The organism is Mycobacterium sp. NGS56 (assembly GCF_059812425.1).
Map to the genome: position 1 here is coordinate 112,159 of NZ_JCALCQ010000010.1, position 56,016 is coordinate 168,174.

General features: G+C 66.1%; 59 protein-coding genes (2 of these 59 cut by a window edge). 37 read left to right on the forward strand and 22 right to left on the reverse strand.

The window, feature by feature from the left end:
* Window positions 1–1,116 carry the 5' portion of a 3-oxosteroid 1-dehydrogenase gene (gene kstD, locus AC5Y4F_RS20825; RefSeq protein ID WP_067934139.1) on the reverse strand. 570 nt of this gene lie to the left of the window's left edge, so the window shows 1,116 of its 1,686 coding nt (coding positions 1–1,116); it begins with the start codon at window positions 1,114–1,116; its stop codon lies beyond the left edge, outside the window.
* A 72-nt stretch (window positions 1,117–1,188) separates the two neighbouring features.
* On the opposite strand from kstD, the gene AC5Y4F_RS20830 reads away from it, so the two are divergent.
* From AC5Y4F_RS20830 to AC5Y4F_RS20860, 7 genes are all read left to right on the forward strand, one after another.
* Window positions 1,189–1,974, forward strand: a complete 786-nt coding sequence (locus AC5Y4F_RS20830) for a 2-keto-4-pentenoate hydratase (RefSeq protein ID WP_067934035.1) — start codon at window positions 1,189–1,191, stop codon at window positions 1,972–1,974.
* Window positions 1,975–2,021: 47 nt separating this feature from the next.
* Window positions 2,022–2,954: an acetaldehyde dehydrogenase (acetylating) gene (locus AC5Y4F_RS20835; protein ID WP_067934034.1), complete on the forward strand. Its 933-nt coding sequence runs from the start codon at window positions 2,022–2,024 to the stop codon at window positions 2,952–2,954.
* A gap of 51 nt (window positions 2,955–3,005) precedes the next feature.
* Window positions 3,006–4,064 carry a 4-hydroxy-2-oxovalerate aldolase gene (gene dmpG / locus AC5Y4F_RS20840; RefSeq protein WP_499998261.1) on the forward strand — a complete coding sequence of 353 codons (1,059 nt, stop codon included), beginning with the start codon at window positions 3,006–3,008 and terminating at the stop codon, window positions 4,062–4,064.
* Between the two features lie 51 nt (window positions 4,065–4,115).
* Window positions 4,116–4,421: a hypothetical protein gene (locus AC5Y4F_RS20845; RefSeq protein WP_067934030.1), complete on the forward strand. Its 306-nt coding sequence runs from the start codon at window positions 4,116–4,118 to the stop codon at window positions 4,419–4,421.
* 88 nt (window positions 4,422–4,509) lie between these two features.
* Window positions 4,510–5,637: a hypothetical protein gene (locus AC5Y4F_RS20850; RefSeq protein WP_067934028.1), complete on the forward strand. Its 1,128-nt coding sequence runs from the start codon at window positions 4,510–4,512 to the stop codon at window positions 5,635–5,637.
* 2 nt (window positions 5,638–5,639) lie between these two features.
* Entirely contained in the window at window positions 5,640–6,422 is a 783-nt protein-coding gene (locus tag AC5Y4F_RS20855) for an SDR family oxidoreductase (protein ID WP_067934026.1), read from the forward strand.
* Window positions 6,422–7,567: a sulfotransferase family protein gene (locus tag AC5Y4F_RS20860; RefSeq protein WP_067934024.1), complete on the forward strand. Its 1,146-nt coding sequence runs from the start codon at window positions 6,422–6,424 to the stop codon at window positions 7,565–7,567. Before AC5Y4F_RS20855 ends, AC5Y4F_RS20860 begins: the two co-directional genes overlap by 1 nt.
* Before the next feature lie 270 nt (window positions 7,568–7,837).
* Here AC5Y4F_RS20860 and AC5Y4F_RS20865 read toward each other — a convergent pair whose 3' ends face one another.
* On the reverse strand, window positions 7,838–8,290 hold the full coding sequence (locus AC5Y4F_RS20865; protein WP_067934022.1) for a hypothetical protein: 453 nt from the start codon (window positions 8,288–8,290) through the stop codon (window positions 7,838–7,840).
* Between the two features lie 4 nt (window positions 8,291–8,294).
* Window positions 8,295–9,473 carry a 3-ketosteroid-9-alpha-monooxygenase, oxygenase component gene (locus tag AC5Y4F_RS20870; protein WP_067934020.1) on the reverse strand — a complete coding sequence of 393 codons (1,179 nt, stop codon included), beginning with the start codon at window positions 9,471–9,473 and terminating at the stop codon, window positions 8,295–8,297.
* Between the two features lie 126 nt (window positions 9,474–9,599).
* On the opposite strand from AC5Y4F_RS20870, the gene AC5Y4F_RS20875 reads away from it, so the two are divergent.
* On the forward strand, window positions 9,600–10,124 hold the full coding sequence (locus AC5Y4F_RS20875; RefSeq protein WP_067934018.1) for a gamma carbonic anhydrase family protein: 525 nt from the start codon (window positions 9,600–9,602) through the stop codon (window positions 10,122–10,124).
* Here AC5Y4F_RS20875 and AC5Y4F_RS20880 read toward each other — a convergent pair.
* The 4 genes from AC5Y4F_RS20880 to AC5Y4F_RS20895 are packed head-to-tail and all read right to left on the reverse strand — an operon-like array spanning window position 10,121 to window position 13,854.
* Window positions 10,121–10,528 (reverse strand): nuclear transport factor 2 family protein, encoded by a 408-nt coding sequence (locus AC5Y4F_RS20880; RefSeq protein ID WP_067934016.1) that lies wholly within the window; start codon window positions 10,526–10,528, stop codon window positions 10,121–10,123. The two genes, AC5Y4F_RS20875 and AC5Y4F_RS20880, sit on opposite strands and share 4 nt — an antisense overlap.
* A gap of 45 nt (window positions 10,529–10,573) precedes the next feature.
* On the reverse strand, window positions 10,574–11,773 hold the full coding sequence (locus AC5Y4F_RS20885) for a thiolase family protein (protein ID WP_067934014.1): 1,200 nt from the start codon (window positions 11,771–11,773) through the stop codon (window positions 10,574–10,576).
* The gene (locus tag AC5Y4F_RS20890) at window positions 11,773–12,837 is read right to left on the reverse strand and encodes a thiolase family protein (protein ID WP_067934012.1); all 1,065 of its coding nucleotides are present in this window, start codon (window positions 12,835–12,837) and stop codon (window positions 11,773–11,775) included. The genes AC5Y4F_RS20885 and AC5Y4F_RS20890 overlap by 1 nt, the downstream gene beginning before the upstream one ends.
* Before the next feature lie 15 nt (window positions 12,838–12,852).
* Entirely contained in the window at window positions 12,853–13,854 is a 1,002-nt protein-coding gene (locus AC5Y4F_RS20895) for a Zn-ribbon domain-containing OB-fold protein (RefSeq protein WP_197520549.1), read from the reverse strand.
* Window positions 13,855–13,930: 76 nt separating this feature from the next.
* Between AC5Y4F_RS20895 and AC5Y4F_RS20900 the strand changes: the two genes are divergently transcribed.
* Window positions 13,931–14,962, forward strand: a complete 1,032-nt coding sequence (locus tag AC5Y4F_RS20900) for an LLM class F420-dependent oxidoreductase (RefSeq protein WP_067934009.1) — start codon at window positions 13,931–13,933, stop codon at window positions 14,960–14,962.
* Between the two features lie 146 nt (window positions 14,963–15,108).
* Here the strand turns inward: AC5Y4F_RS20900 and AC5Y4F_RS20905 are convergent, their stop codons facing one another.
* Window positions 15,109–15,831, reverse strand: coding sequence for an acetoacetate decarboxylase family protein (locus tag AC5Y4F_RS20905; RefSeq protein WP_067934007.1), 723 nt, complete (start codon window positions 15,829–15,831; stop codon window positions 15,109–15,111).
* Between the two features lie 42 nt (window positions 15,832–15,873).
* Between AC5Y4F_RS20905 and AC5Y4F_RS20910 the strand changes: the two genes are divergently transcribed.
* On the forward strand, window positions 15,874–17,097 hold the full coding sequence (locus tag AC5Y4F_RS20910) for a cytochrome P450 (RefSeq protein WP_067934005.1): 1,224 nt from the start codon (window positions 15,874–15,876) through the stop codon (window positions 17,095–17,097).
* Window positions 17,098–17,170: 73 nt separating this feature from the next.
* Here AC5Y4F_RS20910 and AC5Y4F_RS20915 read toward each other — a convergent pair whose 3' ends face one another.
* Both AC5Y4F_RS20915 and AC5Y4F_RS20920 read right to left on the reverse strand, forming a co-directional pair.
* A complete protein-coding gene (locus tag AC5Y4F_RS20915; RefSeq protein WP_499998272.1) occupies window positions 17,171–18,013 on the reverse strand; it encodes a hypothetical protein in 843 nt (280 codons plus the stop codon).
* A gap of 152 nt (window positions 18,014–18,165) precedes the next feature.
* Entirely contained in the window at window positions 18,166–19,002 is an 837-nt protein-coding gene (locus AC5Y4F_RS20920; protein ID WP_197520670.1) for a crotonase/enoyl-CoA hydratase family protein, read from the reverse strand.
* A 70-nt stretch (window positions 19,003–19,072) separates the two neighbouring features.
* On the opposite strand from AC5Y4F_RS20920, the gene AC5Y4F_RS20925 reads away from it, so the two are divergent.
* Genes AC5Y4F_RS20925 through AC5Y4F_RS20940 form a run of 4 tightly spaced genes read left to right on the forward strand, consistent with a single transcriptional unit; the run spans window position 19,073 to window position 23,921 of the window.
* Window positions 19,073–20,725 carry an acyl-CoA synthetase gene (locus AC5Y4F_RS20925; RefSeq protein ID WP_067938665.1) on the forward strand — a complete coding sequence of 551 codons (1,653 nt, stop codon included), beginning with the start codon at window positions 19,073–19,075 and terminating at the stop codon, window positions 20,723–20,725.
* 18 nt (window positions 20,726–20,743) lie between these two features.
* Complete coding sequence (locus tag AC5Y4F_RS20930; RefSeq protein ID WP_499998274.1) at window positions 20,744–21,511, forward strand: fructosamine kinase family protein; 768 nt, start codon at window positions 20,744–20,746, stop codon at window positions 21,509–21,511.
* Window positions 21,512–21,549: 38 nt separating this feature from the next.
* A complete protein-coding gene (locus AC5Y4F_RS20935; protein WP_067938660.1) occupies window positions 21,550–22,374 on the forward strand; it encodes an amidohydrolase family protein in 825 nt (274 codons plus the stop codon).
* On the forward strand, window positions 22,371–23,921 hold the full coding sequence (locus AC5Y4F_RS20940; protein WP_067938658.1) for an acetolactate synthase large subunit: 1,551 nt from the start codon (window positions 22,371–22,373) through the stop codon (window positions 23,919–23,921). Before AC5Y4F_RS20935 ends, AC5Y4F_RS20940 begins: the two co-directional genes overlap by 4 nt.
* Here the strand turns inward: AC5Y4F_RS20940 and AC5Y4F_RS20945 are convergent.
* The 5 genes from AC5Y4F_RS20945 to AC5Y4F_RS20965 all read right to left on the reverse strand — a co-directional run bounded on the left by AC5Y4F_RS20945 (window position 23,907) and on the right by AC5Y4F_RS20965 (window position 28,666).
* Complete coding sequence (locus AC5Y4F_RS20945) at window positions 23,907–24,620, reverse strand: serine hydrolase (RefSeq protein WP_067938656.1); 714 nt, start codon at window positions 24,618–24,620, stop codon at window positions 23,907–23,909. The two genes, AC5Y4F_RS20940 and AC5Y4F_RS20945, sit on opposite strands and share 15 nt — an antisense overlap.
* Window positions 24,617–24,742 carry a hypothetical protein gene (locus tag AC5Y4F_RS20950; protein ID WP_255405050.1) on the reverse strand — a complete coding sequence of 42 codons (126 nt, stop codon included), beginning with the start codon at window positions 24,740–24,742 and terminating at the stop codon, window positions 24,617–24,619. The genes AC5Y4F_RS20945 and AC5Y4F_RS20950 overlap by 4 nt, the downstream gene beginning before the upstream one ends.
* A 101-nt stretch (window positions 24,743–24,843) precedes the next feature.
* The gene (gene fadD17 / locus AC5Y4F_RS20955) at window positions 24,844–26,355 is read right to left on the reverse strand and encodes a long-chain-fatty-acid--CoA ligase FadD17 (protein ID WP_067938654.1); all 1,512 of its coding nucleotides are present in this window, start codon (window positions 26,353–26,355) and stop codon (window positions 24,844–24,846) included.
* Between the two features lie 5 nt (window positions 26,356–26,360).
* Complete coding sequence (locus tag AC5Y4F_RS20960; protein ID WP_067938653.1) at window positions 26,361–27,458, reverse strand: acyl-CoA dehydrogenase family protein; 1,098 nt, start codon at window positions 27,456–27,458, stop codon at window positions 26,361–26,363.
* Window positions 27,459–27,487: 29 nt separating this feature from the next.
* A complete protein-coding gene (locus AC5Y4F_RS20965) occupies window positions 27,488–28,666 on the reverse strand; it encodes an acyl-CoA dehydrogenase (RefSeq protein WP_067938651.1) in 1,179 nt (392 codons plus the stop codon).
* 213 nt (window positions 28,667–28,879) lie between these two features.
* On the opposite strand from AC5Y4F_RS20965, the gene AC5Y4F_RS20970 reads away from it, so the two are divergent.
* The 12 genes from AC5Y4F_RS20970 (at window position 28,880) to AC5Y4F_RS21025 (ending at window position 40,758) form a co-directional block, all read left to right on the forward strand.
* Entirely contained in the window at window positions 28,880–29,071 is a 192-nt protein-coding gene (locus AC5Y4F_RS20970; RefSeq protein ID WP_067938674.1) for a ferredoxin, read from the forward strand.
* A gap of 44 nt (window positions 29,072–29,115) precedes the next feature.
* Window positions 29,116–30,030: a 3-oxoacyl-ACP reductase gene (locus tag AC5Y4F_RS20975; protein ID WP_067938649.1), complete on the forward strand. Its 915-nt coding sequence runs from the start codon at window positions 29,116–29,118 to the stop codon at window positions 30,028–30,030.
* A 236-nt stretch (window positions 30,031–30,266) separates the two neighbouring features.
* Window positions 30,267–31,031: an MlaE family ABC transporter permease gene (locus AC5Y4F_RS20980; protein WP_067938647.1), complete on the forward strand. Its 765-nt coding sequence runs from the start codon at window positions 30,267–30,269 to the stop codon at window positions 31,029–31,031.
* A gap of 19 nt (window positions 31,032–31,050) precedes the next feature.
* The gene (locus tag AC5Y4F_RS20985) at window positions 31,051–31,893 is read left to right on the forward strand and encodes an MlaE family ABC transporter permease (RefSeq protein ID WP_067938646.1); all 843 of its coding nucleotides are present in this window, start codon (window positions 31,051–31,053) and stop codon (window positions 31,891–31,893) included.
* Between the two features lie 18 nt (window positions 31,894–31,911).
* A complete protein-coding gene (locus tag AC5Y4F_RS20990) occupies window positions 31,912–33,114 on the forward strand; it encodes an MCE family protein (protein WP_067938644.1) in 1,203 nt (400 codons plus the stop codon).
* Window positions 33,114–34,166 (forward strand): virulence factor Mce family protein, encoded by a 1,053-nt coding sequence (locus tag AC5Y4F_RS20995; RefSeq protein ID WP_067938642.1) that lies wholly within the window; start codon window positions 33,114–33,116, stop codon window positions 34,164–34,166. Before AC5Y4F_RS20990 ends, AC5Y4F_RS20995 begins: the two co-directional genes overlap by 1 nt.
* Complete coding sequence (locus AC5Y4F_RS21000; protein WP_499998291.1) at window positions 34,156–35,220, forward strand: virulence factor Mce family protein; 1,065 nt, start codon at window positions 34,156–34,158, stop codon at window positions 35,218–35,220. Before AC5Y4F_RS20995 ends, AC5Y4F_RS21000 begins: the two co-directional genes overlap by 11 nt.
* A complete protein-coding gene (locus AC5Y4F_RS21005; RefSeq protein ID WP_067938638.1) occupies window positions 35,217–36,659 on the forward strand; it encodes a virulence factor Mce family protein in 1,443 nt (480 codons plus the stop codon). The genes AC5Y4F_RS21000 and AC5Y4F_RS21005 overlap by 4 nt, the downstream gene beginning before the upstream one ends.
* A complete protein-coding gene (locus AC5Y4F_RS21010; RefSeq protein ID WP_067938636.1) occupies window positions 36,656–37,810 on the forward strand; it encodes a virulence factor Mce family protein in 1,155 nt (384 codons plus the stop codon). The genes AC5Y4F_RS21005 and AC5Y4F_RS21010 overlap by 4 nt, the downstream gene beginning before the upstream one ends.
* Before the next feature lie 13 nt (window positions 37,811–37,823).
* Complete coding sequence (locus AC5Y4F_RS21015) at window positions 37,824–39,548, forward strand: virulence factor Mce family protein (RefSeq protein WP_499998294.1); 1,725 nt, start codon at window positions 37,824–37,826, stop codon at window positions 39,546–39,548.
* A gap of 11 nt (window positions 39,549–39,559) precedes the next feature.
* A complete protein-coding gene (locus tag AC5Y4F_RS21020) occupies window positions 39,560–40,267 on the forward strand; it encodes an Rv1363c family protein (protein WP_067938632.1) in 708 nt (235 codons plus the stop codon).
* A complete protein-coding gene (locus AC5Y4F_RS21025; protein WP_067938630.1) occupies window positions 40,267–40,758 on the forward strand; it encodes a mammalian cell entry protein in 492 nt (163 codons plus the stop codon). Before AC5Y4F_RS21020 ends, AC5Y4F_RS21025 begins: the two co-directional genes overlap by 1 nt.
* Before the next feature lie 15 nt (window positions 40,759–40,773).
* Here AC5Y4F_RS21025 and AC5Y4F_RS21030 read toward each other — a convergent pair whose 3' ends face one another.
* The 3 genes from AC5Y4F_RS21030 to AC5Y4F_RS21040 form a co-directional block, all read right to left on the reverse strand.
* A complete protein-coding gene (locus AC5Y4F_RS21030; RefSeq protein WP_067938627.1) occupies window positions 40,774–41,352 on the reverse strand; it encodes a hypothetical protein in 579 nt (192 codons plus the stop codon).
* A gap of 84 nt (window positions 41,353–41,436) precedes the next feature.
* Window positions 41,437–42,918 carry an alpha,alpha-trehalose-phosphate synthase (UDP-forming) gene (locus AC5Y4F_RS21035; protein WP_067938625.1) on the reverse strand — a complete coding sequence of 494 codons (1,482 nt, stop codon included), beginning with the start codon at window positions 42,916–42,918 and terminating at the stop codon, window positions 41,437–41,439.
* The gene (locus AC5Y4F_RS21040; protein WP_007772513.1) at window positions 42,919–43,083 is read right to left on the reverse strand and encodes a hypothetical protein; all 165 of its coding nucleotides are present in this window, start codon (window positions 43,081–43,083) and stop codon (window positions 42,919–42,921) included.
* A 134-nt stretch (window positions 43,084–43,217) separates the two neighbouring features.
* On the opposite strand from AC5Y4F_RS21040, the gene AC5Y4F_RS21045 reads away from it, so the two are divergent.
* From AC5Y4F_RS21045 to AC5Y4F_RS21065, 5 genes are all read left to right on the forward strand, one after another.
* Window positions 43,218–43,931, forward strand: a complete 714-nt coding sequence (locus tag AC5Y4F_RS21045; protein WP_067938623.1) for an ABC transporter ATP-binding protein — start codon at window positions 43,218–43,220, stop codon at window positions 43,929–43,931.
* A complete protein-coding gene (locus tag AC5Y4F_RS21050) occupies window positions 43,928–44,722 on the forward strand; it encodes an ABC transporter permease (RefSeq protein WP_067938672.1) in 795 nt (264 codons plus the stop codon). The genes AC5Y4F_RS21045 and AC5Y4F_RS21050 overlap by 4 nt, the downstream gene beginning before the upstream one ends.
* Before the next feature lie 100 nt (window positions 44,723–44,822).
* A complete protein-coding gene (locus AC5Y4F_RS21055) occupies window positions 44,823–45,758 on the forward strand; it encodes an enoyl-CoA hydratase (protein ID WP_067938621.1) in 936 nt (311 codons plus the stop codon).
* A 91-nt stretch (window positions 45,759–45,849) separates the two neighbouring features.
* Window positions 45,850–46,689, forward strand: a complete 840-nt coding sequence (locus tag AC5Y4F_RS21060; RefSeq protein ID WP_067938618.1) for an SDR family oxidoreductase — start codon at window positions 45,850–45,852, stop codon at window positions 46,687–46,689.
* Window positions 46,690–46,721: 32 nt separating this feature from the next.
* A complete protein-coding gene (locus AC5Y4F_RS21065) occupies window positions 46,722–47,513 on the forward strand; it encodes an SDR family NAD(P)-dependent oxidoreductase (protein ID WP_067938616.1) in 792 nt (263 codons plus the stop codon).
* A gap of 110 nt (window positions 47,514–47,623) precedes the next feature.
* On the opposite strand, the gene AC5Y4F_RS21070 is transcribed toward AC5Y4F_RS21065, so the two are convergent.
* A complete protein-coding gene (locus tag AC5Y4F_RS21070; protein ID WP_156750192.1) occupies window positions 47,624–49,186 on the reverse strand; it encodes an LCP family protein in 1,563 nt (520 codons plus the stop codon).
* Between the two features lie 347 nt (window positions 49,187–49,533).
* A complete protein-coding gene (locus tag AC5Y4F_RS21075) occupies window positions 49,534–49,776 on the reverse strand; it encodes a hypothetical protein (protein WP_067938612.1) in 243 nt (80 codons plus the stop codon).
* A gap of 379 nt (window positions 49,777–50,155) precedes the next feature.
* On the opposite strand from AC5Y4F_RS21075, the gene AC5Y4F_RS21080 reads away from it, so the two are divergent.
* Window positions 50,156–50,353, forward strand: a complete 198-nt coding sequence (locus tag AC5Y4F_RS21080) for a hypothetical protein (protein ID WP_499998315.1) — start codon at window positions 50,156–50,158, stop codon at window positions 50,351–50,353.
* On the opposite strand, the gene AC5Y4F_RS21085 is transcribed toward AC5Y4F_RS21080, so the two are convergent.
* Window positions 50,350–51,843 (reverse strand): amidase, encoded by a 1,494-nt coding sequence (locus AC5Y4F_RS21085; RefSeq protein ID WP_067938608.1) that lies wholly within the window; start codon window positions 51,841–51,843, stop codon window positions 50,350–50,352. The two genes, AC5Y4F_RS21080 and AC5Y4F_RS21085, sit on opposite strands and share 4 nt — an antisense overlap.
* A gap of 132 nt (window positions 51,844–51,975) precedes the next feature.
* Between AC5Y4F_RS21085 and AC5Y4F_RS21090 the strand changes: the two genes are divergently transcribed.
* From AC5Y4F_RS21090 to AC5Y4F_RS21110, 5 genes are all read left to right on the forward strand, one after another.
* On the forward strand, window positions 51,976–52,851 hold the full coding sequence (locus tag AC5Y4F_RS21090) for an alpha/beta fold hydrolase (protein WP_197520668.1): 876 nt from the start codon (window positions 51,976–51,978) through the stop codon (window positions 52,849–52,851).
* An 88-nt stretch (window positions 52,852–52,939) separates the two neighbouring features.
* Window positions 52,940–53,608, forward strand: coding sequence for a S1 family peptidase (locus AC5Y4F_RS21095; RefSeq protein WP_499998320.1), 669 nt, complete (start codon window positions 52,940–52,942; stop codon window positions 53,606–53,608).
* A 187-nt stretch (window positions 53,609–53,795) separates the two neighbouring features.
* Window positions 53,796–54,272, forward strand: coding sequence for a lipoprotein LpqH (locus AC5Y4F_RS21100; protein ID WP_499998322.1), 477 nt, complete (start codon window positions 53,796–53,798; stop codon window positions 54,270–54,272).
* Between the two features lie 40 nt (window positions 54,273–54,312).
* On the forward strand, window positions 54,313–55,311 hold the full coding sequence (locus AC5Y4F_RS21105; protein ID WP_499998348.1) for an MAP_0585 family protein: 999 nt from the start codon (window positions 54,313–54,315) through the stop codon (window positions 55,309–55,311).
* 119 nt (window positions 55,312–55,430) lie between these two features.
* Window positions 55,431–55,667: a hypothetical protein gene (locus AC5Y4F_RS21110; protein WP_067938603.1), complete on the forward strand. Its 237-nt coding sequence runs from the start codon at window positions 55,431–55,433 to the stop codon at window positions 55,665–55,667.
* Between the two features lie 5 nt (window positions 55,668–55,672).
* On the opposite strand, the gene AC5Y4F_RS21115 is transcribed toward AC5Y4F_RS21110, so the two are convergent.
* On the reverse strand, window positions 55,673–56,016 hold the 3' end of the coding sequence (locus tag AC5Y4F_RS21115) for a lytic transglycosylase domain-containing protein (RefSeq protein ID WP_499998351.1). The gene runs 598 nt beyond the window's last position; only the last 344 of its 942 coding nucleotides appear in the window; its start codon lies beyond the right edge, outside the window; the stop codon is at window positions 55,673–55,675.

Consider the following 56,016-nt stretch of genomic DNA (forward strand, 5'->3'; position numbering starts at 1 on the left):
CCCATACTGGCCGCCATACATGTGATGGCAGGCTTCGACGTAGGGCATCGATTCGTTCATGAACCGCTTGCCCGACATGTTGACGATGATCGACCCCGGCGAGTTGCGCTCGGACAACGCGAACCAGGGCGCACCCACCAGCGGGACGGTAGGGCCCCACCATGCGTCTTCCATGAGGTCCAATGCGGCGCCGAGTTTTTCGCCCGCCAGAATTCCGTCGCCCGTGTTGGCCGCCGCGCCGACGGTCCACTCGGTGGTGATCGGTGCGCGCTGGTATTTCACCCGCATCTGTTCGTTGTGCTCGAAGCCACCCGACGCCAGGATCACGCCGCGCCGGGCCCGGATCAGTTGGGGCTCATTGGATTCAGCATCGCCAGCACCGCGCACGTAGACGCCCCGGACCGCGCCGTCTTCCACGTACAGGTCGGTGAGCGCGGTGTTGAGCACCACCGGCACCCCGGCCCGCTGCAACCCGATGCGCAACGGCCCGATCAACGCCCGGCCCATGCCGACGAGGTTCTTGCCGGTCGCCTTGGCCCACATGGTGCGTGCCCCGACCTTCAGGCTACGGAGCACACCGCGCGGGTGCCGCTTGAGTTGGTTCAGCCGCACGTAATCCTGTTGCATCACCACGACGTTCAGCGGCACCTTGCCGTACGCCGGCTCCAGGCCGGACTCGTCGGCGCCGAGCTTGCGGGCATTGAACGGTTTCGGTTCGATCGAGCGGCCCTCGGCGCGGCCGCCTGGAGCCTCGGGGTAGTAGTCGGAGTATCGCGGAACCCAGCACATCTTCAGCGGGGTGTGCTTGAGCACAAACGACAACATCTCGGGGCCGCGCTCGAGGTAAGTATCGATGCGTTCGGGCTCGACGACGTCACCGATGATCCCGTGCAGATAGGTGCGGGCGGCCTCGGCGGTATCGCGCACCCCGTCACGCTTGAGCACTTCGTTATTTGGGATCCAAACGCCGCCGCCTGAGCGTGCGGTGGAGCCGCCGAAGTGGGGGGCCTTCTCGATGACTATGGTGGAAAGACCCCGGTGAGCGGCGGTAAGGGCGGCCACCATGCCGGCCCCGCCGCTTCCGACCACCACGACGTCGTACTCCTGCGCTGACATGTAGAACACGTTATAGAATTGCCCCGGGCGGCCGCTACTGGCCCGGTCGACCGTACAAGGAGACTTGGAGAAATGCTCAGTGTTGCCACGCGCGACGAGCTGGCTGCCGACTTGGCGCAGGCCGAGCGGAGCGGTGAACCGATCGCCCCGCTGACCGCCGCCTATCCGGACATCGACGTCGTCGACGCCTATGAAATTCAGTTGATCAACATCCGCCAGAGAGTCGCGGAGGGGGCGCGGGTGCTGGGCCACAAGGTGGGGCTGTCGTCGTTGGCGATCCAGCAAATGATGGGCGTCGACGAGCCCGACTACGGACATCTGCTCGACGAGATGCAGCTCTTCGAAGACATCCCGGTCAAGACGAACCGCTACCTGTACCCGCGGGTCGAGGTCGAAGTCGGTTTCATCCTGAACGCGGACCTGCCGGGCGCCGGCTGCACCGAGGACGATGTGCTGGCGGCCACCGAAGCGTTGGTCCCGTCGATCGAGCTGATCGACACCCGGATCACCGACTGGAAGATCGCATTGTGCGACACCATCGCCGACAACGCCTCGGCGGCGGGCTTCGTGTTGGGTGAGGCGCGCCTTTCCCCGCGCGACATCGACGTCAAGGGGATCGACGCCGTGTTGCGCTGCAATGGTGAGGTTGTCGCCGAAGGGCGTACCGACGCGGTGCTGGGTAATCCGGTCACCGCGGTGGCCTGGCTGGCCCGCAAAGTGGAGGGCTTCGGCGTTAGGTTGCGCAAGGGTGACGTGGTGCTGCCCGGGTCGTGCACGCGGGCGATCGACGCGCACCCCGGCGACGACTTCGTCGCCGATTTCGCGGGCCTCGGATCGGTGCGCCTGTCGTTCGAATAGGCTCGAATTAAATCATCCAACTTAAATCTCAAAGCTCGAGGAGCATCATGCCGACTAAGGCGTCTGTGGCCATTGTCGGGTCGGGGAATATCAGCACTGACCTGCTCTACAAGCTGCTGCGATCGGACTGGCTGGAACCCCGCTGGATGGTGGGTATCGACCCGGAGAGCGAGGGCCTGGCCCGGGCCCGCAAGCTGGGTTTGGAGACGACCCACGAAGGCGTCGACTGGCTGTTGGCGCAGTCGGAGAAGCCCGACCTGGTGTTCGAGGCAACCAGCGCCTACGTGCACCGCGACGCCGCCCCCAAGTACGAGGCCGCTGGGATCCGTGCCATCGACCTGACACCGGCCGCGGTGGGCCCCGCCGTGATCCCGCCCGCCAACCTGCGCCAGCACCTGGACGCCCCGAACGTCAACATGATCACCTGCGGCGGGCAGGCGACCATCCCGATCGTGTACGCCGTGTCGCGTGCCGTCGCCGATGTCGGTGGGGTTCCCTACGCCGAGATCGTGGCCTCGGTGGCCTCAGTCTCGGCCGGTCCCGGCACCCGCGCCAACATCGACGAATTCACCAAGACGACCAGCAAGGGCGTAGAGACCATCGGCGGCGCCAAGCGCGGCAAGGCGATCATCATCCTGAACCCGGCCGACCCGCCGATGATCATGCGCGACACCATCTTCTGCGCCATCCCGGAGGACGCCGACCGAGACGCGATCGCCAAGTCGATTCACGACGTGGTGGCCGAGGTGCAGACCTATGTGCCGGGCTACCGGCTGCTCAACGAGCCCCAATTCGACGACCCGTCGATCAACTCCGGTGGCCAGGCGCTGGTTACCACGTTCGTCGAAGTGGAGGGTGCGGGCGACTATCTGCCGCCTTACGCTGGAAATCTGGACATCATGACCGCCGCGGCCACGAAGGTCGGCGAGGAGATCGCCAAGGAATCCTTGAGCGCGACGGCCGGAGGAGCGCAATCATGAGCATCCGCGCCGACGACGATGCAGAGCGTAGCGATGAGGAGGAGTGGCGCCATGACTTCTGACATTTTCTTCAATCCGGTCTGGGACGTCCGGATGACCGATACGTCGCTGCGCGACGGCTCCCACCACAAGCGTCACCAGTTCACCAAGGACGAGGTCGGCGCCATCGTGGCCGCGCTGGACGCCGCGGGAGTGCCCGTCATCGAGGTCACTCATGGCGACGGCCTGGGTGGCTCGAGCTTCAACTACGGGTTCTCCAAGACTCCCGAACAGGAGCTGATCAAGCTCGCCGCCGAGACCGCCAAAGAAGCGAAGATCGCCTTCTTGATGCTGCCCGGCGTCGGTACCAAGGAAGACATCAAAGAGGCCCAGAATAACGGCGGCTCGATCTGCCGGATCGCCACGCACTGCACCGAGGCCGACGTGTCGATCCAGCACTTCGGTCTGGCCCGTGAACTCGGCTTGGAGACCGTCGGGTTCTTGATGATGAGCCACACCATCTCGCCCGAGAAACTGGCCGCGCAGGCCCGCATCATGGCCGACGCGGGCTGCCAGTGCGTCTATGTGGTCGATTCGGCCGGAGCGTTGGTCCTCGAGGGCGTGCGTGACCGGGTCGCGGCGCTGGTCGACGAGCTTGGCGACGACGCCCAGGTCGGTTTTCACGGCCACGAGAACCTGGGGCTCGGGGTGGCCAACAGCGTCGAGGCCGTCCGGGCGGGCGCCAAGCAGATCGACGGCTCCTGCCGCCGGTTCGGCGCCGGGGCCGGCAACGCGCCCGTCGAGGCGCTGATCGGGGTGTTCGACAAGATCGGTGTGAAGACCGGGATCGACTTCTTCGACATCGCCGACGCCGCCGAAGAGGTGGTGGCCCCTGCCATGCCCGCCGAGTGCCTGCTCGACCGCAACGCCCTGATCATGGGGTATTCCGGGGTGTACTCGAGCTTCCTCAAGCACGCCATCCGCCAGTCCGAGCGCTACGGTGTGCCGGCGCACCAGCTGCTGCACCGTGCCGGGCAGCGCAAGCTCATCGGTGGTCAGGAAGACCAGCTCATCGACATCGCGCTCGAGATCAAGCGCGAGCAAGAGAGCGGCGCCGCGGCTGCGCACTGATCAGCGGCTTGTCCCGCGGCACGCACAGGAGCCGCGAGTAGCCTGGCTGGCATGAGCACATCCAACACAGTCGGCGCTCGGCGTCGTGGGCTGTACGGCCTGCTCGCCGGGGGATTGATGACCGCTACCGCCGCCATGGTGATCGCGGTGCCCTTGGCCGGCACGGCCAACGCGCAATGCAATCAGGACGTGGGTGCATCCATCGATGCGTACCTGCAGAAGCACCCGGACCTCCACCAGCAATTGCAGCAAAGGTCTCAAGCGGAGGGCGGTAACGGCAACGTCATCGACTACCTCAATCGGCATCCCGACGTACGCCAGCACCTGATCGACCTTTCCCACTCGTGCCCGCCGTAGTGAGTCCGCGTCGTCCTTGAACGCTGTGGCCGACACGCGGGAATGTTCGCCATTGACGAAAAAGTAGAACACGTTCTAGCGTCTAGGCGTGTTCTCTGATTCCCTCACCGAGGCCATCGCCGAGGCCGAAAAACTGGTGGCCGCGGCACCCCACATCGAGACCGAAGCCGACCTGCTCGAAGGGTTGCAGTACCTGGCCGGCTGCATCGCCGGCTGTATGCACCTGTCGTTCGACTATGACCGCGACCATCCCTTCCTGCAGTCGGGCACGGGTCCGTTCACCAAGATGGGCCTGGACAACCCGGACACGCTTTACTTCGGCACGCGCGTACACGCCGATCACGATTACGTCGTCACCGGCCGGCGCGGAACCACCACCGACCTGAGTTTCCAGCTGCTGGGCGGCGAGTACACCGACGACAACGTCCCGGTCAGCCAGGCCGCGTTCGACGATCGGGAACTGCAGATCGCGCCCGACGGCAGCTTCGAGTGGCGGGTGCGGCCGACGAGTCCCGGGCAACTGGTCATCCGCGAGGTGTACGGGGACTGGGCGGCTCAGCGCGGCACGCTGGCCATCTCCCGGCTGGACACCGCGGGCACCGCGCCGCCGCCACTCACCCGCGAAACCATCCAAAAGCGTTACGCCACAGCCGGAAAGCAACTCGTGAACCGGGTGAAGACCTGGCTGCAGTTCCCGCAGTGGTTCTACTTCAACATCCCGGTCAATACGATGGTCGCGCCCCGGCTGACGCCCGGTGGACTTGCGACCCAGTACTCGTCGGTGGGGCACTACGAGCTTTCGCCCGATCAGGCGCTGGTGATCACCATCCCTGTTACCGACGCGCCGTACCTGGGCTTCCAGTTGGGCAGCCTGTGGTACATCTCGCTGGACTACATCAACCACCAGACGTCGCTGAACAACACTCAGGCACAGGCGGATCCGGACGGCAAGGTGCGCATCGTCGTCGCCGACCAGAACCCGGGCGTGACCAACTGGGTAGAAACGCTTGGTCATAGCAAGGGCATCCTGCAGTTCCGCTGGCAGCGGGTGTCGCGTCAGCTCACCGAAGCCGACGGCCCCAACGTCGAGCTGGTCGACATCGACGCCATACCGGCCACGCTGCCGTACTTCGAGCACAATAAAATTTCCGAGGACGAATGGCGCGCGCGAATCACGCTGCGTCAACAACAAATTGCAGCAAGGATGCTGGGGTGACGATGTCAGGGATGGTTGATGGCAAGGTAGTTATCATCAGCGGCGTCGGTCCGGGTCTCGGTACCACGCTGGCACACCGATGTGCCGACAACGGTGCCGACTTGGTGCTGGCGGCCCGGACCGTGGAACGGCTGGATGAGGTTGCCAAGCGGGTCAACGACTCCGGCCGCAAGGCCTTGGCGGTGCGCACCGACATCACCGATGACGATGAGGTCGCCTACCTGGTCGAGACGACCATGGCCACCTACGGCAAGGTCGACGTGCTGATCAACAACGCATTCCGGGTGCCGTCGATGAAGCCGTTGGCCGCCACCAGTTTCCAGCACATCCGGGATGCGATCGAACTAAGCGCGCTGGGGGCCCTGCGGCTGATCCAGGCTTTCACGCCGGCGCTGGAGGCGACGCACGGGTCGATCGTCAACGTCAACTCGATGGTGCTGCGCCACTCGCAGCCGAAATACGGCGCATACAAAATGGCCAAGTCCGCGCTGCTCTCCATGTCCCAGTCGCTGGCCACCGAGCTCGGCGACAAGGGTATCCGTGTCAATTCCGTTGCACCGGGGTATATCTGGGGCGATACTTTGCAGGCCTACTTCGAGCATCAGGCCGGCAAGTACGGCACCACCGTCGACGAGATCTACGCGGCGACCGCGGCGAACTCCGACCTCAAGCGCCTGCCCACGGAGGAAGAAGTGGCGTCGGCCATTCTGTTTTTGGCCAGTGATCTGTCCAGCGGCATAACCGGGCAGACCCTGGACGTCAACTGCGGGGAGTATCACGTCTGATGTCCGATCGCACCGATATCGGGACGGTCGACGAGCTGCACGCATCGGCCACCAAGCTGACGGGCCTCGACGACTTTGGTGTAGACGACGACAATTATCGCGAAGCGCTGCAAGTGCTGCTGGATTCCTACCGGACCGAAGCCGGACTTACGGTGTTGGGCAGCAAAATGAATCGCTTCTTCCTGCGCGGTGCGCTGGTGGCGCGGCTGCTGTCAGAGTCCGCCTGGAAGCAGTACCCGCAGTATGCCGACGTCGCCATCGAACGCCCGATCTTCGTCACCGGGTTGGTGCGCACCGGAACGACCGCGCTGCATCGGCTGCTGGGCGCCGACCCTGCGCATCAGGGTCTGCACATGTGGCTGGCCGAGTTCCCGCAACCGCGCCCGCCGCGCGAGACCTGGGAATCGCACCCGCTGTATCGCCAACTCGACGCGCAGTTCACCCAGCACCACCGGGAGAACCCCGGCTATACCGGCCTGCACTTCATGGCCGCCTACGAGCTGGAGGAGTGCTGGCAGCTCCTGCGGCAGTCGCTGCACTCGGTGTCCTATGAAACGCTGGCGCACCTGCCGAGTTACGCGCGCTGGCTCTCGGACCAGGACTGGACGCCGTCATATCAGCGGCACCGCCGCAACCTTCAGCTGATCGGGCTCAACGACGCCGACAAGCGCTGGGTGCTGAAGAATCCCAGCCACCTGTTCGCCTTGGACGCACTGATGGCGACCTATCCCGACGCGTTGGTGATCCAGACTCATCGACCCGTCGAGACGATCATGGCCTCGATGTGCTCACTGGCGCAGCACACCGCGGAAGGGTGGTCGACCACGTTCACCGGTGCCCAAATCGGTTCTGACGCAATGGAAACCTGGTCGCGGGGCCTCGAGCGGTTCAACGCCGCACGAGCCAAATACAGTCCGTCGCAGTTCTATGATGTCGATTACAAGGAATTGATTGCCGACCCGATGGGCACCGTGGCGAACATCTACCGGCACTTCGGCCTGACGCTGACCGATGTGGCCAAGGCCGCAATGGAAAGGGCTCACGTTGACAGCCAGTCCGGCGAGCGTGCCCCGAAGCACAGCTACTCATTGGCCGACTATGGACTTAGCACCGAGACCGTTAAGGAGCGCTTCGCGGGCCTCTGATCACAGGCGCCACAATAGTTTCTGGATTGGCTGGCACACGTTTTGCCCGCCTCTGAGCGACAAAATTCACGAATCACTCGGGCGCGCAAACGTTGTCGCTCAGAGGCGGGCAACACGCCGACGGGCGCGGGATGCGGGATGCGGGACGCCGACGGGCGCGGGATGCGGGATGCGGGACGCCGACGGGCGCGGGACGCCGGCGGCGCGGCCGCGGGACGCCGAGCGCCGACGGGCGCGGGATGCCGGCACCGAGTCGTGCGAAGGCGCCGCTCAGTCTTCACCTGGCTGGTCGTCGAGGTAGCCCTCGGCGACCGCATGATCAATGCTGTCAGCGAGTTTGGGGCACGACCTCGTGCGTGCGGTGTCGCCCCCGGCCTCACGCACCTCGGCGAAGTGCGCACAGCGCTGCCACGCTTCGGTGTTCCATTGCACCGCGGTGTGTCCCGGACCGAGTCTGCGAACGGTGACCCGCGCATGGCAGAACCGGCAGTCCACCGGCAACAGACCCGAATTGAGGTAGCGCTCACGGTCGGCACGACTGGCTGCGGCGACCGCAGCGGCGCGCTGCGGATCATTAGCGAAATCCCTTGATTTCGACCAGGATTCGCCCTTGCGGGCGGGACGGGCCGCATGCTCGTCGTGGTCGTGATGATCGCCATGCAGCGATAACATCGACCGCGCAAGCTGATCGACGTCGGGCACCGGCGGCTGATCGTCGGGCATGAACCTAGTGTTGACTGGCCGGCACGTCGTCGGTAACGGGTTTGTCTGCCTCGGAGTCCTTGGCCTTGAGGTTTTTCTCGACCTCGGCATTCCAGTACTCGTTGGCTCGGGTGGTGTCCACCTCGATCTCGAAGCGCTCCACCATCTCCGGCTCGATGTCGGCGACATCGACGTAGAACTGCTGGTACCAGCGACGCAGCTGATAGACCGCGCCGTCCTCTTCGACTAGCAGCGGATTGTCGATGCGCGTCTTGTGCTTCCAAATCTCGACGTCCTGCAGGAAGCCTTTGCTGACGCCCTCGGTGAATACCTTCGACAGCTTGTCGGTCATCTTTTCGTCCATGCCCTTGGGCTTTTCGACGATGACGCCCCACTGCAGCACGAACGAGTTCTGGGTCACCGGGTAGTGGCAATTGATCAGGATCGACTCGGCCTTGTAACCGCCGTAGCTGTTGTGCAGCCAGTTGATCATGAACGACGGCCCGAAGTAGGACGCCTCGGAATCCAGATGCGCCTCACCGTAAGACGTGCCGAGGTCGTTGACGTCGGGCCGGCCCACGTTGTGCAGGAACTGTGACGCGACGTGGCCCTCGAAAACGTTCTTGAAATACGTCGGCAACCCGAAATGAATGTAGAAGAAGTGCGCCATGTCGGTGACGTTGTCGATGATGTCGCGGCAGTTGGAGCCTTCGATGAGGATGCTGTTCCACCGCCAATCGGTCCACTCGTCACTGTGCGCTTCCGGGATGTCCGGAATGCGCACCGCGGGATCCGGGGGGTTGTTCTCGTGGTCGTGCCAGACGAACAGCAGACCGCCACGCACGTCGGTGGTCCACGACCGTGTCCGCGCCGTCTTGGGCGTGCGCTTGGCGTAGGGGACCAGTTTGCAGCGGCCGTCGCCGCCCCAGCGCCAGTCGTGGAAGGGGCAGGCGATCTCGTCGCCCTTGATGGTGCCCTCCGACAGGTCGCCGCCCATGTGGCGGCAGTATCCGTCGAGGACTTTGATGTCGCCCTGCGAGTCGGCGAACACGACCAGCTTGGTGCCGAAGGCCTGAATCGCATGCGGCCTACCGTCCTGGAAGTCCTTCGCCACGCCCAGGCAGTGCCAGCCGCGCGCGTATCGGGTCGGCAAGTCGCCGGGATCGATTTCCCGGATGCCGACCGCCTTGGTGTCGGTACTCACCTGTCACCTCCAACTCGCTGGGCCTCTAACTAGAACACGTTACAGTTTTGCGCCGGGGGCGCGCAACGACGGCGCGTCTGGCTGCGATTACCCGCGACGTATGCGCACTCGGGGTATATCTAAACGATGCCGCTGTTTGCGTTCGAAGGCCACGCGCCACGGGTCGATGCCACCGCGTTCGTGGCCCCGACCGCCACTCTGATCGGCGACGTCGTGGTGGAGGCGGGAGCGTCGGTCTGGTTCAACGCCGTGTTGCGCGGTGACTACGCGCCCATCGTGGTGCGCGAGGGCGCCAACGTCCAGGACGGGTCGGTTCTGCACGCGCCGCCCGGTATTCCGGTCGACATCGGCCCCGGTGCGACGGTGGCGCACATGTGCGTCATTCACGGGGTGCACGTCGGCCAGGAGGCGCTGATCGCGAACCACGCCACCGTCCTGGACGGTGCGGTGATCGGGGCACGCAGCCTGGTCGCCGCGCATTCACTGGTGACGGCAGGCACCCAGATCCCGGCCGGGATGCTGGCCGTCGGCGCGCCGGCGCAGATCAAGGGCCCGGTCGCCGGGACCGGCGCCGAGATGTGGGTGCAGGTGAACCCGCAGGCCTACCGCGACCTCGCCCAGCGGCATCTGGCCGGGCTCGAGCCGCTCTAGACTTTGCGCGTGTTGGCCGCCGCGCGTGCCATCTCCCAGTAGGCGCGCAGGGCCACCAGCTTGCCTTCGGCGTCGACCTTGTAGGTGAAGACGCCCTCGGCGGTCGTCTGGTACTCACCCGTTGTGATCAGGATGTGCCCGACGTTGGCTTCCTCGTTGCCGCACTGATAGGTGTCGCGGAAGAAGAACTCGATTTTGGTGGTGGGGGCGATGGCCTTGTCCCAGAAGGCCGAGATGGCGTCACGGCCCCGGTGCCCCAGGCCTTCGGGGTCGAACACCGACGGCCCGATCGGGTCCTCGACGATGGCGTCGTCGGCGAATACCGCCAGCCAAGCGTCCTTGTCGCGGACCGCCACCGCCTCGCGGGAGCGGCGACCGGCTTCGTGAGCGGGATGCTCAGTCAACGGCGCCGCTCCTTTTCATCGCGCTTCGCATCGTCGTCGAGGCGCTCACGCGTCGACCTTCTGGGCGGCGGGCTTGTCGGCACCGACCACCCACATCGAGTAGTACTGCGAGCCACCGCCGTAGGCATGTCCCAAGGCCTTTCGTGCGTTGGGCACCTGGTGGTCGCCGCCCTTGCCCATCACCTGAATGGCCGCTTCTGCGAAGCGGATCAGGCCGGAGGCGCCGATCGGGTTCGACGACAGCACACCGCCCGACGGATTCACCGGCAGGCGGCCACCGATCTTGGTTTCGCCGGCTTCGGTGAGTTTCCATCCTTCGCCCTCGGCGGCAAATCCGAGGTTTTCCAACCACATTGGTTCGAACCAGGAGAACGGGACGTAGATCTCCGCAGCGTCGATCTCGTCGATCGGGCTCTCGATTCCGGCGGCCTTCCACAGCGCCGCGGCGGCGTCACGGCCGGCCTGCGGGCTGACCTGGTCGCGTCCGGAGAACTGTAGCGGCTCGGTGCGCAACGCCGTGGCATGAATCCATGCCACCGGATGTCCCTGCGCCAGGCGGTCTTCGGCGGATTCCTCGTTGCCGATCACGACGGCGGCGGCACCGTCGGACGACGGGCAGGTTTCGTCGTAGCGGATGGGGTCCCACAGCATGGGCGAGGCCATGACCTTCTCGACGGTGATGTCGGGTTGGTGCAGGTGCGCCAGCGGGTTCTTGCTGCCGTTGAGCCGGTCCTTGACCGCGACCATGGCGCCGATGTGCGTCGGCGCGCCGGAGCGGCGGATGTACGAGCGCACGTGCGGCGCGAAGTAGCCGCCGGCGCCTGCTCCCACCGGCTTGATGAAGGGGATAGGAATCGACAAGGCCCACATGGCATTCGATTCCGACTGCTTCTCCCAGGCCATCGCCAGCACGCGCCGGTATTTCCCGGACTGCACCAGGCTGGCGGCCACAATCGCGGTGGAACCACCGACCGAACCCGCGGTGTGCACCCGGATCAACGGCTTTCCGGTGGCACCCATGGCGTCTGCCATGAACAGCTCGGGCATCATGACGCCCTCGAAGAAGTCCGGCGCCTTGCCGACCACGACCGCGTCGATGTCCTCGAAGGTCGAACCGGAGTCTTCCAGCGCACGGTCGATCGCCTCGCGCACCAGGCCGTTCATCGAAACGTCTTTGCGCTTGGCTACGTACTTCGTCTGCCCGGTACCCAGTACCGCGGCGAGGTGCGCCCCTGCACCGGCCATCAGTTCTTTCCTTCCATCACCGCGACCAGATTCTGTTGGAGCGCAGGGCCACTGGTGGCATGCGCCAGCACCCGCTCAGCCGAACCATTCCAGATATGCTGTGCCGCAAAGCCGATACGTTCGAGACCGGCGACGAACATCGGGTTGGCCGCGAGCGCACCACCGGACGGATTGACCTTGGTCGGTCCCGGTATCCGGATGGCTTCCTCGATGATCAGGTGCTGATGGGTGAAGGGCGCGCAGATTTCGGCCACGTCGAGGTTGTCGGTTCGGCCGCCCGCGGCCACCTGGGCGGCGGCCTGGGTGGACGGGGACTCGGTGAGGTCACGCGCGCCCAGCGACGGGGTTTCGATGCGGTGCTCGATTCCGGTGATCCAGGCGGGGTTTTCGCGCAGCTCGCGCGCCCGGTCGCCGGCCGCAAGCACGACAGCCGCGGCGCCGTCGGTGATCGGTGCGATGTCGTGACGCCGCAGCGGGTCGGCGAAGAACGGCCGCTCGAGTAATTCGGCCACGCTGATCGACCCCTCCACGTTGTCCACCCGGCGCGCATTGGCGAAGGAGTCGAAGGCGACGCGCGCCATCTGCTCCTGGGTCCACTTGCCGGTGTTCAGCCCGATGCGCGCCTGCAGCCCGGCCATCGAGATCGAATCCGGCCACAACGGCGCGACGGTGTAGGGGTCGGTCTGCCGACTCAGGATCTGCCGCAGGATGCCGGCGGAGGACTTGCCGAAGCCGTACACCAGGGCGGTGTCGACCTCGCCGGTCAGGATTTTGATGTAGGCCTCGTAAAGTGCCCAGGCCGCGTCCATCTCGACGTGTGATTCGTTGATCGGCGGGACGGCTCCGATCGAGTCGATCGCCGAGATGAACGAGAATGCCCGCCCAGCAAGGTAATCGGATGATCCCGAGCACCAGAAGCCGATGTCGGTCCGGCTGATACCCAGCTCCTCGTACAGCTGGGCGAAGCACGGTATCAACATCTCGACACCGTTGGTGGTGCCGTCTGTGCGACGGACGTGTGGGGCGTGGGCAAAGCCAACAACCGCGACGTTGCGAGCGCTCATGTGCAGGTAAGCCCTTTACAGGTGGTGCTTGTAGGTGTCGTAGTCGGCGTCGGGTTCCCCGGTCGGCCGGAAGTACTCGATGTTGTCAATGCCAAATCCCCACTCCTCGCGGGGTTTCCACACCGCCTCGACGCGCATACCCATCCGCACCTCGTGGGCGTCGATGTCGGCGACCAGATGCAAGAACGGGATGTCGGCCCCGTCGAGCAGCACGTAGGCCGCCACATAGGGCGGCTTGATGCGCTGGCCCTGGAACGGGATGTTGATGATCGCGAACGTCGTGACGGTGCCCCTGTCCGGCAACTCCACGAACTCGGTCGTTGGCTGGCCCGTGGCCGGGTCGGCGCCGTGCGGCGGGAAATACACTTTGCCGTTCTCGCCCGTCTTCGCGCCGAGCAGCTTGCCCTGCGCGATGGCCCGCAGGTAGGCGCTCTCCTCGTGCGAGGCGCTGTGCTGGATGGTCAGCGAGACGGGTGTGACGATCATGGTCACCGGGTCTTTGTCGCCGTCCGACTGCTCGGTCACGGCCTCGGCTTCCTCACCGAGTGCGAAATACGCGATGTCGGTGATGGCGCCCACCGGCTCGTCGGCCCAGTGCACATGCACCCGGGTGCCGGTCTTGATGGCGGAAGGACCCGCGGCTCCAACATCAACGGCGTGGATCAGCGGGGTGTCCGCGCCGTCCAGCTTGATCAGTGCCCAGGCGAACGGGCGGTCCAGCGGCTGGCCCTCCATGGGCTCGGGTTGCCAGGCCCACGAGACCACGGTGCCGACACTGGAGACCGGTACCATCTCGCCCAGCGGCTCATAGGTGACCGGGTCATATTCCGCCGGCGGCACGTGCACCCGGCCATCCGATCCGCGCACACCCAGGACGTGGCGGTCACGCAGTGCGGTGAAGAATTTGCTCAGCGTGGGGCCGACTGAACGGGTGTAGTCGAAGGACAACGTCAGTGGCGCGGCGAGCGGTGGCTCCGGGTGATCCATCAGGGGCGGGCTACTCGAGCTGGCTGTCACGCCATCGAGTAGAACAGGTTCTAAGAACGGATTCAAATCTTTTTGGATCGGGACGACCTCCGGAAGGGCCAAGACCATGAAGCTGGGATTACAGCTGGGATATTGGGGCGCTCAGCCGCCGCAGAACCACGGCGAGCTCGTCGCCGCCGCCGAAGAGGCCGGATTCGACGCCGTCTTCACCGCCGAGGCCTGGGGCTCGGACGCCTACACACCGCTCGCTTGGCTGGGTTCGTCGACGTCCCGGTTACGGCTGGGCACGTCGGTGGTCCAGCTGTCCGCCCGCACCCCGACGGCCTGCGCGATGGCGGCTTTGACGCTCGACCACTTGTCCGGCGGGCGACACGTCCTCGGCCTGGGCGTCTCCGGCCCGCAGGTAGTCGAGGGCTGGTACGGCCAGTCGTTCCCCAAGCCGCTGGCCCGCACCCGTGAGTACATCGACATCATCCGGCAGGTGTGGGCGCGGGAGGCACCGGTGACCAGCACCGGCCCGCACTACCCGCTGCCGCTGACCGGCGAGCGCGCAACGGGTCTGGGTAAACCGCTCAAGCCCATCACCCATCCGCTGCGGTCCGACATCCCGATCATGCTGGGTGCCGAGGGACCGAAGAACGTCGCGCTGGCCGCCGAGATTTGCGACGGCTGGCTGCCGATCTTCTACACGCCGCGCATGGCCGACACCTACAACGGGTGGCTGGACGAGGGCTTCGCCCGGCCGGGCGCCCGCCGCAGCCGCGAGGACTTCGAGATCTGCGCGACGGCCAACATCGTCATCACCGAGGACCGCCCCGCCGCGTTCGCGGCGATGAAGCCCTACATCGCGCTCTACATGGGCGGCATGGGCGCCGAGGACACCAACTTCCACGCCGACGTCTACCGCCGGATGGGCTACTCCGAGGTGGTCGACGACGTGACGAAGCTGTTCCGCAGCAACCAGAAGGACAAAGCCGCGGAGATCATCCCGGACGAGGTGATCGATGATGCCGCCATCGTCGGCGACGTCGACTACGTGCGTAAGCAGATCAAGGCCTGGGAGGCCGCCGGCGTCACCATGATGGTGGTGTCCGGCCGCAGTACAGAGCAGGTCCGCGAGCTTGCGACCCTGATCTGACATCCAGGAGTGATGCACTAGAACGCGTTCTAGTTTTCTTGCCAGGGACTTAGAACGCGTTCTAGATTGTCCGGATGACCCGCCCGACGACGATGCAGAGCACGCAGCTCGCTGGGGTGGGGGGCGATCGACGCCGGAACGGCCGGTCAGCCGAGCGGGTGGGCGTCGCCGAATGTCATCTCGACGTGGCCGACCGATGCAGAGACCATCGCCCGCTTCGGCAGGCCCAGCGACGCCAGCTCCTTGGCGTAAGCGTGATCGCCCAGTCGCAACGTCGCCCCGCCGAGCTGACCGCGCAGCCCGCGCACCCGCATTTCCCAGGGCACTTCGCGGGTGGTGCCGTCGGCAAAGGTGTAGGTCTTGAGCACCTGCGGCCGCGACATGAACACCGAGGGCACCGGCAGTCCGCGAGCGAAGTCGATGCCGGCGATGTGAGCGCCGTCGGCGCTGACGTCGAATCCGAACCGGCCCTGCTCGCGAACAGTGAACTCCGCCATGATCTTCGGGAATCCCCAGATCGAGCGCCCGGCTTCCAGGGTGAAGCTCTGGTCGACGGGCAGGTGGTGGATGAACGCGGCCGCATCGCCCAGTGCCCGCCAGCCTCGCGCCGTCGAGCCGGGCGGGTTGACCATGACGGCGGTGCCGAATTCGTGGTACTTGCCCAAATCGCCGTCGATATAGCGCGCCAGCATGAGGTTGACGACCGCCCGGCCGGGGCGGTGCTGGCAGACTTGCAGACCGCTGTATTCGATAAGGCGTTGCGCCGCTTGCGCATCGACCGAAAACATCGCGGTGTGCACATCCGCTTTTCGTATCCGCACCGGCATGGTGAGGACTGTCCCCGCGACGACATGTTGTGACTCAGGCATGCCGGTAACTGTAATCCGCTCGTCAATATCTGGAGGCTGTAGATGACTTCGACCATCCCGGAAGCTATCTCGAACATCGACCTGACGGACGGCAATTTCTACGCCGACCGTCGCACGTCGCGCGAGGCCTATCGCTGGATGCGGGCCAACCAGCCGGTGTTTCGTGATCGCAACGGGCTGGCCGGTGCCACCACGTATCAAGCCATCCTCGACGCCGAACGCAACCCGGAGTTGTTCTCCAGCACCGGCGGCATCCGTCCCGAGCAGCCGGGTATGCCCTACATGATCGACATGGACGATCCCGCACATCTGTTGCGGCGCAAGCTCGTCAACGCGGGTTTCACCCGCAAGCGGGTCAAGGAGAAGGAACCGTCCATCGCCAGGTTGTGCGACACTCTGATCGACGCGGTCTGTGAGCGCGGCGAGTGTGACTTCGTTCGCGACATCGCTGCCCCGCTGCCGATGGCGGTAATCGGCGACATGCTGGGCGTGCTGCCCCAGGACCGCGGCATGCTGTTGAAGTGGTCCGACGACCTGGTCTGCGGGCTGAGCTCGCACATCGACCCCACATCGGACGAAGCTCAGGCCGTAATGGCCGCGTTCGCCGCGTACACCGAATTCACCCTTGCCATCATCACCAAGCGGCGAGCCGAGCCCAACGACGACCTATTCTCGATCCTGGTGAACGCCGAGGTGGAGGGTCAGCGGATGTCCGACGACGAGATCGTCATGGAGACGCTGCTGATCCTCATCGGCGGCGACGAAACCACTCGCCACACGCTCAGTGGAGGCACCGAGCAGCTGGTGCGCCACCGCGATCAGTGGCATGCCCTGGTGCGCGACCCCTCGCTGCTTCCCGGCGCCATCGAGGAGATGCTGCGCTGGACATCGCCGGTGAAGAACATGTGCCGAACCCTGACTGCCGACACCGAATTCCACGGCACCGCACTGCATGAGGGCGAAAAGATCATGCTGCTGTTCGAGTCGGGCAACTTCGACGAGTCGGTTTTCGACGAGCCGGACAACTTCGACATCCGTCGTAATCCGAATAGCCACATGGCTTTCGGCTTCGGGACGCACTTCTGCCTGGGGAACCAGCTGGCCCGCTTGGAACTGTCGATGATGACCGAGCGGGTGCTCAAGCGGCTGCCGGATCTCAGGCTGGCCGACGAGGACTCGACGCTGCCGCTGCGGCCGGCGAACTTCGTCAGCGGCCTCGAAGCGATGCCGGTGGTGTTCACCCCGAGCGCCCCACTACTGAGCTGATTGGGCTGTTGCGGTCACTTTTGCGCCGAGCGTGCACACACGGCGAGACATTGGCTGAATTCTCGCCCTGAGTTCACGTTCGGCGCGCCCAGGCCGCTGCTACCCGCCGCAGAATCCCGCCGGGAACGTCCTCTGCGGTCACCCGGACGACTATCCAGCCAAGTTCCGTCGTCAACGCCTCGAAGCGCGCGATGTCCCTGTTGAATTGGCGCCGGTCGCTGCGGTGGTGATCTCCGTCGTATTCGACCGCGACTTTGATGTCTTCCCAGCCCATATCGAGGACGGCGACAAGTTCGCCGTAATCGCCGTAGACGGGAATCTGCGTGCGCGGGCGCGGATAGCCGGCATCGATGAGCAACAATCGCAACCACGTCTCCTGTGGTGACTCCGCGCCCGCGTCAACCATTGTCAACGCGCGCCGCGCACGGCGGACGTTGCGGTGGCCCTTATAGCGTTTCGTGACCAACTCGGCTTCGGCGATGTCGAGTTTCGTTGCCCGCGCCAGTGCGTCGAGAGCTGCGACGGCTTTGCCGATGGGGTTGCGGCAAGCGATATCGAAGGCCGTGCGCGCAGCGGAGGTCACGGGTATGCCGCTGATCACTCGGACTTCGTTGTGCGCCAATGAATCCGACCACGTGTTGATGCCGGGCGGTGGACGGCGGTGCTGGTAGACCAGCTGCGCTGGTGCTCGGTGGTCGACCCATCTTGCCCCGTGCAGCGCCGACGCGGACCGCCCGGCGACGATGCCACGCCGCCGTGACCACAACCATGCGGCGCGTGCACGCGATGTGGCGGTCAGTTCAGTGCCGGGGGCGACGTAGACGTCGGGGTGCAGCGCGACGAATCGACTTCGCAGCCGGTGCCGGTTAAGGGCGCCGGTTGCGAGCGCCTCGCTGCCGATGAAGGGTTCGCGCACGCGAGCAGTGTGGCGCGAAGGACTGACAACGTCGCCGAACGTGAACTCACGGCGAGAAATCGGCCGAAAAGCCGCCCAGAGTGCACGCTCGGCGCGGGGGGCGGCCGGGGAGTGCGGGGGGCGGCACGGGAGGTGCGGGGGGCGGGGCCCGATTAGCGGTTTTTGAAGTTGGGCTTGCGCTTCTCGGCGAACGCGCGGGGGCCTTCCTTGGAGTCCTCGGAGAGGAACACCGGAATGCCGTTGGCGGTGTCGGGCTTGAACGCTTCTTCCTCGTGCATCCCCTCGGTCTCGCGGATTGTCTTGAGGATCGCCTGCACGGCCAGGGGACCGTTGTTCTCGATGACCTCGGCAATCTCGAGCGCCTTGGTCAGCGCCTGTCCGTCGGGCACGACGTGGCCGATCAGGCCGATGTCCTTGGCTTCCGCGGCGGTGATGTGCCGTCCGGTCAGCAGCAGGTCGCACGCCACGGTGTAGGGAATCTGGCGCACCAGCCGGACGGCGGACCCGCCCATCGGATACAGGCTCCACTTCGCCTCGGAGATGCCGAATTTGGCGCTCTCACCGGCGACCCGGATGTCGGTGCCCTGCAGGATCTCGGTTCCTCCCGCGATGGCCGGCCCCTCGACGGCGGCGATCAGCGGCTTTTTCAGCCTGCGGCCTTTGAGTAAGGCATCGATTCGCGATGGGTCGTAGCTGCCGTCCTTGAACGACTCACCCGGTGGCTTCTGGGTCGCCGTTTTGAGGTCCATGCCCGCGCAGAAGTAGCCACCGGCGCCGGTCAGGATGCAGCAGCGGATGTCGTTGTCGTTGTCGACGCGGTCCCAGGCCTGGACCATGATTTCCATCATTTCCGTGCTTAGAGCGTTGCGGCGGTGCGGCCGATTCATGGTCACGATGAGGGTGTGACCACGCTGTTCCACGAGGGCATCGGCTTCAGAGGGCCCGGTTTCTCCGTTTTCAGTGTTTGCTGGGGTTCCGGCATTCTCCACGGACACGGCTACCGCCTTTCCCTCGACAATGGGCACGAGCTTGCCACGAAATGTAACACGTTCTAATTTGGTGGCCGTGGCCTTGAATATTGCCGATCTCGCAGAGCACGCCATCGACGCTGTGCCCGACCGTGTCGCCCTGATCTGCGGCGACGAGAAGTTGACCTATGCCCAGCTAGAGGAGAAGGCCAACCGCCTGGCCCACTACCTGATGGAGCAGGGGGTGAAAAAGGACGACAAGGTCGGGCTGTATTGCCGCAACCGCATCGAGATCGTCATCGCGATGCTCGGCATCGTCAAAGCGGGCGCCATCCTGGTGAACGTCAACTACCGCTACGTCGAGGGCGAGCTGCGCTACCTATTCGAGAATTCGGACATGGTCGCGCTGGTGCACGAGCGCCAGTACTCCGACCGGGTGGCCAACGTCTTGCCCGACACACCTGACGTCAAGACGATCCTGGTTGTCGAGGACGGCAGCGACGACGACTTCGCCCGCTACGGTGGCGTCGAATTCTATTCGGCGATCGCGCAGAGCTCGCCTGAGCGCGACTTCGGTGAGCGCAGCCCCGACGACATCTACCTGCTCTACACCGGGGGCACCACGGGCTTCCCGAAGGGCGTGATGTGGCGCCACGAGGACATCTACCGCGTGCTGTTCGGTGGAACCGACTTCGCCACAGGCGAATTCGTCAAGGACGAATACGACCTGGCCAAGGCCGCGGCGGCCAACCCGCCGATGATCCGCTACCCGATTCCGCCGATGATCCACGGCGCCACCCAATCGGCGACCTGGATGTCGATCTTCTCCGGCCAAACCACCGTGCTGGCACCGGAATTCAACTCCGACGAGGTGTGGCGCACGATCCACGACCATAAGGTGAACCTGCTGTTCTTCACCGGCGACGCGATGGCGCGACCGCTGCTCGACTCGCTGTTGGCCCACCAGGACAAGGGCGATGAGTACGACCTGTCGTCGCTGTTTCTGCTCGCCTCCACCGCGGCGCTGTTCTCGCCGAGCATCAAGGAGAAGTTCCTCGAGCTGCTGCCCAACCGGGTCATCACCGACTCCATCGGATCTTCGGAGACCGGATTCGGCGGCACCAGCATCGTCGCCAAGGACGCGCCGCACGCTGGTGGCCCGCGCGTGACGATCGACCACCGCACCGTCGTCCTGGACGAGGACGGCAACGAGGTCAAGCCGGGCTCGGGTGTGCGCGGCTTCATCGCGAAGAAGGGCAACATTCCCGTCGGTTACTACAAGGACGAGAAGAAGACCGCCGAGACGTTCAAGACCTTCAACGGCGTGCGGTACGCCATCCCCGGTGATTTCGCGACGGTCGAGGAGGACGGCACCGTCACGATGCTGGGCCGCGGCTCGGTGTCGATCAACAGCGGCGGCGAGAAGATCTACCCCGAGGAGGTCGAGGCCGCGCTCAAGGGCCACCCCGACGTCTTCGACGCCCTGGTGGTCGGCGTGCCCGACCCCCGGTATGGGCAGCACGTCGCCGCCGTCGTCCAGCCCCGGCCGGGCGCCCGGCCCGCGCTGTCGGATCTGGACAGCTTCGTGCGCTCAGAAATCGCGGGCTACAAGGTGCCCCGCAGCCTGTGGCTGGTCGACGAGGTCAAGCGGTCGCCCGCGGGCAAACCTGACTACCGGTGGGCCAAGGAGCAGACCGAGGCCCGCCCGGCTGACGACGTTCACGCAGCCCACGCCACTGCGTGATGCGCTAGGCCGCGCCGTGTGAGCGACTTCGTCAAGCACCGCGCGGGTGCGCCGGCCGGCTTCTTCGCCTGGGAAGCGGCAGGGCTGCAATGGCTTTGCGCCGTCGAAGGTGGCGTGCCGTGCGCCCAGGTCGTGTCCGTTGACGACGCGAGCCTGACCTTACGCCGCCTGGAATCCGTGAGTCCGAACCCCGAGGCCGCGCGCATGTTCGGCGGCCGGCTGGCCGTCACGCACGACGCGGGCGCCCCCGCGTTCGGTGCCGGACCGGACGGCTGGGACGGCCCGGCGTTCTTCGGGCCGCTGTCGCAACCGTTGCCGATGTCGCTGCGCCGGCATCGGAGCTGGGGCGAGTTCTACGCCGAGGAACGACTGGGTCCGATGGCAGAACTCGCGGCTCCGCGGCTCGACGCCGCCACGCGCGACGCCGTCGACTCCGTCGCGGCGCGTTGCCGTGCGGGCGATTTCGACGACGAGGACCGGCCGGCCCGGCTGCACGGCGACCTATGGAGTGGGAACGTGATGTGGACGCCCGACGGTGTCGTGCTGATCGACCCGGCGGCACACGCGGGCCACCGCGAGACCGACCTGGCGATGCTCGCGCTGTTCGGCTGTCCGCACTACGACGCCGTGATCGACGGCTACCAGCGGGTGCGGCCGCTGCGGGCCGGGTGGCGCGGGCGCGCCGGCCTGCACCAACTGTTCCCACTGCTGGCGCACGTCGTCTTGTTCGGCGGCGGGTATGCGCAGCAGGCCCATGCCTGCGCGCACACGGCGCTGACCCTCTGACATCGGCGGTCCGCCGGGTCGGTCTAGAGTCCAATCGCATGACGATCGATGTCTGGATGCAGCATCCGACCGCGCGGTTTCTGCGCAGCGACATGCTCGCATCGCTGCGGCGGTGGACCGGCGGGACGATCCCCGACACCGACATCCCGATCGAGGCGACCCTGGCGTCGATGGACGCCGGGGGCGTGGAATTGGGTGTGCTCAGCGCCTGGCGCGGCCCGGCCGGAGAGGACCTGGTCTCCAACGACGAGGTGGCGCAATGGGTTGCCGCGCACCCGAACCGGCTGGCCGGCCTGGCCACCGTCGACCTGGATCGCCCGATGGAAGCCGTCCGTGAGCTCCGGCGCCGGATAGCCGACGGCTTCATCGGCCTGCGGGTGGTGCCGTGGTTGTGGAATGCCCCGCCCACCGATCGCCGCTACTATCCGCTGTTCGCCCAGTGCGTTGAATCCGGCGTGCCGTTCTGTACCCAGGTCGGTCATACCGGCCCGTTGCGACCGTCGGAAACCGGACGGCCGATCCCCTACATCGACCAGGTGGCACTCGACTTCCCGGAGCTGGTGATCGTCTGCGGCCACGTCGGCTATCCCTGGACCGAGGAGATGGTGGCGGTGGCCCGCAAGCACGAAAACGTCTACATAGATACCTCGGCGTACACGATCAAGCGGCTGCCCGACGAACTCGTGCGGTTCATGAAGACCGGTACCGGGCAACGAAAAGTATTGTTCGGCACCAATTATCCGATGATCACTCACGAGCATGCGTTGGCGGGACTGGACGCCCTCGGGCTGTCCGACGAAGCTCGCCGAGATTTCCTGCGCGGCAACGCCGAACGAATCTTCCGACTGGAGGCAATGAAGTGAACGGTGCCCAGGCCCTGATCAACACCCTCGTCGACGGCGGCGTCGACGTGTGTTTCGCCAATCCGGGCACGTCGGAGATGCACTTCGTGGCCGCGCTGGATGCCGTCCCGCGCATGCGCGGCGTGCTGGCGTTGTTCGAGGGGGTGGCCACCGGCGCGGCCGACGGCTATGCGCGCATCGCCGATCGCCCTGCCGCGGTGCTGCTGCACCTGGGCCCCGGACTGGGCAACGGCCTGGCCAACCTGCACAACGCGCGTCGCGCGCGGGTGCCGATGGTGGTGGTTGTCGGCGACCACGCCACGTATCACAAAAAGTACGATGCCCCATTGGAATCCGACATCGACGCGCTCGCCGGCAGCGTTTCGGGATGGGTGCGCCGAACCGGTGACGCCTCCCAGGTCTCCGCCGATGCGGTCGAGGGCATCGCGGCCAGCCGGTGGGGTTCGCAGATCTCGACGCTGATCCTGCCCGCCGACGTGTCGTGGTCCGATGGGGCCCAGCTGTTCTCCAACCTGGAGGCACAACCGACCGGCGCCGATCCGATGCTGGCCCCCGAGGTCCTCGAGGTCCTTCGCTCCGGTGAGCCCACAGTGATCATGGTGGGCGGCGACGCCACCCGCCGTGCGGGGCTGGCGGCGGCCACCCGCATTGCGGCGGCGACGGGTGCCCGCGTGCTGTGCGAGACCTTCCCGACGCGGCTGGAGCGCGGCGCCGGCGTCCCCGCGGTCGACCGGCTCGCGTATTTCGCCGAGGCCGCCACCGCTCAACTGAACGGCGCCAAGCATCTGGTGCTGGCCGGCGCCAAATCGCCGGTGTCGTTCTTCGCCTACCCCAACATGCCCAGCGATCTGGTACCGGCTGGCTGCGAGGTGCACGTGCTCGCCGAATACACCGGCGCCGCAAATGCTTTGATCACCCTGGCTGATGCGCTCGCCCCCGGCACCGAAGCGCCGGGGGCGAGCGCATCGCGCCCACAGCTGCCGACGGGCGCGCTGACCTCCGCGTCGGCCGCGGACGTGATCGGGGCGCTGCTGCCCGAAGACGCGATCGTGGTCGACGAGTCGAATACGTCGGGCCTGCTACTTGCGGGGGCCACCGCCGGAGCGCCGGCGCACGACTGGCTGACCCTCACCGGCGGGGCGATCGGCTACGGCATCCCGGCGGCGGTCGGCGCCGCGGTGGCCGCGCCGCATCGTCCGGTGCTGTGTCTGGAATCCGACGGTTCGGCGATGTACACGATTTCGGGATTGTGGACCCAGGCCCGCGAGAATCTCGACGTGACCACCGTGGTGTACAACAACAGCGCCTATGACATCCTCCGAATCGAGCTGCAACGCGTCGGCGCCGGGTCGACGCCCGGGCCTGAAGCGCTCGCATTGCTCGATCTGTCGGATCCCACAATGGATTTCGTGAAGATCAGCGAGGGCATGGGGGTGCAGGCCCGGCGTGTTACCACCGCCGAGGAATTGGCCGATGCGTTGCGCGCCGCCTTCGCCGAACCCGGGCCGCATCTGATCGACGCCGTGGTTCCGTCAATAACGGGCTAGGGTCGGCAGCCGGCTCAGCAGCCAATCCGTCATCGTATTGACCACCTCGACGCCCGTCTCGAAAGCGCCGTCGTCCGCGTCCGCCGCGAGTGCCACCCCCCATTGGCCGGATGGCGTGGGAACGATGCCGAACTGGCGAACCAGGTACCCGCCGTGGGCGCCTGGACCCCAACCACCTTTTGCGGCAAGGCCTTTCGCGGCCAGCCCCCATTGATCGTCGGCGACCAGCCGTTGCATCAGGTCGATCACTTCGACGGCGTCGGCGATGGTCGACAGCTCCGCGGCGAATCGCGCTTGCCGCTGCAGGCTCCACTGGGTTTGACCGAAAGCGGTGAACCCGCGGCGAAGTCGTCGTGATTCGACCACGGTCGCGGTGTCGCCCCCTTCGGCGACCACGGCCTGAACCCGCCGTGCAGCCTCCGTCGGCTCACCCAACTGCGACCACAACTGTTCGGAGGCGTGATTGTCGGATTCGGTGATGGCTTTCACGGCTAAGTCGCGGGCGCCCAGCCAATCGTCGCGCAACGCCGCTATCGCCAGGGGCACCTTGATGGTCGACCATGCCACGCCCGACCACCAGGCGCCCAGCGAGAAGGTTCTGTCCGGGCGGGCGATCGCGATGCCGACGTTGGCCGGCACTGCGGCGGAGAGCTGTTCGAAGCTCGCCTCCAGCGCGAGTTCGAGAGGCCGTGCGGTCATGCGGTGGCTTCGCTTTCGGCACGCGCGATGCTGACACCGGCGACCGGCGCATCCAGCATCGCGTCTCCCCGCTGCGTCACATTCGTTGCCGCCCCGCGCTCATACGTGTGCCGGGTAATCATCAGCCACCCAGGGCCGAACCGGCGAGCACTTCGCGGATTTTCATCAAGCGCTGAGTTTACTGCTACGACGGCGTATCCGGCCGCAACGCCGGCGCCCGGCTTTAACGGCGGATCTTCCACACCGGGTCGCCGCAGTCGACGCCCTGAGCGGCCAGCTGCCGCTTGAGCACCTTGAAGGTCACCGTCCGCGGGAGTTCGGCGCTGACCCGCACATAGGACGGCCATTGTTTGGGTCCCAGGTCGGGCTGCTCGGCCAAAAAAGCCCGGAACTTCTCGTCATCGAACTCGGCGCCGGGCGCCAGCACCAAGGCGGCCATCACCTGGTCACCGACTATCGGGTCCGGCACCGGGTAGACCGCGACCTCGGTGACGTCGGGATTGCGCAGCAACACCCGTTCGATCGGCGCCGCGCCAAGGTTTTCGCCGTCGACACGCATCCAATCACCCAGCCGCCCAGCGAAGTACGCGTAGCCGGCGTCGTCGCGGTAGGCCAGATCACCGCTGTGGTACACCCCGCCGGCCATCCGCTCTGCCTCGGCCGCCACGTCGTTGTAGTAACCCTCGAAACGTCCTGGCCCCGCGGTGTTGACCAGTTCGCCAACCACACCCGGCGGGCATGACGAGCCGGTATCGGGATCGATGATGTCAATGCCGTCGGGAAGCGGACCGAGTGAACCCGCCGGCGTATCGGGCGTGCGCGCGATGGCCACACCACCTTCGGTGGAGCCGAACCCGTCCTGCACCACACACCCGAACCTGCGGCCGAAGCGCTCGATGTCGTCGGGTACGCCCTCATTTCCGTAGACCGCCCGCAGCGGGTTATCCGCGTCATCAGGCCGCTCCGGCGTGGCGAGCACATATGAAAGTGGCTTTCCCACGTAATTCGCGTAAGTGACACCGTAGCGACGCACATCGACGATGAAGTTCGAGGCGGAGAACTTGCGCCGCAACGCCATTGAGCCCGTGCAGGCGGCCGCCACCGCCCAGCCGACCAGCACCGCATTGGAATGGAACAGCGGCATCGACACGTAGCAGACGTCGTCGCTGCCGAGACCGAAGCGCTGTGTCATCGTCACGCCGGCGATCGCGACCTTGCCGTGGCTGCACTTGACCGCCTTGGGCTCGCCGCTGGTGCCCGACGTGAAGATCAACATGAAAAGATCCGACGGCGAGGCCGGCTGAAAAGCGATCTGCGCGTCGCTATGCGCCGCCACCTCGTCGGCCCATTCGGGCGAGTCGGCGTTCAGGTGCTCGATGTCGCCCAGCGTCTCAGACGACTTCGAGTCGGCGAGCACCAATTGGCAATCGGCCCGGGCGATGTCGCGCCGCAGCGCCTCGCCGCGGCGCACCGGGTTCAGCCCCACCGGCACGATCCCCGATAGCCCCGCGGCGACCAGCATCGCCGAAAAGAACGGCGTGTTCTCCAGCAGCACGCCGACATGCGGTGGCCGGCCGGGGTCCAGCCGCGCACGCAACGTCGCGGCGATCGCGGCACCGTGCCGCAGGTGATCGCGCCAGCTGGTGAACGAGTCCTCGAAGAAGATACCCCGATCGTCGATTTCGGTCAGCGGCGCCAGCAGCCTGGTGACCGTCAGTTCATCGGTGAGCTCCATTGCGCCTAAGCGGGTGTCTCGGCCAGCTCCCGGCCGATGCGGCGCAGTTGTCCGGTGGCACCGCCCAGGGCGAACTCGATCTGCTTGGCGGCCAGGAAGTAGCGGTGCGCGGGGTGGTCGGTGTCGACGCCGACACCGCCGTGCACGTGCACGATGGTGTGCGCCACCCGGTGGCCGGCGTCCGCCGCCCAGAATGCCGCACTGGCGACGTCGATCTCGGCCGGAATGTCCTCCGAGACCCGCCAGGCCGCCTGCGTGAGGGTGAGCCGCAGTCCCTTGACGTCGATGTAGCCGTCGGCCAGTCGCTGCGACACCGCCTGGAAGCTGCCGATAGGGCGGTCGAACTGCTCGCGCTCGCGCGCGTATTCGGCCGTCATCTGCAGGCCCCGCTCGAGCACACCGAGCTGGAAAGCGCTGCGGCCCAGAGTCCCCAGCGTGCCGAGCCACGTCACGACCTCGGCGCCGCCGACCCTGCGACTCTCGTCCACCTGGGTCCCATCCAGCGTGAGATGCCCGACGCAGCCCAGGCCCGTGGTTTCCAGCGCGGTCACCGTGACGCCGGGATCGTCGGAGGCGACCAGGAAAACCGCCGTGCCGGACTCGGTTTCGGCCGGAACCAGGAACGCGTCGGCCACCGGGCCAAAGCCGACTTGGGTGCGGGTTCCGGTCAGCCGGTAGCCGGAGCCGGCGGCGGCCGCCTCTACCGGGCCCTCACCCATCTCGCCGTCGAGGGCCGGGGTGAGCGTCTTCTCGCCGCTGACCGCGGGCACGCCCCAGCTTTGTTGCAGCTCTTCGGAACCGAAGCGGGCCAGCGCTCCGGCGCCCAGCACCACCGACTCCAGGTAGGGCACCGCGGCCAGCTGGCGTCCCAGCGCGACCAGGATCGCGATCTGCTCGAGCGCCCCGAAGCCGTCTCCGCCAAGCGATGAGGCCGACGCCGATGACAGGATGCCGGCGTCGATCAGCTTGCGCCACAAGTCGCGGTCGAACCGCTGATCGAGCCCGTCGAGCTCACGCTGATGCTCGGGTGTACATACCGAGCCGACGATGGTGTCGACCAGGTTGCCGAGGTCGTTGGCCGCTTCGGTTGTGGTGAAATCCATGAACGTCCGTCCTTCTATTGCGTAGCGGCTCAGCGATTGCGGGGCAGACCGAGGGCGACCATGCCGATGATGTCGCGCTGCACTTCGTTGGTGCCGCCGCCGAAGGTCAGGATGAGGCAGGCCCGGTGCATGCGCTCGACCCGGCCGCGCAGCAGCGAGCCCGGTGAATTCTGGCGCACCGTCGCCGCGGTACCGAGCACCTCCATCAGCAGCCGGTACGCCTCGGTGGCCAGCTCGGTGCCGTACACCTTGGCCGCCGACGCGTCGGCGGGCGAGAGGGCTTCGCTTGCCGCCGAAGCCAGTTCCCAGTTGATCAGCTTGAGCACTTCGGCCTTGGCGTGCACGCGGGCCAGGTTGATCTGCACCCACTCGGAGTCGATCAGCCGGGCGCCTCCGGCGTCCTTGGTGTTCTGCGCCCATTCGCGAACCTCGCGCAGGGCCAAGAAGATCGGCTGCGGCGAGACGAGTGCGACCCGCTCATGGTTGAGCTGGTTGGTCACCAGTTTCCAGCCGCCGTTCTCCTCGCCGATCAGGTTGGTCACCGGGACACGCACGTCGGAGTAGTAGGTCGCGCTGGTGTCCACGCCGGCCATGGTGTGCACCGGCGTCCAGGAAAAGCCCTCGGCGGTCGTCGGCACGGTCAGCATCGAAATGCCGCGGTGCTTCTTGGCCTCAGGGTTGGTGCGCACCGCCAGCCAGACCCAGTCCGCGTAGGCGATCAGGCTGGTCCACATCTTCTGGCCGTTGATGACGTAGTCGTCACCGTCACGCACCGCGGTGGTGCGCAGGTTGGCTAGGTCGGTGCCGGCACCGGGCTCGGAGTAGCCGATGGAGAAGTGCAGTTCGCCGGCCGCGATCTTGGGCAGGAAGAACTTCTTCTGTTCCTCGGTGCCGAATGCCATGATGGTCGGCGCCACGCTGTTGATGGTCAGGAAAGGTACCGGCACGCCCGCAATGGCGGCCTCGTCGGTGAAGATCAGCGAGTCCATCGGAGAGCGATCCTGGCCGCCGTACTCCGCGGGCCAATTCAGGGTGAGCCACCCGTCTTTGCCCATCTGCGCGACGGTATCGCGGTACGCGGTGCCGGTCCCGACCTCGCCCTGGGTCGAGGTCAGCGCCTCGCGACGCTCAGGCGTCATGAGTTTGGTGAAGTACGACCGCAGCTCGCGACGCAGCTCCTCCTGTTCCGGGGTGTAACTGATGCGCATTTCGGCCGTCCTTCAAGTCAACGACGTTCGGAGTAACAAGCCTCGTCACAGGCTGCAGCTCGACCAACGGCTACCCGTTCGTCTTCCCGGTTGTAACACGTTCTAGTCTGGGAATCCAGCGACCGTTTCCCCAGGGGTGTCAGGGTCCTATGGTGGAGCTACATACTGATGAGGCGAGTCCTCTAGGTGAAGGCCAGGTTCAAGGAGGGTGCTGTGCGGGTGATCGTGGACCGTGACCGGTGCGAAGGTAACGCAGTGTGCTTGGGAATTGCCCCAGACATCTTCGACCTGGACGACGACGACTACGCCGTGGTCAAGCTCGACCCGATTCCCACCGATCAGGAACAACTGGCGGAGCAGGCGATCGCCGAATGCCCGCGCGCCGCGCTTCAGCGCGGCGACTAATCCGAGCCCAGAGTGCGTGAGCCGAAACTAGAGGTATTCATAAATTGACTAGCAGCACGAACGCGACCGATCTCTCCGGAAAGGTCGCGGTGGTGACCGGTGCGGCCGCGGGCCTGGGACGCGCCGAGGCGCTGGGCCTGGCCCGCCAGGGTGCCACCGTCGTCGTCAACGACATCGCCGCGGCGTTGGATGCCTCCGACGTCATCGACGAGATCAGCTCGGCCGGTTCGAAGGCCGTCGCTGTGGCAGGCGACATCAGCGAACGCGCCACCGCCGACGAACTAGTTGCTCAGGCCGACTCACTCGGTGGCCTGGACATCGTGATCAACAACGCCGGGATCACCCGCGACCGGATGCTTTTCAACATGTCCGACGAGGAGTGGGATCTTGTCATCGCCGTGCACTTGCGCGGTCACTTCCTGCTGACCCGCAACGCGGCGACCTACTGGCGTGCCAAGGCCAAGGACGCCGGCGGTCAGGTTTTCGGCCGCATCGTCAACACCGCTTCGGAGGCCGGTCTGGTCGGGCCGGTCGGGCAGGCGAACTACGGCGCCGCCAAGGCGGGCATCATTTCGCTCACCCTGACGGCCGCACGGGCATTGGGCCGCTACGGGGTACGCGCCAACGCCATCTGCCCCCGCGCGCGCACCGCGATGACGGCCGACGTATTCGGCGACGCGCCCGAGGTGGACGCGGGCAACGTGGACCCGTTGTCACCCGAACACGTGGTCAGTCTGGTGAAGTTCCTGTCGTCCCCGGCGGCCGCCGAGGTGAACGGTCAGGTGTTCATCGTCTACGGTCCGCAGGTGACGCTGGTCGCCGCCCCGACCGTGGAGCGCAAATTCAGCGCCGATGGTGCCGCTTGGGACCCCGCGCAGCTTAGTTCAACACTGCAGGAATACTTTGCTGGCCGTGATCCTGAGCACAATTTTTCCGCTGGTGCGCTGATGGAGCAATAAGCCGCTGAAACTTGGTTGCCCGGGCGGAATCGCCAGGTAGAACGTGTGTCAGTTTTACCCGGGCCAAGTGCTTCTGACCTGGCGAATTACAGTTCGGATAAAGAAGTCTTGTTCATTGACACGGTGAACTTGTTCTGGGTTAATATGATCCGGCTCACACCGAGCCAGGTGCGACCCTAGACGACGCAAAGGCCAGACATAGACTTCGCCGAGACCAAACCGAGGGGGGAACCGCGTTGAGGGAACAACTTGCGGTTCCCGCCCGCGCCGTCGGCGGATTCTTTGAAATGATGATGGACACCGGCCGGGCGGCTTTCCGCCGGCCGTTTCAATTCGGTGAGTTTCTCGAGCAGACGTGGATGATCGCGCGAGTGTCGCTGGTCCCGACGCTGCTGGTATCCATCCCGTTCACCGTCCTGGTGGCCTTTACCCTCAACATCCTGCTGCGCGAAATCGGCGCGGCCGACCTGTCCGGCGCCGGGACGGCATTCGGCACCATCACCCAGCTTGGCCCCGTGGTGACCGTGCTCGTCGTGGCCGGTGCCGGCGCCACGGCGATCTGTGCCGACCTCGGCGCCCGCACCATCCGCGAAGAGATCGACGCGATGCGGGTGCTCGGCATCGACCCGATCCAGCGGCTGGTGGTACCCCGCGTGCTGGCCTCCACGGTAGTGGCCCTGCTGCTCAATGGATTGGTATGCGCCATCGGCCTTTCCGGTGGCTACGTGTTCTCCGTGTTCCTGCAGGGCGTCAACCCCGGCGCGTTCATCAACGGACTGACCGTGCTCACCGGGCTGCGCGAGCTGGTGCTGGCCGAAGTCAAGGCGCTGCTGTTCGGCGTGATGGCCGGCATGGTGGGCTGCTACCGCGGCCTGACAGTCAAGGGCGGGCCCAAGGGAGTCGGTAACGCGGTCAACGAAACCGTGGTCTACGCCTTCATATGTCTGTTCGTGATCAATGTGGTGATGACCGCTATCGGCGTGCGAATCTCGGCGAAGTGATGGGACGGGTAAGCACGCGATGAGTTATGACTTCACGTATCGGCTGCGCAATATCGCCTCGCGGCTGCAAGAACCCGTTGACGACTTCGGCGAGCAAGCGTTGTTCTACGGCCAGACCATGCGGTATGTCCCGAATGCGCTCACCCGCTACCGCAAGGAGACCGTCCGGCTGATCGCCGAGATGACAATGGGCGCGGGAGCGCTCGTCATGATCGGCGGCACGGTCGGTGTGGCCGCGTTCTTGACCCTGGCCTCCGGCGGTGTCATTGCCGTGCAGGGGTATTCGTCGCTGGGCAACATCGGCATCGAGGCGCTGACGGGATTCCTGTCGGCATTTTTGAACGTCCGGGTAGTCGCCCCGGTGATCGCCGGTATCGCGCTGGCCGCCACCATCGGTGCCGGCGCCACCGCCCAATTGGGTGCGATGCGTGTCTCCGAGGAGATCGATGCCGTCGAATGCATGGCGGTGCACTCGGTCTCCTATCTGGTGTCGACCCGCCTGATTGCCGGCCTCATCGCGATCATCCCGCTGTACTCGCTGTCGGTGCTGGCCGCGTTCTTCGCAGCACGCTTCACCACGGTGTACATCAACGGGCAGTCAAAAGGCCTCTACGACCACTACTTCAATACGTTCCTGATCCCGTCCGACCTGTTGTGGTCGTTCCTGCAGGCGATCGTCATGTCCATCGCGGTCATGCTCGTTCATACCTTTTACGGCTACAACGCCCACGGTGGACCGGTCGGTGTCGGGATTGCGGTCGGCCAGGCCGTGCGGACTTCGCTGATCGTCGTGGTCGTCATCACTTTGTTCATCTCGCTCGCGGTGTATGGGGCGTCCGGTAACTTCAACCTCTCCGGATAAGAGGACCGCTCAAGGGACATGGCAGACACAGACGCGCGACGCGCAACCGTCCGGCTGGCAGCAGCGGTACTGGCCGGCCTGCTGGTGGCTTTCGCTGTGCTGACCTATCTTTCCTACACAGCCGCCTTCGCATCGATCGACACCGTCACGGTGTCGGCGCCCCGCGCCGGGCTGGTGATGGAGAAGGGCGCCAAGGTCAAATACCGGGGCATCCAGATCGGCAAGGTCGAAGCCATCGACTATTCCGGTGACCAGGCGCGGCTGACGCTGGGCATCAACAGCGACGACATGCATTTCATCCCGTCCAACGCGACGGTGCGCCTGGCGGGTAACACCATCTTCGGTGCCAAGGCGGTGGAATTCATTGCGCCGCAGGCTCCATCGCCGACCTCGCTCCGTCCGGATGCACACGTGGCGGCCTCTTCGGTGCAGCTGGAAGTCAACACGTTGTTCCAGTCGTTGATGGACCTCCTGCACAAGGTGGACCCCGTGGAACTCAACGGCACGCTGAGCGCGTTCGCGGAAGGCCTGCGCGGCCACGGCGACGACCTGGGCGGCATCCTGTCGGGCTTGAACACGCTCACGCGCCAGGCGAATCCGAAGCTGCCCGCGCTACAGGAGGACTTCCGCAAGACCGCGGTGGTGGCCAACGTATACGCCGACGCCGCGCCGGACCTGACCACCGCGGTCGACAACCTGCCGACGATCGACAAGACCGTCGTCGACCAGCAAAAGAACCTCGACAGCACGCTGTTGGCCACCATCGGGCTGTCGAACAACGCCTATGACACCCTGGCGCCGGCCGAACAGGACTTCATCGACGCCATCAACCGGCTGCGGGCCCCGCTCAAGGTGGCCGCAGACTACTCGCCGGAATTCGGCTGTCTGTTCGCCGGAATCGAGCGTGGCATCAAGGAATTCGCCCCGCTGCTCGGGGTTCGCAAGGCCGGCCTGTTCACCTCGTCGAGCTTCGTGCTGGGCGCGCCGTCGTACACCTATCCGGAATCGCTGCCGATCGTGAACGCGTCCGGCGGACCGAACTGCCGCGGCTTGCCCGACATCCCGACCAAGCAGACCGGCGGATCGTTCTACCGGGCGCCATTCCTGGTGACCGACAACGCGAACATCCCTTACGAGCCGTTCACCGAGCTGCAGTTCGACGCGCCCTCCACGCTGCAGTTCTTGTTCCACGGCGCCTTCGCGGAACGGGACGACTTCTGATGGCAGCCTCGGGGATGCCGTCGCATCGCGAGATGATGACCAAGGTCAGCATCTTCGCGGTGGCCATGCTGCTGGTGTCCGCGGGGCTGGTGGTGGTATTCGGCGACTTCCGCTTCGGCCCCGAAAGCACCTACCACGCAACGTTCACCAACGTGTCACGGCTGAAGTCCGGGCAGAAGGTGCGGATCGCCGGAGTTCCGGTCGGCGCGGTGTCGGGCATCAAGCTCAACCCCGACAACACCATCGACGTGAAGTTCGGGGTCGACAAGCGCTACACCCTTTATTCATCCACGCGCGCGGTGATCCGCTACGAAAACCTGGTCGGCGATCGATTCTTAGAGATCACGTCGGGCCCCGGGGAGCTGCGAAAGTTGCCGGCCGGCGGAACCATCAACAGCCAACACACCCAGCCCGCACTCGATCTCGACGCGCTGCTGGGTGGACTGCGACCGGTGCTCAAAGGTCTCGACGCCGACAAGGTCAATACCATCAGTAGCGCGGTCATTCAGTTGCTGCAGGGCCAGGGCGGGGCGTTGTCGAACGTGCTGGCCGACACCAGCGCGTTCTCCTCGGCGCTGGGCCAGCGCGACCAGCTCATCGGTGACGTGATCAACAACCTCAACACGGTGCTGACCACCGTGGACCAACGCAGCGCACAATTCTCGGCCAGCGTCGACCAGCTGCAACAACTGATCACCGGGCTGGCCCAGCACAAGGACGACATCGCCGGTGCCATCCCACCGCTGGCGTCGACGACGACGGATCTGACGCAACTGCTGAAGAATTCGCGTCGTCCACTGCAAGGCATCCTGGAGAACACCCGCCCGCTGGCGACCGAACTGGACAACCGCAAGGCGGAGGTGAACAACGACATCGAGCAGCTGGGCGAGGACTATCTGCGGCTGGCCGCGCTGGGCGCCTACGGGTCGTTCTTCAACATCTATTTCTGCTCCGTGACGATCAAGATCAACGGCCCGGCCGGCAGCGACATCCTGCTACCGCTTGGTGGCCAGGTGGATCCCAGCAAGGGGAGGTGCTCTTTTGTCAAGTAACGCAAGGCATGAGCGCGACCCACTGCGCACCGGCATCTTCGGCGTGGTGTTGGTGGTGTGTGTAGTGCTCATTGCGTTCGGCTACGCCGGACTACCGTTCTGGCCGCAGGGCAAGATCTACGACGCCTACTTCACCGACGCCGGCGGCATCAATCCCGGCAACGCCGTTTACGTTTCGGGCTTCAAGGTCGGCAAGGTGTCCTCGGTGGGTCTGGCCGGCGACAGCGCCAAAATCAGCTTCAGCGTCGACCGTCACGTCGCCGTCGGTGACCAGTCGCTGGCCTCGATCCGCACCGATACCATCCTCGGTGAGCGGTCCATCTCGGTGACCCCGGCCGGTGGCGGCAAGGCGACCTCCATCCCGCTCAGCCGCACGACGACGCCGTACACGCTCGCCGGTGCGCTCGAGGATCTGGGGCAGAACGCCAACAACCTGGACAAGCCGCAGTTCGAGAAGGCGTTGAACGTACTGACCGACACGCTGCACGACGCCACCCCGCAGCTGCGCGGTGCGCTCGACGGCGTGACCTCCCTGTCGCGCACCCTGGACCGCCGCGACGAGGCGCTGCAAAGCCTGCTGGCGCATGCGAAGTCGGTCACCGGCGTGTTGTCCCAACGCGCCGAGCAGGTCAACAAACTGGTCGATGACGGCAACGAGCTGTTCGCGGCCCTCGACGAACGACGGGCCGCCCTGGCCCAGCTGATCTCGGGGATCCAGGGCCTCTCGACACAGATCTCCGGCTTCGTCGCCGACAACCGCAAGGAATTCGGACCGGCTCTGAACAAACTCAACGACGTGCTGTCCAACCTCAACGAGCGCCGCGACTACATCGCCGAGGCCCTCAAGCGGCTGCCCACCTACGCCACCGAGCTGGGTGAGGTGGTTGGTTCGGGCCCCGGATTCAACGTCAACGTCTACGGCGTGATCCCGGCACCGCTGCTTGCCACCATGTTCGACTTCTTCTACCAGCCCGGCAAGATGCCTGCCAGCCTCGCAGATTACCTGCGCGGCCTGATTCAGGAACGCTGGATCATCAGGCCGAAGTCACCATGATGCAGCGGATCCTCGGCAGCCGGGGGCTGCGCTACGCCACCATCATCGCGCTTGTCGCGGTGCTGGTGGGTGGCGTGTATGTGCTGACGTCACAAGGGAATAACCGCAAGATCGTCGGCTACTTCGCCTCTGCAGTCGGCTTGTACCCCGGTGACCAGGTCCGCATCCTCGGTGTCCCGGTCGGCACCATCGACACGATCGATCCCCGGCCGTCCGACGTCAAGATCACCATGTCGGTGAGCAAGGACGTGAAGATCCCGAAGGACGCCAAGGCGATCATCATATCGCCAAACCTGGTGGCGGCCAGGTTCATTCAACTGACACCGGCGTACACCGGCGGCCCGGTGCTGGCCGACGGTGCGAGCATCGGCCCGGACCGCACCGCGGTCCCGGTGGAGTGGGACGAGGTCAAGGAGTCGCTGACCCAGCTGGCCGTGCAACTGGGCCCCACGGCCGGATCGATGCAGGGACCGTTGGGCGCGGCGATCAACCAGGCCGCGGACACCTTCGACGGCAAGGGCGAGTCGTTTCACAACGCCTTGCGTGAGCTCTCGCAAGCCGCTGGGCGGCTGGGGGATTCGCGCGGCGACATTTTCGGCACGGTGAAAAACCTACAGGTGGTCGTCAACGCGCTCTCGTCCAGCAACGAGCAGATCGTCCAGTTCGCCGGCAACGTCGCCTCGGTATCACAAGTGCTCGCCGACAGCTCGCGCCACCTCGACACCACGCTGGGCACCCTCAACGTAGCGCTGTCGGACATCCGGGGTTTCCTGCACGAAAACAACTCGACGATCATCGATACGGTCAACAACCTCAACGATTTGGCGAAGACGTTGAGCGACCAGAGCGACAACATCGAGCAGGTGCTGCACGTGGCGGGCCCGGGTATCGCCAACTTCTACAACATCTATGACCCCGCACAGGGCACGCTGAACGGCCTGCTGTCGATACCCGAATTCGCCAACCCCGTGCAGTTCATCTGCGGTGGATCCTTTGAGACCGCCGGCGGACCCCGGGCACCCGACTACTTCAAGCGCGCCGAACTCTGCCGTGAGCGGCTGGGACCCGTGCTGCGCCGGCTCACCGTGAACTACCCGCCGCTGATGTTCCACCCGCTGAACACGATCACGGCGTACAAGGGCCAGATCATCTACGACACTCCGGAGACACAGGCCAAGGCGGCCACCCCGGTACCGCAGCTGACCTGGATCCCGGCCAAGGGTGCTCAGACGCAGCCGGCCGCTCAGAACCCGGCGGATCTGCAAGCCCTGCTGGTCCCGACGGCCCCGCAGGCCGCTCCCGCGCCGGGCCAACCGGCCCCGGCCGGCGCCGCACCGGCGCCGGGCCCCGCTCCCGGAAGCGCGTTTGGTCCGCGGCCGGGTCCGCCTCCCAGCCAGGGGCCCGCCGGCCCGGCGGCCGACTTGGGGGGTGGCGGATGAACCGGATGTGGTTGCGCGCCAGCGCGTTGGCGACGGGCGCCGTGCTGCTGGCCGGCTGCCAATTCAACGGATTGAACTCGTTGGCGATGCCCGGTACCGCCGGCCACGGCAGCGGCGCCTACTCGATCACCGTCGAACTGCCCGACGTCGCGACGCTGCCGCAGAACTCTCCGGTCATGGTGGACGACGTCACCGTCGGCAGTGTCGCCGGCATCTCGGCCGAACAGCGGGCCGACGGATCATTCTATGCGGCAGTGAAATTGGCGCTCGACAAGAACGTCGTGTTGCCCGCGAACTCGACCGCGACTGTCGCACAGACCTCGCTGCTCGGTTCGATGCACATCGACCTGGCTCGGCCGAAGGACAAGCCGGCCGTCGGCAAGCTGAAGGACGGGTCGAAGATCGCGGAGGCCAACACCGGTCGCTATCCCACCACCGAAGAAGTGCTGTCGGCGCTCGGCGTGGTGGTGAACAAGGGCAATGTCGGTGCCCTGGAAGAGATCACCGATGAGACCTATCGTGCGGTCGCCGGGCGGCAGGATCAGTTCGTCGACCTGGTTCCCCGGCTCGCGGAACTGACCTCCGGACTGAACCGCCAGGTTAACGACATCATCGATGCGGTAGACGGATTGAACCGATTCTCCGCGGCCCTGGCGCACGACAAGGACAACCTGGGCCGGGCGCTGGACACGCTGCCCGAAGCGATTCGCGTGCTGAACAAGAATCGCGACCACATCGTCGAGGCCTTCGGTGCGCTGCACAAACTCGCGAATGTCACGTCGAACATCCTGGCAAAGACCAAAGTGGACTTCGCCGCCGATTTGAAGGACCTGTACTCGGTGGTCAAGGCGCTCAACGACAACCGGAGGAACTTCGTCACCTCGCTGCAACTGTTGCTGACGTTCCCGTTCCCCAACTTCGGCATCAAGCAGGCGGTGCGTGGCGACTACCTCAACGTCTTCAGCACCTTCGACCTCACCCTGCGCCGCCTCGGTGAAACCTTCTTCACCACGGCGTATTTCGATCCGAACATGGCCCACATGAACGAGATCCTCAATCCGCCGGACTTCTTGACCGGCGAGATGGCCAATCTGTCCGGACAGGCCGCGGACCCGTTCAAGATTCCGCCCGGCACGGCTTCAGGACAGTAGGGGGCGGGCGCAGATGCACGACAGACTGACCAGGATCCAGCTGGCGATCTTCGCGGTGATCACCGTGATCACCCTGACCGTGATGGCGATCTTCTACCTGCGGCTGCCCGCGACATTCGGCATCGGAACCTACGGCGTGAGCGCCGATTTCGTTGCCGGCGGCGGCCTGTACAAGAACGCCAACGTCACCTACCGGGGCGTCGCCGTCGGCCGCGTCGAGTCGGTGGGTTTGAGCCCCAACGGGGTCATCGCCGACATGCGGCTCAACAGCGGCACTGCCATCCCGTCGAACGTCACCGCCACGGTCAAGAGCGTGTCGGCGGTCGGCGAGCAGTACATCGACCTGGTGCCCCCGAGTTCCCCGGCGACAAGCAAGCTGCACAACGGATCTCGTATCCAGCGGCAGAACACCCGGATTGGCCGGGACGTCGCCGACCTGTTGAAGCGCGCGGAGACCTTGGTCAACAGCCTGGGCGACACCCGGTTGCGTGAGCTTTTGCACGAGACGTTCATCGCGGCCAACGGCTCGGGTCCGGAGCTGGCCCGGCTCTTCGAGTCCGCCCGGCTGTTGGTGGACGAGGCCAACGCCAACTATCCGCAGGTGTCGCAGCTGATCGACCAGGCTGGCCCGTTCCTGCAGGCTCAGATTCGCGCCGGCGGTGACATCAAGTCGCTGTCCGACGGGCTGGCGAGGTTCACCTCCGAGGTTCGGCAGGCCGACCCGCAGCTTCGCGACACCCTGGCGACCGCCCCAGGCGCCACCGACGAGGCCAGCACCGCGTTCTCCGGCATCCGCCCCTCTTTCCCTGCCCTGGCCGCCAGCCTGGCCAATCTCGGCCGGGTGGGAGTGATCTACCACAAGTCGATCGAGCAGCTGCTGGTGGTCTTGCCCGCGTTGTTCGCGGCGATCACCACCGCAGCGGGCGGCAGCCCGCAAGACGAAGGCGCCAAGCTGGACTTCAAGCTCGACCTCAACGACCCGCCGCCGTGCGCCGTCGGCTTCCTGCCGCCGCCGTTGATGCGCACCCCGGCCGACGAGACGGTCCGCGAGCTGCCGAAGGACATGTACTGCAAGACGGCGCAAAACGACCCCAGTACCGTGCGCGGCGCGCGGAACTACCCGTGTCAGGAGTTCCCCGGAAAACGCGCCCCGACGATTCAGCTGTGTCGCGACCCGAAGGGCTATGTGCCGGTCGGTCGTAACCCGTGGCGCGGTCCGCCGGTGCCGTACGACACTCCGGTCACCAACGGCTTGAACGTGTTGCCGCCGAACCACTTCCCGTATATCCCGCCGGGCGCTGAACCCGATCCGGGTACGCCCATCGTCGGGCCGCCGCCCCCGGGCGTCACGCCGGGGCCCGGGCCGTTGCCGAACAAGCAGCCGGCCTACGATCCGCCGCCACCCAACAACAACGGGCCGCCACCGCCTTTCACGTCCTGGCAGCCGCCCGGGATTCCCCCGGTGCCGCCCCAGCTTCCGTACCCGAAGTGGCTGCCCCCGCCACCGGCTCCGGAGGGCATCAGCCCGCCGCCGGCCGGTCCGGGGCCGGAAAAGCCGTGGGGGCCGCCGCCCGGTGGACAGCCGCAGGCCAGTGGTCCGGCCTATGCCACCTATGACCAGCAGACCGGCGCGTTTATCGATCCGGCCGGTGGCACTGGTATCTTCGCGGCCGGCGCAACCGGGACCTCCGGCGCCGAGAATTGGGTAGACCTCATGCTTGATCCAAGGCCTCTGTAATGGACCGTGTAATGGACCCTGCCGTGGCAGACGAACAGACAACCACGCCGCGCGTTCGTCGACGAGCCTCGCGTGCCGCGGGCCCGGCCAAGGGTGAGCCGGCCCGGGACGTCACAGTTCAAACCGCGGTGCCGGTCGCGGCGAAGCAGCCAGCGAAACCCGTCAAAACTCTCAAGTCCATCAAGCCGCCGCCGCGGCGGCGGCCGCACCGTGTCCTGGTTGGCTGGATCTCGTTCGCTGCGGCGCTGCTGGCGGTCGGGGCGCTGGCCGGGGGCGTGGCGTTCATGTGGGGCCAGCAGCGGGACGCCGACGCCAAACAGGGCCGCAATCAGCGTTTCGTCGACACCGCCACCCAGACGGTCGTCAACATGTTCAGCTACAAGCAGGACAACATCGACGAGAGCGTGAACCGGTTCGTCAACGGCACCAGCGGCCCGCTGCGCGGCATGCTCGGCGCCAACAACAATGTCGAGAACCTCAAGGGGCTGTTCCGCTCAACCAATGCGACGTCGGAGGCCGTCATCAACGGCGCGGCGTTGGAGGGCGTTGACGCCGTTACCGATAACGCGTCGGTGCTGGTTTCGGTGCGCGTCACCGTCGCCGACATCGACGGGGTCAACAAGCCGTCCATGCCCTATCGCTTGCGGGTCATCGTGCACGAAGACGAGGCCGGGAAGATGACCGGCTATGACCTGAAATACCCAGACGGGGGTAATTGATGCGATGGCGGCGTTGGCTGCTGGTCGTCGCGGGTTATCTCATGGCCGTGGCGTTCGTCGGGTTGTCCGCGGTGGGCGGCTGGATGTACTGGGACCGGGTGCAGACTCGCGGCGAGCAGGCGGCGCGCGCGGTACTGCCCGGGTTGGCGGCTAAGGAAATTCCGGAGGTCTTCGCCTACGACTACCAGACGGTCGAGCGGAGCCTCTCGGCGGCGTATCCGTTGCTGACCCCGGACTATCGCGCGGAGTTTCAGAAGAGCGCCAACAACCAGATCATCCCCGAGGCCAAGAAACGCGAAGTGGTCGTGCAGGCCAATGTCGTTGGTGTGGGGGTGATGTCGGCCAAACGCGAATCGGCATCGGTGATGGTCTTCATGAACCGGACCGTGACGGACAAGTCACGCCAGCCGCTGTACGACGGCAGCCGGCTGCGAGTGGACTTCAAGAAGATCGGCAAGCAGTGGCTGATCGCCTACATCACGCCGATCTAGCCCCACGGGCCGAAGTCAGTAGCACATCGCAATGCCGTTGCAGTACAACGGGTAACGATTAATCGGACTGGGTGGCGGGCCGGCCATCGCCAGCGAGAACGGTTCCTTCTTCATTCCCGGCTGCAACCCGCACACCGCGCCATGCAGCGTGGTGTGGGTGCCGCTCATCGTCTCGTCGCTGAACGCAAAGGTATCGGTGGAGGGGCCGGAGCCCCCGCCTGGACATGCCACACCATCGGGCTTGTCGACCTTGAAAGTCCATAGCATGCCCGACATCCGGGCCCGGCCGCTGAAGTTCTGCTGCTTGTCGGCCGCGCTGATCTGCTCAGGCGTCGAACTCACGATGTTCAGCGCACAGTTCATCGCGAACACGATCGGGTCGGAATAGTCGTTCATGTTGCGGGTGCCCGAGGGCTGATCGCAGAGCGCCGAGATGGTCCAGCTGACCCCTGACACGCCAGCCTCGTTGAAGTTGTAGGTGCCGTCCGCCGGAGGTCCGACCGCCTTGGCCGGTTCAGAAGATTGCAGTGCGATTCCGACCGCGACGGCCGTGCAGATGCCGGCCCCCGCGGCCATCCCGTGACGGAGCTTCATGTGATTCCTCTCCTTCACGCTCGACGCTGCATCTGAGTATCACAGCGTTTGGACGCCAGCACCATGGCTTGTTGCGCGTGGGCGCTAATCGGCGTCGCCGGGCCGGGATTCGGCGAGCGCATCGAGGAACGACCTCGCCCAGCGGTCGACGTCGTGAGCGAGGACCTGGCGGCGCAGTGACCGCATCCGGCGTCGTCCGTCTTCGGTGGATTGGTTGAGCGCAACCTCGATAGTGTCCTTGACGCCTTCGAGGTCGTGCGGATTGACCAGATACGCCTGCCGCAGTTCGGCGGCGGCGCCCGTGAATTCGGACAGGACGAGCGCACCGCCGAGATCGCTGCGGCAGGCGACATACTCCTTGGCCACCAGGTTCATCCCGTCGCGCAGCGGGGTGACGAGCATGACGTCGGCCGCGACGAAGAATGCGATGAGTTCGTCGCGGGGGACCGGCCGGTGTAGGTAATGCACCACCGGATGCCCGACTTCGCCATATTCGCCGTTGATGTGGCCGACCTGGCGTTCGATGTCGTTGCGCAGCTGCTGGTAGCTGTCGACCCGTTCGCGGCTGGGTGTCGCGAGCTGAATCAGCACCGTGTCGTCACGCTTGGCGCGGCCTTCGGCTAGCAGCTCCGAAAAAGCCTTCAGCCGAACGTCGATGCCCTTGGTGTAGTCGAGCCGGTCGACGCCGAGCAGTACCTTGCGGGGGTTGCCCAGCTCGGCCCGGATCTCACGGGCGCGTCGCCTGATGTCGCGGTGACGGGCCGCCTGGTCGAGCGAACTGGAGTCGATGGAGATCGGAAAGGCGCCCACCCGAACCACGCGGGACTCGAGTTCGACCTCGCCGTACCGTGACCGCACGCCCACCGCCCCGCGCGAGGTGTTGACACCGATCAGCCGCCGGGCCAGAAACAGGAAGTTCTGTGCTCCGCCGGCCAGATGAAATCCGACCAGGTCGGCGCCGAGCAGCCCCTCGACGATCTCGGTCCGCCAGGGTATCTGCATGAACAGCTCGACCGGCGGGAAGGGGATGTGCAGGAAGAAGCCGATGGTCAGGTCCGGCCGCAGGTCGCGCAACATCTTGGGGACCAGCTGCAGCTGGTAGTCCTGCACCCAGACCGTCGCGCCTTCTGCGGCGGCGCGCGAGGTGGCTTCGGCGAAGCGGCGGTTGACGGCGACGTAGCGTTCCCACCATTCGCGGTGGTAGATCGGCTTGACGATGACGTCGTGATACAGCGGCCACAGCGTGGCGTTCGAGAAACCCTCGTAGTACTGGGCGACGTCGTCGGCGCTCAGCTTGACGGGCCGAAGCTCCAGCTCATCCTGGACGATGGGCTCGCCGTCCTGATCGGTCTCCTCGTTGACGATTCCGGGCCAGCCGACCCACGCCCCACGTTGGCGACGCAGCAGCGGCTCGAGGGCGGTGACCAGTCCGCCGGGGCTGCGTTTCCATGCGGTGGTGCCGTCGGGCAGCCGCTCCTGGTCCACCGGCAGGCGGTTGGCCACCACGACGAAGTCGGAGTTCCCGAATTCCGCTGCCTTCGAGCTTCGTCCTCCCCCGGGAGACATCTACGCGTCGAGTTTCGCCGGTCCAATACCGAGCATGGACAGAAACACCCGGCACTCGTCGGCGTCGTTGGCGTACGCCGCCACTACCCGCCTGGCCTGGCTCGCAGTGTCGTCGGCCACCGGCTCGACATCGCCGATTTCGCCAGGATCAGATTTTGTAGGCATGACTTAACTGTAGGCGACGGGCGTGACCGGCCGCAGGCCGTCTCACCAGCTAACGGCCTCTAGGAGCAGTTATGGCTGGTTTGCAGGGACTCGCCGCGCCGCTCGCGAAGCCACGATGACTCCTCGCCGCGGTGATGCAGGATAAGCAGGTGGCCGATCAGGACGCCGATAACGACGTGGTGTTCGAGTTCGTTGATGTCGTCGTGGAACGCCGGGGGCTGCGTGCCCTCGACGGGTTGACCGCCGCCATTCCGGGGCACGGTGTGACGGCGGTGTTCGGACCGTCGGGCGCGGGCAAATCGACCCTGCTCCGGCTGTGCAATCGGCTGGAGCTGCCGACGAGCGGGCGGGCCTGTTTCTACGGGTCGGACATCGCCGGCCTCGACCCGCTGTGGCTGCGGCGCCGGGTGGGCATGTGCTTCCAGCGTCCGACGCCATTTCCCGGCACGGTTGCCGACAACCTGCGGGCCGCCGACCCGGATGCATCCGATACGCGGATGCGGGAAACGTTGGCGCGGGTGGCGCTGACCGGATCGTGGTTGGACCGTGACGTGGCCGAACTCTCGGGCGGCGAAGCGCAACGTGTGTGCCTGGCCCGCACCCTGATGGCCCAGCCCCGGGTGTTGCTGCTGGACGAACCCACCTCCGCCGTCGACACCGAGGCCGCCGAGGTCATTGAGCGCGCTGTCCGCGAACTGGCCGCCGACGGCACCCCGGCCCTTTGGGTCACCCACGACTGGGCGCAGGTGCAGAGGGCGGCCGACCGGGTGTTGCGCCTGGAATCCGGCCGCAGTCTAGGGCTGGGCCCGGTCGGTTCCAAGCCCGGCGGCGGTTCGGTGGCGTGGTGAACGGACAAGTCGGCTGGGTGGGCCTGGCGACGTCGCTGATCCTGGTGGCGTTCGCGGCCGGGATCTCACTGTGGCGGCGGCTGGGTTTGGAGCGCCAGCTGGTCTGGGCCGCGGCGCGCGCACTGGTGCAGCTGCTGCTCGTCGGCGGGGCGCTGACGCTGCTGTTCGAACCGGGCCGGTCGCTGTGGTGGTCGTGGGCCTGGGTCGCCGGGATGGTGGCCTACGCCGGGGATGTCGCCCGCCGCAGGGCGCCGGAGGTGCCGCGTTTCGCGCCGCTGGCCGTGGCCGCGTTCGCAGGCGCGGCGCTGGTGACGCTGGGGGTGATCTTCGGTCTGCGGGTGTTCCCGCTAGAGGGGCGCACCCTGGTGCCGATCGCCGGGATGATGATCGGCAACTCGATGACCGCAATGGTGCTGGTGGCTCGGCGGTTGGTGGACGAGCTGCGCGACAAGCGCGACGAGGTCGAAGCGCGCCTCGCGCTGGGACAGCCGTCGAGGCAGGCCGCGTCGCCGTATTTGCGAATCGCCTTGCGCTCGGGGATATCTCCGCAGATTGAAACGACCAAGGCCACCGGCCTGGTGTTCTTGCCGGGCGCCATGACCGGTCTCATCCTCGCCGGGGTGCCCCCGCTGCAGGCCGTGCTGGTGCAGGCCGTGGTGATGTTTCTGATCCTGGGTTCGGTTGCGGCGACCACCGTGGTCGTCGCGATGGGCATCGTACGGCTGGTGTTCACACGCGACCACCGCCTGCTGCCTCTGGGCCGCCGCCCCGAGAGCGCCGGGGGACCGTGACCGGTAGGCGCGTCGACCGATCACCCCAGCGCGGACCCGGTTACACACTGGCCGTAATGTGTAAACAATTCGGAGCTGGACAACGAGCGAGGTGGGCGGAATGACTCTCTCCGAGCAAGCGGGTGCGCAGGCGGCCAACGCCGGCGCCCAGGAGCTGGTGAGCTACGAAACTCTGGACGATGGCCGCATCGCCCGCATCTGGCTCAACCGGCCCGACGCTCACAACGCGCAGAGCCGCGGATTGCTGGTTCAGCTCGACGAGGCATTCCTGCGTGCCGAATCCGATGACGCCGTGCGGGTGGTGATTCTGGCCGCGCGCGGCAAGAACTTCTCCGCGGGACACGACCTCGGCTCCGAATTGGCGCTCGCCGAGCGCGCGCCCGGCGCGGGGCAGCACCCGACGTTCCGGATCAACGGGGCCACCCGGGATCCGATCGCCGAGAAGACGTACCTGCAAGAGTGGCATTACTTCTTTCAAAACACTTGCCGCTGGCGGGATTTACGCAAGATCACCATCGCGCAGGTCCAGGGCAACGCGATCTCGGCTGGCTTGATGCTGGTCTGGGCTTGCGATCTGATCGTGGCTGCCGACAATGCGAAGTTCAGCGACGTGGTCGGCGTTCGGATGGGCATGCCCGGCGTCGAATATTATGCTCACCCTTGGGAATTCGGCCCCCGCAAGGCCAAAGAGCTACTGTTGACCGGTGATGCGCTGGACGCCGATGAAGCCTACCGCCTGGGCATGGTGTCCAAGGTGTTTCCCGCGGACGAATTAGCGGACAAGACACTGGAATTCGCGCGCCGCATCGCCGAGCGGCCGACGATGGCGGCCATGCTGATCAAGGACTCGGTCAACGCCGCCTCCGATGCGATGGGCTTCACCGAGGCGCTACGGCACGCGTTTCACATTCACGAGCTCGGTCACGCGCACTGGGCGGCTCACAACGAAAACAGGTATCCGGTCGGACTGCCACCCGACGTCGAGGACTGGCGCAACGCCAAGCCGACCAAGCTGGCCCGCCGCGACACCCCGTAGCGTCGGTCCCGGTCTTCGGGGGAGGCCGCCACCATCTCAAGCGTCGCGTGGTTCGATGACTGGAACCTGTTTCAGTTGAGAGGCGGCGTGGGTGCAGCTTTCTTTCGAAGACCGGACGTATCTGATCACCGGCGGCGGCAGCGGGATCGGCAAGGGCGTGGCCGCGGGGCTGGTCGCGGGCGGCGCGTCGGTCATGATCGTCGGCCGCAACGCCGATCGCCTCGCGGCGGCCGTCCAGGAGATCGAGGCAACTCCCGGCAGCGGATCGATTCGTTACGAGCCCACGGACGTGACCAACGAGGACGAGGTGGTCCGCGCGGTCGACGCCGCGACGGCCTGGCACGGTCGGCTGCACGGCGCGGTGCATTGTGCGGGCGGCTCGCTGACCGTCGGACCCATCACCCATACCGACTCCGAGGCGTGGCGAAACACCGTCGACCTCAACGTCAACGGCACCATGTACGTGCTCAAGCATGTGGCGCGTGAGTTGGTGCGTGGCGGGGGCGGCTCGTTCATCGGGATCTCTTCGATCGCGGCCAGCAACACCCACCGCTGGTTCGGGCCGTACGGGGTCACCAAGTCGGCGATCGACCACATGATGATGCTGGCCGCCGACGAACTCGGACCGTCGTGGGTGCGGGTGAACAGCATCCGACCGGGGCTGATTCGCACCGATCTGGTCGACGCCAGCGTGATCCGGTCACCCGAGATCAGCGGGGACTACGCACTGTGCACTCCGCTGCCGCGAGTCGGCGAGGTCGAGGATGTCGCCAACTTGGCCATGTTCCTGCTCAGCGATGCGGCGACCTGGATCACCGGCCAGTGCATCAACGTCGACGGCGGACACATTCTGCGTCGCGGCCCGGACTACTCCTCGATGATGGAACAGATGTACGGCGCCGACGCGCTGCGTGGAGTGGTGACACCCTGACCCGTCGCCACGCTGAGTGAACCGGAGATGCAATGAAGCGACTCGAGGGCAAGCGGATCCTGGTGACGGGCGCCGCGTCGGGCATCGGCCAGGCCACCGCGCTGCGCTTATTGGACGAGGGTGCCGCCGTAGCGGCCGCCGACGTCGCGGCCGACGGCCTGGACAACACCCGGGCGCGGGCGACAGAGGCCGGCACCGCCGAACGGCTCACCACCATGCCGATGGATGTCGGCAGCGAGGATTCGGTGATCGACGGGGTATGCCTGGCCGTCGAGCAGTTGGGCGGGCTTGACTCGCTGGTCAACGCCGCCGGCATCCTGCGGGCCGCGCACACCCACGAGACCAGCCTCGAACTCTGGAACCAGATCGTCGGCGTCAACCTGACCGGAACCTTCCTGGTGGTCCGGGAGGCGCTACCGACCCTGCTGGCAAATCCCCGCAGCGCGATCGTGAACTTCAGCTCCACGTCGGCCTCGTTCGCTCATCCATACATGGCCGCCTACGCCGCGAGCAAGGGCGGCATCCAGGCCTTCACCCACTCGCTGGCGCTCGAATACGCGAAGGAGGGCCTGCGCGCAGCGTGCGTGGCGCCCGGCAGTATCAAGTCGGGCATCACCGATGCGACCGGCGGATATATTCCTAAAGATGCTGACTGGTCACTGTTTTCGAGGCTGATGCCGGTGCTGCCCACCACGGTCGAATCCAGCGGCGCCGGCATGGCCGAGCCTGGTGCGATCGCCGGCGTCATCGCCATGTTGGTGTCCGACGACGGCGCGTGGATCACCGGTACCGAGATCCGCATCGATGGCGGCACCCACGCCTAGCGGGCTTTAGGCGCCGACCCGCTGCGCCCGGCTTCGCCGCGCTTGCGGTCACCGCTGGTCTGATGGCGCCGACCCGCTGCGCCCGGCTTCGCCGCGCTTGCGGTCACCGTCTAGTTGACGCACGGGACGCCGCCGCCGTCGATCGGCTTTCCCTGATCGGGCGTCGGATAGGTCGTGGTCGTGCCGTTGTAGTAGTAGCTCTTGGCCTTGGTCGACGTCGTACTGGAGCTGGTACTCGTCGTGTCATCCATTTGGGTCTCGTCGGATGTGGGCATCGAGAAATTGGTGTCCACGGTGAGTTGGATGTGTCCGGCCGCGACAGCCGGGCTCGGCTGTTTGGGTGCGTCTATGCCGAGCAGGTTGGCCAGGTTGCGCGCATCGGCCTGCGCACCCGCGCCGTACTCCACTGTGGTGGTGGTCGGGTCGCCGGACTCGCGGTCGCGCACCTGACCCGGGGTGTAGCCCCTCTTTTTCAGCGCACGCGACACCTCGGTGGCCAGACCGCTCATCCCGCCGGAGTTGACCACGTCGACGACCGTGGTCGGATCGGGTTTCACGGCGGTGGTGGTCGGTGCGGGCGTTGAGGTGTCCGCGCCGATGGCCGCGGCCACCTCGGCCTTGATCGCCGCCGGGTCGACGATGTTGACGTCCTGGCCATCGATGTTGTCGTAACGCACCACCGGCAGCGTCCGGAACTCGACGTTGCCGCCGGCGAGCCCGCCGAGCCGCTGGATCATCTCGTCGTTCCAGCCCGCCGAGAGCACCACGTCCTTGCGCGCCACCGCCATCAGGTTCTTCAGCTTGTCGATGTTGGTGAAAGTGCCCGCGGCCTGCAACTCCTGCATGACCGACGAGATGAACGCCTGCTGGCGGTGGGTGCGGTCAAGATCGCCGTTCTCCAGGCCGTGCCGCTGCCTGACGAACGACAACGCCTCGGACGCGTCCAGCCGCTGTCGCCCGGCGGGGAAGTCGGCGCCGGAATATTCGTCGTAGACGGGGTGATTCAGGCAGACGTTGACGCCGCCGAGGGTCTGAGCCAGATCGTAGAAACCGGCCAGATTGACCTCGGCGAAGTAGTCGATGGGCACACCGGTCAGATTCCGCACCGCGCGCAGCGTCGCCGCCCGACCGGCCTCGCGGCCCTTGGTTTCGAGTTCCTTCTGGGTGATGTCGCCCTGGTTGGCCAGCTTTTGGGCGACGTACTGTTTGGTCAGCCCGTACGCCTCTTTGATCTTGATGTGGTTGTACCCCGGGACGCCGGAGAAAGGCACCCAGTCGTCGCGAGGGATCGAGAAGGCAACGACTCTGTTGTCGGCGCTGACGTGCACCAGGATCATCGTGTTGGTGTTGTAGCCGCCGTCATCGGAATCGCCGGCGTGCAGATGCTTCAGGATCGAGTTGGGGAGGTCGTTGCCGTCCTGGTCTTTACGCGAGTCCAGCCCGATCAGCAGGATGTTCATGTTGTCGCCGCTGGAGCGGGGATCGTCGGGCAGCAGAGCGTTCGACACGGTGATACCGCCCAGCGCACCGTGCGCCACGTAGTACCCCGCTCCGGTGAGCCCCACGGCCGCCACGGAGACGAGCGCGCCCAGGGTGCGCGTCAGCCCCTTGCGGAATCGGGAGGGTCGACGGACGGCTCGATGGCGGCGATGCGCGCCGCCCGAGCGGGCCATCACAAACCTCTGCCCACGCCCAGCACATCACCACGCACCGCAACGGTGCTGTGCGGCGATGTCGCTTCAAGCATGGTCCCAAGTATGCGTTAGCTTGCCGTGAAGCCTCCAATCGAGAGCACCCGTCACACGGCTGGCGCTGGCGCGTTTGCTGGGCCGACCAGGGGCGATTCGGGCTCGTCACACCCGCTCTACCAGCATGTTCCGCGCGAACGCGCGCGCGGCGGTCTCGTGAAGGTCTCAAGCCGGCCACGCCGCTGCCCGGATCGAGCCGAAGTTGTTACCGAGTAGATACTGCCCGACGGCCTCCGAGCGCATCACGGCCGCCAGCAAACCGCCACCGTCAGCTAGCGGGCTCTGATGAGATCCTCGCCGGAGGTGTAATAGAGCGCTATGTTGGTGCCGGTGACGATTTCTGCGAGGTAGACGCCGGCGGGCTCGACCTCGTAGTAGTAGCGAATGTTGCCGTCGTTATCCAGCGTCGACGCGCACGCAAAGCCCGGCGCACCGCATCGCTGCTTGATGGGCATCGCGAGTACGGCAAGCAGTGCCACGACAGCGACGCCGACGATCAGCGGGACCCTGTTCACTGCCGACCTCGGGGGCGCCGGATTGACCACGGTTGGAGTGTAAGCGGCCGGCACGGCGGCGTCGGCGCGGCACAGGTCGCCGTCCCGGCCCGGCCGGGTATCGCCGCGGGCGTTTGGGGTCCCCGGTACGGCGGGTACGCGGCCCTGAGCCGAGCGGAGGACTGAGCATGTTCGACACATGCCTCAGACCGCTTTCGGTGGAGCGGCCGGGAGATTCCTAGCAGCCATCGAAGCAGGGTGCGCCCGGCGAGACCCGGAGCGGGTCACGCCGACGGAAACGCCCGAACGGCTCACACCAGGAAAACCGCCCCGAGCGCTTGACGCCTTCCGAACCACCCGAGCGTCAGGCGCCGGACTAGCGAACACGATTGGAGAAGACATGCGTGCCGAGGAAGGCGACGAAACCGTCAAGGACTATGCGAGCGAGGGACGAGAAACCCTGGGGCACATCAAGGCGTCACAGCATCGAGGCGGTCGGCTCGGCGACATCGCCCGGCGCTTTGCCAGCATGTGGCGGGGCCAACGCGGTACCGATGACACGGGGGCAGGCGGCGAAAGCCGTTCACCGACACGCTAATTCGCTGCCGCGGGCGCGGGATGGCGGTGGGCCCAGGGCTGCGCCTCTTCGAGTTGCGCGGCAAGCTGCAGCAGATCACCGTCTGCGCCCAGTCTCCCTACGAACTGGACACCCAGCGGCAGTCCGGCATCCGTCCAGTGCAGCGGCACACTGATTGCCGGACGACCGGTGAGGTTGGCGAGTTGCGTATACGGCACCCAACCCAAACTCTCCTGGATGAGGTCGTCGAGGATTCCGCTGAGTCCCATGAGTTTTCCGGCCCGGACCTTGCTGATCAGCCGGGCCAGCCGCTGCAGCACGGGCGACGTCGTCGTGGCACCGACCGCAATGGGCGGGGTGGCCAGGGTCGGTGTCAAAAAGAAGTCATAGCTGGCGTGAAACGCGGCCAGGGATTGGATGTAGTCATTCCGGTTTTCTAGAGCGGACATGACCGGCAGCACACCGCCGGACCGGCCGAGCTCCGCGATGGCCAACGTATCGGCCTCAAAGTCGCTGTCGCGGGCACCGGTTCGTTGTTTGATGTCGGCAACTTGCTGGTGTAGTTGGCCGAACCAGATGGTCAGAAAGTCGCGCCCCAACGCGGCGTCGTCGTAGGGCGGTGCAACCTCCTCGACCTGATGGCCCAGTTCGCGAAGGAGCTCGGCTGCCTTTTCCACCGCCGCAACGGCCTCGCGATCCGGCCGAGCGTTGATGGCCGATCGTGCCGAGTAGCCGATTTTCAGCGGCCCCGGGTGATGCCTGATCTGCTCACCAAATGGCATGTCGGGCAGCGCAACTCGGTATGCCGCGCTCGGATCGGGTCCGACGATCGCGTCGAGTAGCGCGGCACTGTCGCGCACGGTGCGTGACACGACTCCCTGCGTCGCCATGCCCAGCATCTGTTCACCCGTCTGCGGGCCGTAGGGCGCCAACCCCCGGCTGGGCTTGAGGCCGACCAGCCCGTTGCAGGCGGCGGGGATGCGGATAGACCCGCCGCCGTCGCCGCCCCCGGCGGCAGGCACGATGCCCGCCGCCACGGCCGCCCCGGATCCACCCGAGGAACCGCCGGGCGTGTGCCGGGTGTTCCACGGGTTGCGCGCCGGGCCCCAGTAGTCGGGTTCCGTCACGCCCTTGGCCCCGAACTCCGGGGTATTGGTCTTCCCGAAGACCACCAGGCCCGCGTTCAGGAAACGTTGGGTGACCAGTGCATGCCGGTCGGCCACGTCGTGGGCAAGCGAGCGGGACCCGCACGAAGTCGCAAAGCCGCGGTATTCCTGGCCCAGGTCTTTGATCAGAAACGGCACGCCGGCGAGCGGTCCGCTCAAATGCGGATCGGCGGCTTGCCGGTCGGCGACTTCGTCGAGCCGACGGACGATGGCGTTGAGCCGAGGATTAACCGCGTCCGCTCGTTCCCGTGCCAATGCGAGCAGCTCGGTCGGGGTGACCTGCTTGCGCTCGACCAGCTCGGCCAGAGCGATCGCATCCAACGACATGTACTCGTCAAGATGCATGCGTTCTCCTTGCCTGCGGTCCGAGTCCGGGTGGCGCCGGCAGCGCCCGACACCTTAAAAATTGACGCCGCGGCATGCAACTGACGTTAAGCCAACGCGAGCTCTTCGTGTGGGGCGCCTTAGTATCACCTGGTGCCCGCGGCAGCTGAACCGTTTACGATCCAGGGCCCCGGCGGGGTGCAGATCGTCGCTGACCGTTTGGGGGATGCGCAGGCGCGCGCGGTGGTCTTCTTGCACGGCGGCGGACAAACCCGCCGATCCTGGGGCAAGGCGGCCGCCGCTGTCGCCGCGCGGGGGTGGCAAGCCGTCACCGTCGACCTCCGCGGCCACGGCGAATCGGATTGGTCCGACGACGGTGATTACCGCGTCGTCAGTTTCGCCGCCGACGTCCAAGAGGTGCTGCGCACGCTGCCCCCGCAGCCGGTGTTGGTCGGTGCTTCCCTGGGTGGGTTCACGTCGATGCTGCTCGCCGGGGAGCTGTCCCCCGGCATCGCCAGTGCTGTCGTGTTGGTGGACATCGTGCCGAACATGGACCAGTCCGGGGCCAACCGGATACATGCCTTCATGGCCGACCGGGTGGAGTCGGGTTTCAGCTCACTCGACGAAGTCGCCGACGCGATCGCCGAATACAATCCGCACCGGCCGCGACCAACCGATTTGGCAGGCCTGACCACCAACCTGCGCCGCCGCGGTGATCGTTGGTACTGGCATTGGGATCCCCAATTCATTAGCGGCACTGCCGCTTTCCCTCCTTTCGAGGTAACCGACCCCGACCGGATGCACGCCGCCGTGGCGGCCATCCTGCGCGGAGGGGTGCCCATTCTGCTGGTCCGCGGTCAGATGAGCGACCTGGTCAGCCAAGAGCGCGCCGACGAATTCCTCGCGCGTTTCCCGCAAGTCGAATTCACCGATGTCCGCGGCGCGGGACACATGGTGGCCGGCGATCGCAACGACATCTTTGCCGACGCCGTGCTGGACTTCCTTACCCGCCACGTTGACGCCGGATGACCTGCGTGCGCGGAACGGATTGGTCGCCAGCTCATTTCAGGTCGGCAACACTGCTATTATCTGGCCGGCGCAAGCAGAGGAGGACGGCGTGACCATGCGGTGGTTGCGGTTGTTGAGGCTGCTGGGGGCTCTGATGGTGGCCGCAACAGCGGTGGCGAAAACCGCTCTGGCAGCGCCGCCCCCGGCTCTGCCGTCGCCGCCACCCGCGCCGGGCATCGGAGTCGATCATGAATCCGGCAGGTGCACAGCAGGATTCGCAGCGCAGGGATCCGACGGCAGCTACTATCTGATGACGAGCGGGCACTGCGACTCGCACGACGGCGCCGAATGGACGTACGGCAACGACGCTCCCCTCGGCAAGATCTCCGCCAGCGAGCACGACGGTGATAAGCGAGACGCCGCGATCATCCGTCTGGAGCCCAGTGTCGGGATGCCGGTGGGCGACGTCGGCGGCAGGTATCGAGTTCGTGATGTGTTGAGCCGTCAGCAAATTCAGCCCGGCATGCCATTCTGCAAGATCGGCGCGGTGACCGGCGAGACGTGTGGTGTCATCAAAAGCATCGATGGTGACGTCGTCGAGGCCAGCGTGTTCAGCCTCGACGGTGACAGTGGCAGCCCGGGTTTCGTGATGAACCCGGACGGCACCGTCAGCGCGGTCGGTCTGCTGATGTCATCGCCGGACGGTGACGACTACACGACCTACTTCATGCTCATCAATCCGCTGCTGGGCAGATGGGGGCTTCGTGTGCTTCCGTGAAGAGGCGCTTGCCGGCGGTGGCTGAACCGGCCAGCGGCACGCGAGTTGGCGTTTGCAAGTCCGGGTTACCGGGTATCAGGTGGACCGGCCGCGACGCGTCGTTCCGACGGCCCGGGTAGTCCAGCTGTGTTGACGCGGCCGAGGTAACGAGGCAGCAGCGGAACCAGCGACACGAAGGGAAGCAGTAGTGAAGCGTGGGATCGTGGCCGGTGTGGCCGCCGTGGCCCTTATGGTCGCGGCCAGTGCCGGATGTTCGAGCAACAAGTCCAGCACCGGATCGTCGGGCTCGCCGTCGTCATCTGCGGCGGCAGCGGCCGGACCGGTGCTCACCGTCGATGGGCAGAATCAAAACATCAGCGGGCAGGTCACCTGCACCGCCGCCGGTGACAACATCAACATCGGCATAGGTGACCCGACCGCCGGCCTCGGTGCCGTGGTCAGCAATGGAAATCCGCCTTTGGTGCACTCCGTCGGGCTGGGCACCGTCAACGGCGTCGCGCTCGGCTTCTCCGACGCTGCGCCGAACCAAAGCGGTAACGCGGGGGCCGCGGTCAACGGCAAGGACTGGGCGATCAAGGGGACCGCTACCGGCACCGACATGAGCAACCCGCAACAACCGCAGCAGGTAACCAAGCCGTTCGAGTTGGACCTCACCTGCCCGTAGTGCAGGCCCACGACACCCAAGAGGGGACGCAGCTATGTCTATGAAACGTGTCGTCAGCGCTGCCGCGTTGGCTGCCGGTCTGAGCATCTCCACGCTGAATGCCGCATCGGCCTACTCCGCTCCGCTCGACCCACCACCCCCGTGCCCGAACTGCCACGGCGGCGGTGGCGGCGGGGGCAACCCCGGCGGGCCCGGCGGCCAGCCGGGTGGACCGGGCGGCCAGCCGGGTGGACCGGGCGGTCAGCCGGGTGGACCGGGCGGCCAGCCGGGTGGACCGGGCGGTCAGCCAGGCGGATCGGGCGGCGGGCCGGGCGGCCCCGGCGGTCAGGCGGGTGGCGGAAATACTCCGCCGGCACAGGGCGGTCACAACAGTCCGCCGGCGCAGGGTGGTCAGACGAACCCGCCGCAGGGTGGCCCGAACACCCCAGAGCCCAACCAGCATGGTCAGAACCCCGGCCAGACGGGGCAGAACACGCCGCCCAATGAACACGGTCAATACCCGCCGCAGGGCGGTCAGACCAACCCGCCCAACGAGCACGGCCAAAACCCTCCGGCGCAGGGCGGGCAGACGAATGCGCCGGCAAACACCCAGAACCCACCGCCGAACAACAGGCAGCGGTACGAGACGCTGAACCCGCCGGCGACGCAGCCTCCGCACCCGCCGTACATTCCGCGCCACGACTTGGTCACCGCCAGCGCACAAATCGGTGGCCCCAGCGGTCCGGATGTCCAATTCAGCCTCCCGGGCCGCGGCGCGCCCCCGCCACCGCGGCAGCACGGATACGGCTGGAACGATGGCCCCGCTCCGGGCCACCCGCCGCCTCACTGGGACGGCCCGCCGCCTCCAGGTGGCTGGAACGGTCCGCCGCCTCCGGGAGGCTGGAACCGGCCTTGGGACGGTCCACCGCGTGACATTGCTCTGGCACGGCGCGACTTCGGACCTTTCAACTACAACACCTTCACCGTCATCCCGGTCTTCAACTGGCAGTACGGGGGTTGGGGCTACTGGTTCTTCGGTGTGTGGGTGCCGCTGTACTGATCCGTACCGATCGCCGTGAAACCGTCAGCGGGCGCGACCATAAATCGGCGCGCCCGCTGACGCGTTTACCGCGCCGTCTCGACCCCGCGCGGGCAGCGCCGCCATGGCAGGCTGCGGGCATGGACGTGAAGGAGAACGTTCGCCGAGCCATCGAGGTCATGACGGCCTGGTCATCCGAGAGCGACCCAGACTTCGCCTGGAGCCGGTTGGTCGAGAACGTTGGCGAGCCCCACGGCGAGCTCATGCTGTTGATGGGCTTCGTTAATCTCGCCGGCGAGCTGGGCATCAGACTGGAAAGGGCCACCGGTCAAGACCTGCGTTCGCATCTGCGAGACATTGCCCGCAAATACGTCTAGGCGGATTACTGCGGGTGGGCCGCCACATAATCGGCGGCCGGGATCGGCGCGGACGCGTCGTACCCGATGGGAAGCAACACATCGCCCGCCGTCGTCAGGCAGTAGACGTCCCATCGGTAATACGCGGCGAACGTCGCGGGATCGTCGGCCATCAGCGCCGCGTAGTCGTCGACGGCACGAACATATTCGTGGGCGTGGTTGTAGCCGTAGATGGCGTGATCCCGGTCGCTGGCGAAGCCATTGGCGGCCAGGTAGCGTCCCGCCGCCAGGATGCTGTCGTGGGGCGAGTGGATGTCGCCACCTTGGCCGTAGCCGGCGAACGTCGAGGGCAAAAACTGCATGGGTCCCT

Coding starts and splice junctions, on each gene's coding strand:
- AC5Y4F_RS20900 (WP_067934009.1), top strand. CDS start 13,931: ATGAAGCTGGGATTACAGCTGGGATATTGGGGCGCTCAGCCGCCGCAG.
- AC5Y4F_RS20885 (WP_067934014.1), bottom strand. CDS start 11,773: ATGGCCGGTGCAGGGGCGCACCTCGCCGCGGTACTGGGTACCGGGCAG.
- AC5Y4F_RS21110 (WP_067938603.1), top strand. CDS start 55,431: ATGGACGTGAAGGAGAACGTTCGCCGAGCCATCGAGGTCATGACGGCC.
- AC5Y4F_RS21085 (WP_067938608.1), bottom strand. CDS start 51,843: ATGCATCTTGACGAGTACATGTCGTTGGATGCGATCGCTCTGGCCGAG.
- AC5Y4F_RS20835 (WP_067934034.1), top strand. CDS start 2,022: ATGCCGACTAAGGCGTCTGTGGCCATTGTCGGGTCGGGGAATATCAGC.
- AC5Y4F_RS20995 (WP_067938642.1), top strand. CDS start 33,114: ATGGCAGCCTCGGGGATGCCGTCGCATCGCGAGATGATGACCAAGGTC.
- AC5Y4F_RS20950 (WP_255405050.1), bottom strand. CDS start 24,742: ATGATTACCCGGCACACGTATGAGCGCGGGGCGGCAACGAATGTGACG.
- AC5Y4F_RS20965 (WP_067938651.1), bottom strand. CDS start 28,666: ATGCGCATCAGTTACACCCCGGAACAGGAGGAGCTGCGTCGCGAGCTG.
- AC5Y4F_RS21105 (WP_499998348.1), top strand. CDS start 54,313: ATGAAACGTGTCGTCAGCGCTGCCGCGTTGGCTGCCGGTCTGAGCATC.
- AC5Y4F_RS20865 (WP_067934022.1), bottom strand. CDS start 8,290: ATGCCCGACGATCAGCCGCCGGTGCCCGACGTCGATCAGCTTGCGCGG.
- AC5Y4F_RS21080 (WP_499998315.1), top strand. CDS start 50,156: ATGCGTGCCGAGGAAGGCGACGAAACCGTCAAGGACTATGCGAGCGAG.
- AC5Y4F_RS20990 (WP_067938644.1), top strand. CDS start 31,912: ATGGCAGACACAGACGCGCGACGCGCAACCGTCCGGCTGGCAGCAGCG.
- AC5Y4F_RS20945 (WP_067938656.1), bottom strand. CDS start 24,620: ATGACCGCACGGCCTCTCGAACTCGCGCTGGAGGCGAGCTTCGAACAG.
- dmpG (WP_499998261.1), top strand. CDS start 3,006: ATGACTTCTGACATTTTCTTCAATCCGGTCTGGGACGTCCGGATGACC.
- AC5Y4F_RS20905 (WP_067934007.1), bottom strand. CDS start 15,831: ATGCCTGAGTCACAACATGTCGTCGCGGGGACAGTCCTCACCATGCCG.
- AC5Y4F_RS21070 (WP_156750192.1), bottom strand. CDS start 49,186: ATGGCCCGCTCGGGCGGCGCGCATCGCCGCCATCGAGCCGTCCGTCGA.
- fadD17 (WP_067938654.1), bottom strand. CDS start 26,355: ATGGAGCTCACCGATGAACTGACGGTCACCAGGCTGCTGGCGCCGCTG.
- AC5Y4F_RS21005 (WP_067938638.1), top strand. CDS start 35,217: ATGATGCAGCGGATCCTCGGCAGCCGGGGGCTGCGCTACGCCACCATC.
- AC5Y4F_RS21040 (WP_007772513.1), bottom strand. CDS start 43,083: ATGCCTACAAAATCTGATCCTGGCGAAATCGGCGATGTCGAGCCGGTG.
- AC5Y4F_RS21035 (WP_067938625.1), bottom strand. CDS start 42,918: ATGTCTCCCGGGGGAGGACGAAGCTCGAAGGCAGCGGAATTCGGGAAC.
- AC5Y4F_RS21010 (WP_067938636.1), top strand. CDS start 36,656: ATGAACCGGATGTGGTTGCGCGCCAGCGCGTTGGCGACGGGCGCCGTG.
- AC5Y4F_RS20910 (WP_067934005.1), top strand. CDS start 15,874: ATGACTTCGACCATCCCGGAAGCTATCTCGAACATCGACCTGACGGAC.
- AC5Y4F_RS20855 (WP_067934026.1), top strand. CDS start 5,640: ATGTCAGGGATGGTTGATGGCAAGGTAGTTATCATCAGCGGCGTCGGT.
- AC5Y4F_RS21055 (WP_067938621.1), top strand. CDS start 44,823: ATGACTCTCTCCGAGCAAGCGGGTGCGCAGGCGGCCAACGCCGGCGCC.
- AC5Y4F_RS20860 (WP_067934024.1), top strand. CDS start 6,422: ATGTCCGATCGCACCGATATCGGGACGGTCGACGAGCTGCACGCATCG.
- AC5Y4F_RS20845 (WP_067934030.1), top strand. CDS start 4,116: ATGAGCACATCCAACACAGTCGGCGCTCGGCGTCGTGGGCTGTACGGC.
- AC5Y4F_RS21020 (WP_067938632.1), top strand. CDS start 39,560: ATGGACCCTGCCGTGGCAGACGAACAGACAACCACGCCGCGCGTTCGT.
- AC5Y4F_RS21025 (WP_067938630.1), top strand. CDS start 40,267: ATGCGATGGCGGCGTTGGCTGCTGGTCGTCGCGGGTTATCTCATGGCC.
- AC5Y4F_RS20985 (WP_067938646.1), top strand. CDS start 31,051: ATGAGTTATGACTTCACGTATCGGCTGCGCAATATCGCCTCGCGGCTG.
- AC5Y4F_RS20875 (WP_067934018.1), top strand. CDS start 9,600: ATGCCGCTGTTTGCGTTCGAAGGCCACGCGCCACGGGTCGATGCCACC.
- AC5Y4F_RS20935 (WP_067938660.1), top strand. CDS start 21,550: ATGACGATCGATGTCTGGATGCAGCATCCGACCGCGCGGTTTCTGCGC.
- AC5Y4F_RS21065 (WP_067938616.1), top strand. CDS start 46,722: ATGAAGCGACTCGAGGGCAAGCGGATCCTGGTGACGGGCGCCGCGTCG.
- AC5Y4F_RS20890 (WP_067934012.1), bottom strand. CDS start 12,837: ATGAGCGCTCGCAACGTCGCGGTTGTTGGCTTTGCCCACGCCCCACAC.
- AC5Y4F_RS21045 (WP_067938623.1), top strand. CDS start 43,218: ATGCAGGATAAGCAGGTGGCCGATCAGGACGCCGATAACGACGTGGTG.
- AC5Y4F_RS21030 (WP_067938627.1), bottom strand. CDS start 41,352: ATGAAGCTCCGTCACGGGATGGCCGCGGGGGCCGGCATCTGCACGGCC.
- AC5Y4F_RS20960 (WP_067938653.1), bottom strand. CDS start 27,458: ATGGATTTCACCACAACCGAAGCGGCCAACGACCTCGGCAACCTGGTC.
- AC5Y4F_RS20830 (WP_067934035.1), top strand. CDS start 1,189: ATGCTCAGTGTTGCCACGCGCGACGAGCTGGCTGCCGACTTGGCGCAG.
- AC5Y4F_RS21015 (WP_499998294.1), top strand. CDS start 37,824: ATGCACGACAGACTGACCAGGATCCAGCTGGCGATCTTCGCGGTGATC.